The sequence below is a fragment of the Roseateles sp. genome (assembly GCF_047654785.1).
In the GTDB taxonomy this organism is placed as follows: Bacteria; Pseudomonadota; Gammaproteobacteria; order Burkholderiales; family Burkholderiaceae_C; genus Pelomonas.
This window is the reverse complement of sequence record NZ_JASGKQ010000002.1, coordinates 1-55,861: the sequence shown is the minus strand read 5'-3', so window position 1 is coordinate 55,861 and position 55,861 is coordinate 1. Positions and strand designations below refer to the sequence as shown.

The 55,861-nt window shown below is 72.7% G+C and carries 51 protein-coding genes (1 of these 51 cut by a window edge); 35 read left to right on the top strand and 16 right to left on the bottom strand.

Annotated features, from left to right (window positions below; translation table 11 throughout):
• Positions 1–794: the 3' portion of a LysR family transcriptional regulator gene (locus tag QM788_RS04960; protein WP_415660375.1), read on the top strand. It extends 124 nt beyond the left edge of the window; the window shows 794 of its 918 coding nt (coding positions 125–918); the start codon falls outside the window, past its left edge; it ends in the stop codon at positions 792–794.
• A gap of 27 nt (positions 795–821) precedes the next feature.
• Here QM788_RS04960 and QM788_RS04955 read toward each other — a convergent pair whose 3' ends face one another.
• Together QM788_RS04955 and asd are read right to left on the bottom strand one after the other, a co-directional pair.
• On the bottom strand, positions 822–2,102 hold the full coding sequence (locus QM788_RS04955; protein WP_415660374.1) for a tryptophan--tRNA ligase: 1,281 nt from the start codon (positions 2,100–2,102) through the stop codon (positions 822–824).
• 28 nt (positions 2,103–2,130) lie between these two features.
• On the bottom strand, positions 2,131–2,994 hold the full coding sequence (gene asd, locus QM788_RS04950) for an archaetidylserine decarboxylase (protein WP_415660373.1): 864 nt from the start codon (positions 2,992–2,994) through the stop codon (positions 2,131–2,133).
• Positions 2,995–3,084: 90 nt separating this feature from the next.
• Here asd and QM788_RS04945 point away from each other — a divergent pair, with 90 nt between their 5' ends.
• On the top strand, positions 3,085–3,876 hold the full coding sequence (locus QM788_RS04945; RefSeq protein WP_415660372.1) for a rhodanese-like domain-containing protein: 792 nt from the start codon (positions 3,085–3,087) through the stop codon (positions 3,874–3,876).
• 31 nt (positions 3,877–3,907) lie between these two features.
• On the opposite strand, the gene QM788_RS04940 is transcribed toward QM788_RS04945, so the two are convergent.
• The 3 genes from QM788_RS04940 to QM788_RS04930 all read right to left on the bottom strand — a co-directional run bounded on the left by QM788_RS04940 (position 3,908) and on the right by QM788_RS04930 (position 8,778).
• On the bottom strand, positions 3,908–6,040 hold the full coding sequence (locus QM788_RS04940; protein WP_415660371.1) for a peptidase domain-containing ABC transporter: 2,133 nt from the start codon (positions 6,038–6,040) through the stop codon (positions 3,908–3,910).
• A gap of 547 nt (positions 6,041–6,587) precedes the next feature.
• Positions 6,588–7,169, bottom strand: a complete 582-nt coding sequence (locus QM788_RS04935) for a metalloprotease family protein (protein WP_415660370.1) — start codon at positions 7,167–7,169, stop codon at positions 6,588–6,590.
• Between the two features lie 265 nt (positions 7,170–7,434).
• Entirely contained in the window at positions 7,435–8,778 is a 1,344-nt protein-coding gene (locus QM788_RS04930; protein ID WP_415660369.1) for an HlyD family secretion protein, read from the bottom strand.
• Positions 8,779–9,102: 324 nt separating this feature from the next.
• Between QM788_RS04930 and QM788_RS04925 the strand changes: the two genes are divergently transcribed.
• The 5 genes from QM788_RS04925 (at position 9,103) to QM788_RS04905 (ending at position 14,433) form a co-directional block, all read left to right on the top strand.
• Positions 9,103–10,404, top strand: coding sequence for a UDP-N-acetylglucosamine 1-carboxyvinyltransferase (locus QM788_RS04925; RefSeq protein ID WP_415660368.1), 1,302 nt, complete (start codon positions 9,103–9,105; stop codon positions 10,402–10,404).
• Positions 10,405–10,470: 66 nt separating this feature from the next.
• Positions 10,471–11,382 carry a hypothetical protein gene (locus QM788_RS04920; RefSeq protein WP_415660367.1) on the top strand — a complete coding sequence of 304 codons (912 nt, stop codon included), beginning with the start codon at positions 10,471–10,473 and terminating at the stop codon, positions 11,380–11,382.
• 18 nt (positions 11,383–11,400) lie between these two features.
• Positions 11,401–12,309, top strand: a complete 909-nt coding sequence (locus QM788_RS04915; protein WP_415660366.1) for a pseudouridine synthase — start codon at positions 11,401–11,403, stop codon at positions 12,307–12,309.
• On the top strand, positions 12,306–13,385 hold the full coding sequence (locus QM788_RS04910; RefSeq protein WP_415660365.1) for a DUF484 family protein: 1,080 nt from the start codon (positions 12,306–12,308) through the stop codon (positions 13,383–13,385). The genes QM788_RS04915 and QM788_RS04910 overlap by 4 nt, the downstream gene beginning before the upstream one ends.
• Positions 13,386–13,455: 70 nt before the next feature.
• Complete coding sequence (locus QM788_RS04905) at positions 13,456–14,433, top strand: GGDEF domain-containing protein (RefSeq protein ID WP_415660364.1); 978 nt, start codon at positions 13,456–13,458, stop codon at positions 14,431–14,433.
• 86 nt (positions 14,434–14,519) lie between these two features.
• On the opposite strand, the gene QM788_RS04900 is transcribed toward QM788_RS04905, so the two are convergent.
• Together QM788_RS04900 and QM788_RS04895 are read right to left on the bottom strand one after the other, a co-directional pair.
• Positions 14,520–15,338 carry an HDOD domain-containing protein gene (locus tag QM788_RS04900; protein ID WP_415660363.1) on the bottom strand — a complete coding sequence of 273 codons (819 nt, stop codon included), beginning with the start codon at positions 15,336–15,338 and terminating at the stop codon, positions 14,520–14,522.
• A gap of 39 nt (positions 15,339–15,377) precedes the next feature.
• On the bottom strand, positions 15,378–16,139 hold the full coding sequence (locus QM788_RS04895; protein WP_415660362.1) for a TSUP family transporter: 762 nt from the start codon (positions 16,137–16,139) through the stop codon (positions 15,378–15,380).
• A gap of 589 nt (positions 16,140–16,728) precedes the next feature.
• Here QM788_RS04895 and gspG point away from each other — a divergent pair.
• The 12 genes from gspG to QM788_RS04835 all read left to right on the top strand — a co-directional run bounded on the left by gspG (position 16,729) and on the right by QM788_RS04835 (position 29,941).
• Positions 16,729–17,151, top strand: a complete 423-nt coding sequence (gene gspG, locus QM788_RS04890) for a type II secretion system major pseudopilin GspG (RefSeq protein ID WP_415660361.1) — start codon at positions 16,729–16,731, stop codon at positions 17,149–17,151.
• Positions 17,148–18,353, top strand: a complete 1,206-nt coding sequence (locus tag QM788_RS04885) for a type II secretion system F family protein (protein WP_415660360.1) — start codon at positions 17,148–17,150, stop codon at positions 18,351–18,353. Before gspG ends, QM788_RS04885 begins: the two co-directional genes overlap by 4 nt.
• Positions 18,350–19,945, top strand: coding sequence for a GspE/PulE family protein (locus QM788_RS04880; RefSeq protein ID WP_415660359.1), 1,596 nt, complete (start codon positions 18,350–18,352; stop codon positions 19,943–19,945). The genes QM788_RS04885 and QM788_RS04880 overlap by 4 nt, the downstream gene beginning before the upstream one ends.
• The gene (locus QM788_RS04875; protein WP_415660358.1) at positions 19,938–21,083 is read left to right on the top strand and encodes a hypothetical protein; all 1,146 of its coding nucleotides are present in this window, start codon (positions 19,938–19,940) and stop codon (positions 21,081–21,083) included. Before QM788_RS04880 ends, QM788_RS04875 begins: the two co-directional genes overlap by 8 nt.
• The gene (locus QM788_RS04870; protein ID WP_415660357.1) at positions 21,080–21,604 is read left to right on the top strand and encodes a hypothetical protein; all 525 of its coding nucleotides are present in this window, start codon (positions 21,080–21,082) and stop codon (positions 21,602–21,604) included. The genes QM788_RS04875 and QM788_RS04870 overlap by 4 nt, the downstream gene beginning before the upstream one ends.
• Complete coding sequence (locus QM788_RS04865) at positions 21,601–22,143, top strand: hypothetical protein (protein ID WP_415660356.1); 543 nt, start codon at positions 21,601–21,603, stop codon at positions 22,141–22,143. The genes QM788_RS04870 and QM788_RS04865 overlap by 4 nt, the downstream gene beginning before the upstream one ends.
• Positions 22,140–24,338: a secretin N-terminal domain-containing protein gene (locus QM788_RS04860; RefSeq protein WP_415660355.1), complete on the top strand. Its 2,199-nt coding sequence runs from the start codon at positions 22,140–22,142 to the stop codon at positions 24,336–24,338. Before QM788_RS04865 ends, QM788_RS04860 begins: the two co-directional genes overlap by 4 nt.
• A 38-nt stretch (positions 24,339–24,376) precedes the next feature.
• Positions 24,377–24,847, top strand: a complete 471-nt coding sequence (locus QM788_RS04855) for a type II secretion system protein (protein WP_415660354.1) — start codon at positions 24,377–24,379, stop codon at positions 24,845–24,847.
• Positions 24,847–25,254: a type II secretion system protein gene (locus tag QM788_RS04850; protein ID WP_415660353.1), complete on the top strand. Its 408-nt coding sequence runs from the start codon at positions 24,847–24,849 to the stop codon at positions 25,252–25,254. Before QM788_RS04855 ends, QM788_RS04850 begins: the two co-directional genes overlap by 1 nt.
• Position 25,255: 1 nt before the next feature.
• Positions 25,256–25,780: a type II secretion system protein gene (locus QM788_RS04845; protein WP_415660352.1), complete on the top strand. Its 525-nt coding sequence runs from the start codon at positions 25,256–25,258 to the stop codon at positions 25,778–25,780.
• 227 nt (positions 25,781–26,007) lie between these two features.
• Positions 26,008–26,760: an NF038120 family PEP-CTERM protein gene (locus QM788_RS04840; RefSeq protein WP_415660351.1), complete on the top strand. Its 753-nt coding sequence runs from the start codon at positions 26,008–26,010 to the stop codon at positions 26,758–26,760.
• A 25-nt stretch (positions 26,761–26,785) separates the two neighbouring features.
• Entirely contained in the window at positions 26,786–29,941 is a 3,156-nt protein-coding gene (locus tag QM788_RS04835) for a S8 family serine peptidase (RefSeq protein ID WP_415660350.1), read from the top strand.
• A gap of 160 nt (positions 29,942–30,101) precedes the next feature.
• Here the strand turns inward: QM788_RS04835 and QM788_RS04830 are convergent, their stop codons facing one another.
• Positions 30,102–30,497: a hypothetical protein gene (locus QM788_RS04830; protein WP_415660349.1), complete on the bottom strand. Its 396-nt coding sequence runs from the start codon at positions 30,495–30,497 to the stop codon at positions 30,102–30,104.
• 56 nt (positions 30,498–30,553) lie between these two features.
• On the opposite strand from QM788_RS04830, the gene QM788_RS04825 reads away from it, so the two are divergent.
• Positions 30,554–31,042, top strand: coding sequence for a CAP domain-containing protein (locus QM788_RS04825; RefSeq protein WP_415660348.1), 489 nt, complete (start codon positions 30,554–30,556; stop codon positions 31,040–31,042).
• Here QM788_RS04825 and QM788_RS04820 read toward each other — a convergent pair.
• Both QM788_RS04820 and QM788_RS04815 read right to left on the bottom strand, forming a co-directional pair.
• Positions 31,020–31,682 carry a response regulator gene (locus QM788_RS04820; RefSeq protein WP_415660347.1) on the bottom strand — a complete coding sequence of 221 codons (663 nt, stop codon included), beginning with the start codon at positions 31,680–31,682 and terminating at the stop codon, positions 31,020–31,022. The genes QM788_RS04825 and QM788_RS04820 overlap by 23 nt on opposite strands.
• Positions 31,664–32,884 (bottom strand): sensor histidine kinase, encoded by a 1,221-nt coding sequence (locus QM788_RS04815; protein ID WP_415660346.1) that lies wholly within the window; start codon positions 32,882–32,884, stop codon positions 31,664–31,666. The genes QM788_RS04820 and QM788_RS04815 overlap by 19 nt, the downstream gene beginning before the upstream one ends.
• An 81-nt stretch (positions 32,885–32,965) precedes the next feature.
• On the opposite strand from QM788_RS04815, the gene QM788_RS04810 reads away from it, so the two are divergent.
• Together QM788_RS04810 and QM788_RS04805 are read left to right on the top strand one after the other, a co-directional pair.
• Entirely contained in the window at positions 32,966–34,495 is a 1,530-nt protein-coding gene (locus QM788_RS04810) for an alkaline phosphatase PhoX (protein ID WP_415660345.1), read from the top strand.
• A 16-nt stretch (positions 34,496–34,511) separates the two neighbouring features.
• Positions 34,512–35,090, top strand: a complete 579-nt coding sequence (locus tag QM788_RS04805) for a PEP-CTERM sorting domain-containing protein (RefSeq protein ID WP_415660344.1) — start codon at positions 34,512–34,514, stop codon at positions 35,088–35,090.
• Here QM788_RS04805 and mnmA read toward each other — a convergent pair.
• From mnmA to QM788_RS04790, 3 genes are read right to left on the bottom strand one after another with little or no spacing between them, the layout of a single operon-like run.
• Positions 35,087–36,205: a tRNA 2-thiouridine(34) synthase MnmA gene (mnmA, locus tag QM788_RS04800; protein ID WP_415660343.1), complete on the bottom strand. Its 1,119-nt coding sequence runs from the start codon at positions 36,203–36,205 to the stop codon at positions 35,087–35,089. The two genes, QM788_RS04805 and mnmA, sit on opposite strands and share 4 nt — an antisense overlap.
• Positions 36,206–36,241: 36 nt before the next feature.
• Positions 36,242–36,946 carry a 2OG-Fe(II) oxygenase gene (locus QM788_RS04795; protein WP_415660342.1) on the bottom strand — a complete coding sequence of 235 codons (705 nt, stop codon included), beginning with the start codon at positions 36,944–36,946 and terminating at the stop codon, positions 36,242–36,244.
• Complete coding sequence (locus QM788_RS04790) at positions 36,943–37,461, bottom strand: NUDIX hydrolase (RefSeq protein ID WP_415660341.1); 519 nt, start codon at positions 37,459–37,461, stop codon at positions 36,943–36,945. Before QM788_RS04790 ends, QM788_RS04795 begins: the two co-directional genes overlap by 4 nt.
• Positions 37,462–37,545: 84 nt before the next feature.
• Between QM788_RS04790 and QM788_RS04785 the strand changes: the two genes are divergently transcribed.
• Genes QM788_RS04785 through QM788_RS04775 form a run of 3 tightly spaced genes read left to right on the top strand, consistent with a single transcriptional unit; the run spans position 37,546 to position 40,402 of the window.
• The gene (locus tag QM788_RS04785) at positions 37,546–38,661 is read left to right on the top strand and encodes a Re/Si-specific NAD(P)(+) transhydrogenase subunit alpha (RefSeq protein WP_415660340.1); all 1,116 of its coding nucleotides are present in this window, start codon (positions 37,546–37,548) and stop codon (positions 38,659–38,661) included.
• 2 nt (positions 38,662–38,663) lie between these two features.
• Positions 38,664–38,984: an NAD(P) transhydrogenase subunit alpha gene (locus tag QM788_RS04780; RefSeq protein ID WP_415660339.1), complete on the top strand. Its 321-nt coding sequence runs from the start codon at positions 38,664–38,666 to the stop codon at positions 38,982–38,984.
• A complete protein-coding gene (locus tag QM788_RS04775) occupies positions 38,981–40,402 on the top strand; it encodes an NAD(P)(+) transhydrogenase (Re/Si-specific) subunit beta (RefSeq protein ID WP_415660338.1) in 1,422 nt (473 codons plus the stop codon). Before QM788_RS04780 ends, QM788_RS04775 begins: the two co-directional genes overlap by 4 nt.
• Positions 40,403–40,430: 28 nt before the next feature.
• Here the strand turns inward: QM788_RS04775 and QM788_RS04770 are convergent, their stop codons facing one another.
• Both QM788_RS04770 and QM788_RS04765 read right to left on the bottom strand, forming a co-directional pair.
• Complete coding sequence (locus QM788_RS04770) at positions 40,431–43,280, bottom strand: TonB-dependent receptor (protein WP_415660337.1); 2,850 nt, start codon at positions 43,278–43,280, stop codon at positions 40,431–40,433.
• A 50-nt stretch (positions 43,281–43,330) separates the two neighbouring features.
• Positions 43,331–44,110, bottom strand: coding sequence for a GntR family transcriptional regulator (locus QM788_RS04765; protein ID WP_415660336.1), 780 nt, complete (start codon positions 44,108–44,110; stop codon positions 43,331–43,333).
• A gap of 155 nt (positions 44,111–44,265) precedes the next feature.
• On the opposite strand from QM788_RS04765, the gene QM788_RS04760 reads away from it, so the two are divergent.
• From QM788_RS04760 to QM788_RS04745, 4 genes are all read left to right on the top strand, one after another.
• Entirely contained in the window at positions 44,266–45,939 is a 1,674-nt protein-coding gene (locus QM788_RS04760) for a long-chain-fatty-acid--CoA ligase (protein ID WP_415660335.1), read from the top strand.
• A gap of 68 nt (positions 45,940–46,007) precedes the next feature.
• A complete protein-coding gene (locus QM788_RS04755) occupies positions 46,008–46,484 on the top strand; it encodes a hypothetical protein (RefSeq protein WP_415660334.1) in 477 nt (158 codons plus the stop codon).
• A 39-nt stretch (positions 46,485–46,523) separates the two neighbouring features.
• Positions 46,524–47,258: a 16S rRNA (uracil(1498)-N(3))-methyltransferase gene (locus QM788_RS04750; RefSeq protein WP_415660333.1), complete on the top strand. Its 735-nt coding sequence runs from the start codon at positions 46,524–46,526 to the stop codon at positions 47,256–47,258.
• Positions 47,255–48,424 carry an MFS transporter gene (locus tag QM788_RS04745; RefSeq protein ID WP_415660332.1) on the top strand — a complete coding sequence of 390 codons (1,170 nt, stop codon included), beginning with the start codon at positions 47,255–47,257 and terminating at the stop codon, positions 48,422–48,424. The genes QM788_RS04750 and QM788_RS04745 overlap by 4 nt, the downstream gene beginning before the upstream one ends.
• Here QM788_RS04745 and QM788_RS04740 read toward each other — a convergent pair.
• Positions 48,400–49,716, bottom strand: coding sequence for a THUMP domain-containing class I SAM-dependent RNA methyltransferase (locus tag QM788_RS04740; RefSeq protein WP_415660331.1), 1,317 nt, complete (start codon positions 49,714–49,716; stop codon positions 48,400–48,402). The genes QM788_RS04745 and QM788_RS04740 overlap by 25 nt on opposite strands.
• A 73-nt stretch (positions 49,717–49,789) precedes the next feature.
• On the opposite strand from QM788_RS04740, the gene QM788_RS04735 reads away from it, so the two are divergent.
• The 6 genes from QM788_RS04735 to QM788_RS04710 all read left to right on the top strand — a co-directional run bounded on the left by QM788_RS04735 (position 49,790) and on the right by QM788_RS04710 (position 55,858).
• Positions 49,790–52,690, top strand: coding sequence for a monovalent cation/H+ antiporter subunit A (locus QM788_RS04735; RefSeq protein ID WP_415660330.1), 2,901 nt, complete (start codon positions 49,790–49,792; stop codon positions 52,688–52,690).
• Entirely contained in the window at positions 52,690–53,034 is a 345-nt protein-coding gene (locus tag QM788_RS04730) for a Na+/H+ antiporter subunit C (RefSeq protein WP_415660329.1), read from the top strand. Before QM788_RS04735 ends, QM788_RS04730 begins: the two co-directional genes overlap by 1 nt.
• A gap of 59 nt (positions 53,035–53,093) precedes the next feature.
• Entirely contained in the window at positions 53,094–54,665 is a 1,572-nt protein-coding gene (locus QM788_RS04725) for a monovalent cation/H+ antiporter subunit D (RefSeq protein ID WP_415661161.1), read from the top strand.
• Positions 54,662–55,150: a Na+/H+ antiporter subunit E gene (locus QM788_RS04720; protein ID WP_415660328.1), complete on the top strand. Its 489-nt coding sequence runs from the start codon at positions 54,662–54,664 to the stop codon at positions 55,148–55,150. The genes QM788_RS04725 and QM788_RS04720 overlap by 4 nt, the downstream gene beginning before the upstream one ends.
• A 73-nt stretch (positions 55,151–55,223) precedes the next feature.
• Positions 55,224–55,499: a K+/H+ antiporter subunit F gene (locus QM788_RS04715; protein ID WP_415660327.1), complete on the top strand. Its 276-nt coding sequence runs from the start codon at positions 55,224–55,226 to the stop codon at positions 55,497–55,499.
• Between the two features lie 5 nt (positions 55,500–55,504).
• Entirely contained in the window at positions 55,505–55,858 is a 354-nt protein-coding gene (locus tag QM788_RS04710) for a monovalent cation/H(+) antiporter subunit G (RefSeq protein WP_415660326.1), read from the top strand.
• The last annotated feature ends 3 nt before the right edge of the window (positions 55,859–55,861 follow it).

Below are 55,861 nucleotides of genomic sequence, written 5' to 3'. Positions count from 1 at the left end.
CGCGGCTGGGCGTGAAGCTGATGCTGCGCACCACGCGGCGGCTGACGCTGACGCCCGAGGGCCAGGCCTTCCTGGAGGACTGCCAGCGCCTGGTCGCGCAGCTGGCGGACGCGGAGGCCGCGGTGAGCGCCGGCGGGCTGAAGGCCAGCGGCCACCTGCGCGTCACGGCGCCGGCCGGCTTCGGTCGCCGCCACGTGGCGCCGCTGGTGCCGGGCTTCCTGGCCGAGCACGCGGAGCTGAGCCTGTCGCTGAACCTCAGCGACCGCGTCGTGGACATCGTCCACGAAGGCTACGACTGTGCGGTGCGCGTGGGCGATCTGCCGGACTCCAGCCTCGTCAGCACCCGGCTGGCCGACAACCGGCGGCTGTGCGTGGCCGCGCCGGCCTACCTCCGGCGCGCCGGCGTGCCCCGGCACCCGGACGACCTGGCGCGCCACGCCTGCCTGACGCTCAGCTCCGAGGCCAGCCAGGTGCGCGGCTGGGCGTTCCGCATCGACGGCAGCGTGCAGTACCTGCGGCCGGAAACCCGCATGCAGGGCCGGCTCGACTGCAGCGACGGCCAGGTGCTGCACGACTGGTGCGTCGCGGGCCTGGGCCTGGCCTGGCGCAGCACCTGGGAGGTGGAGGCCGACCTGGCGGCCGGGCGGCTGGTCAGCGTGCTGGACGACTTCGCCGCGCCGCCCAACGGCATCTACGCGGTGTTCCCGCAGTCGCGCCACCTGCCGCTGCGCACGCGGCTGTGGGTGGAGCACCTGCGCACGCACTACGGGCGCGCGGGCTACTGGTCCGGCTGAGAGCTTGAGGGCGCCGGGCCGCGCGCGTCAGGCCGCGTCGCGCAGCGCGGCCAGCGCGGCGGCGATGTCGGCGTCGGCCGCCTCGCGCCGCACCGGCGCGCCGTCCGCCAGGCCCTCGCGCTTGAGCCGGGCCACCCACTGGCCGGCGTCGCGGCCCTGCTCGAAGCCGCTGCTCTGCAGCAGCAGCGTGCCGTCGGCGGCCAGCAGCTTGAAATAGAACCGGCCGTCCGCCTCGCGGTACTGCTTGAACACCGGCAGCGCGGCCTTCTGGGCCTTGGCCGCGGCGGTGGCGGCCGTGTCGGTGTAGGGGCGCAGGCCCACGGCGGCGCGCAGCGCCTGCAGGAAGGGCGTGGCGATCGCGCGGGCGCGGCGGGCGCCGTCCTGCAGGATGGCCTCGAGCTGCTCCGGGTGGGCCATCAGCGCGTCGTAGCGCGCGCGCATCGGGCCGATCTCGCCCTCGATCAACGCCACCAGCTGCTGCTTGGCCTCGCCCCAGCCCAGGCCGCCGCGCAGCGCCGCGCGGAAGGCGGCGCGCTGCGCCGGCGTGGCGAAGGCGTCGTACAGCGTGACCAGCGTCTGGCCCTCCGGCACCTTGGGCTCGCCGGGCAGCTTGCTGTCGGTGACGATGCGCGCCACCGCGTCCTTCAGCGCCGCGGCGCCGCCCTCGAAGAGCGGGATCACGTTGTCGTAGCTCTTGCTCATCTTGCGGCCGTCCAGGCCGGGCAGCAGCTCCATCTCGGCGTCCACCTGCGCCTCCGGCAGCACGAAGAACTCCCGGCCGTACAGGTGGTTGAAGCGCTGCGCGATGTCGCGCGTCATCTCGATGTGCTGCACCTGGTCCTTGCCGACGGGCACGCGGTGGGCGTTGAACATCAGGATGTCGGCCGCCATCAGCACCGGGTAGCTGAACAGGCCCATGCTGACGTGGGCGTCCGGCTCCTCGCCGGCCGCCACCGCCGCGTCCACCGCGGCCTTGTAGGCGTGGGCGCGGTTCATCTGGCCCTTGGCGGTCACGCAGGTCAGCAGCCAGGTCAGCTCGGGGATCTCGGGGATGTCGCTCTGGCGGTACAGCGTCACGCGGGCCGGGTCCAGCCCGGCGGCCAGCCAGGTGGCGGCGATGGCGCGGCTGGAGCGCGCGAGGCGGTCCGGCTCGTCGCACTTGATCAGCGCGTGGAAGTCGGCCATGAAGTAGAAGCTCTCCACGCCGGGCGCGCGGCTGGCGGCGATGGCCGGGCGGATGGCGCCGACGTAGTTGCCGAGGTGCAGGGTGCCGGTGGTGGTGATGCCGGTCAGGACGCGGTGGGACATGGGCGGGGCAGGCAGGCTGGGCAGGAGTTCAGCGCCGGATTGTGGCCTCGGCCGGCCATCCGGCCATCGCTTCGCCCATGCGGACCGCGCCGCCGGGCCGCCAGGCCGGGTTGAACCGCAGCGCGCTGCGCTCGAACAGCATCACCACCGTGGAGCCCAGCAGGAAGCGGCCCATCTCGTCGCCCTGGGCCAGCGCGACCTGGCCGGGCGCGTAGTCCCACTCGCGCACGGGGCCCTCGCGCCGGATGCGGCCGTGCCAGACGGTGGCCATGCTGCCGACGATGGTGGCGCCCACCAGCACCAGCACCCAGCGGCCGAGGTCGTCGTCGTCGAACACGCACACCACGCGCTCGTTGCGCGCGAACAGGCCCGGCACGCCGCGCGCCGTCGTCGGGTTCACCGAGAACAGCGCGCCCGGCACGTGCACCATGCGCACCAGCCGGCCGGCGGCGGGCATGTGGATGCGGTGGTAGTCCCGCGGGCTCAGGTAGAGGTTGGCGAACAGGCCGTCCCGGAAGCGCGCGGCCAGCCGCGCGTCGCCGCCGACCAGCGCCGCCGTCGTGAAGGACTGGCCCTTGGCCTGGAAGACCTGGTCGCCCTCGATGCGGCCCACCTGGCTGATCGCGCCGTCCACCGGGCAGACCAGCGGCGCGTCCGCCAGCGGCCGCGCGCCGGCCTTGAGCGCGCGGGTGAAGAAGTCGTTGAAGGTCTTGTAGGCCGTGATGTCCGGCTCGGCCGCCTCGGCCATGTCCACGCCGTAGCGCGCGACGAAGCGGCGGATCGCCGCCGTCGTCACGCCGCCCAGCGGCCGGGACGCGATGCGCCCGGCCAGGCGCGTCATCGCCTGCTTGGGCATCAGGTACTGGGGCAGGACTTTGAGGCGGTCGGACATGGCATGGACCCCGCCGCCCGACGGCTGCGGCGCTGGACGCGTGGGGATCGGTTCGGGGGCCGGCAGTGTACGGGCCGACAATCCGCCGCCATGCTCCTGCACAGCGCCTTCTACCGCTTCACCCCGATGGCCGATCCGCCCGGCTTCGCCGCCTGGCTGCGCGGGCGCGGCGCCGCGCTGCGGCTGGGCGGCGTCGTGCTCGTGGCCGGCGAGGGCCTGAGCGCGGCCATCGCCGGCGAGGCCGGCGCGGTGCGCGCCCTCGAGGCGGAGCTGCTGCAGCAGCCCGGCATGGCCGGCCTGCGCTTCAAGCACAACGACTGCGGGCGCCGGCCGTTCAGCCGCTTCAAGGTCTCGGTCAAGCGCGAGATCGTCGCGTTCGGCGTCCCCGGCGTGCAGGGCGGCGCCACCGGCACCCACGTCAGCCCGCAGCGCTGGCGCGAGCTGCTGGCCGACCCGGACACCCTCGTGCTCGACAACCGCAACAGCTTCGAGTTCAGGCTCGGCCGCTTCCGCGGCGCCATCGACCCCGGCGTCGTGCACTTCCGCGACTTCCCGGCCTGCGTCGAGGCGAACCGCGACGCCTGGCGGGGCCGCACGGTGGCCATGTACTGCACCGGCGGCATCCGCTGCGAGAAGACGGCGGCCTGGATGCAGGCCCGGGGCCTGCGCGTCGCGCAGCTGGACGGCGGCATCCTGGGCTACTTCGAGGCCTTCCCCGGCGCCGCGGACGACTGGCAGGGCGAGTGCTACGTGTTCGACAAGCGCATCGCCATCGACGCCCGGGGCCGCGAGACCGGCACGACGGCCGAGCAGGTCTTCACCGCGCCCGAAGACGCCTGGCGGCTGGCGCGGGCCAGGCGGCTGGACCCTCAGGAGCCCTGACGCGCGCCTCTTGAGCGTCGGCAGCGCGTCGTCAGGCAGGCACGGCCTGCGCGTCGGGCGAGCCCGTCATGACCCGGGCCACCGCGACGACCTTCCCGGCCTTGATCTGCACCACGCGCTGCGCGCCGGCGATCGTCTCGGGCCGGTGGGCGATGACGAGGCGGGTGAGCCGCATGTGCGCGATGGCCGCCGTCACCGCGCGCTCGTTGCCCAGGTCCAGGTGGCTGGTCGCCTCGTCCAGCGCCAGCACGCGCGGCTGCTTGTACAGCGCGCGCGCCAGCAGCAGCCGCTGCTTCTGCCCGCCCGACAGCCCCGAGCCCAGGTCGCCCACCAGCGTCTGGTAGCCCATCGGCATGCGGGCGATGTCCTCGTGCAGCTGCGCCATGCGCGCGCAGGCCTCCACCCGCGCGGGGTCGGGCTGCACGTCGAAGAAGGCGATGTTGTCGGCCAGGCTGCCGGTCAGCAGCACGTCCTCCTGCATCACGGTGCCGATCTGGCGCCGGAAGTTGGCGATGCCCAGGTGCCGCACCGGCTGCCCGCCGTACAGCACCTCGCCCTCGGTGGGCTGCAGCAGCCCCAGCGCGATCTTCAGCAGCGTCGTCTTGCCCGCGCCCGACGCGCCGACGACCGCCACGCTCTCGCCGGCCGCGATGCTGAAGTCCGCGTCCTTCAGCACCCACGGCTCGCCCTCGCCGTAGCGGAAGCTCACGCCGCGCAGCTCGATGCCGGGCGGCAGGTGCGCGAGGTCGTTGTGCGGCAGCTCGTCCTTCTCGGGGGGTTCCAGGCAAATGTCGGCCAGCCGCTCGGCATGCAGGCCCAGCATCTTCAAATCCACCGCGTAATTGATGAGCGCCGACACGCGCCCCGAGAACTGGCCCTTGTAGGCCAGGAAGGCGAACAGCATGCCCACCGTCATGCCCGCGCCGGAACTCGCGCCGCCGCCGGCCAGGCCGCCCATGATGAGCCGCGCCCCCAGCCACAGCACCAGCAGGTTCTCCAGCCCGAAGATGAAGGTGCTGGCGGTGGAAAAGCCCATGCCCATCCGCGCCGTGCGCAGGTCGCGGTTCTGCACCTCGACGAGCAGGTTCTGCCAGCGCGCGCGGCGCTCCTGCTCGCGGCCGAAGAGCTTGAGCGGCGTCATCGCCCGCAGCGTCTCCAGGAAATGCGTGTTCTCCCGCGCCGCCACCACCAGCCGCTCGGCCGCCGCGTTGCGAAACGGCGCGTAGGACGCCCAGCGCAGCAGGCCATACAGCGCGACCGCGCCCACGGTCACGGCCGCCAGCGTCGGGGCGTAAATCAGCATCATCACCAGCGCCGCCACCGCCATCAGCCCATCCAGCACCGCTTCGATGACGGCGGTGGTCAGCGTCTTCTGGATCGCCTGCACGGCGCCGAAGCGCGAGGTGATGTCGCCCAGGTGGCGCAGCTCGAAGAAGGCGACCGGCAGCTTCACGAGATGGGCGAAGACATTGCCGGCCCACTGCAGGGCCAGCGACTGGCTCAGCACGATCACCATCCACGAGCGCGCCAGGCCGATCAGCGTCTGCACGAGCAGCAGCAGGCCGAAGCCCAGCGCCAGCACGGTCAGCAGGTCGCGGTCGCCCGAGGTCAGCACTTCGTCCACGACCATCTGCTGCAACAGCGGCGCGACGATGGCGAACAACTCCAGCACGGCCGCGACGCCGAAGATTTGCAGCAGCGAGCGCTTCAGGCCGGTGACCTTGCCGGTCAGCGCCGACAGGCTCACGCGCGGGGCGGGTGCCTGGGGCTTGAATTCGGCGCTGGGGCTCAGCTCCAGCGCGACGCCGGTGAAATGGCGTGACACCTCGGCCAGCGGCATCCGGCGCTCGCCGACGGCGGGGTCGAGCAGGGTGATGCTTCGCCGGCCAACCTGCTTCAGCACGACGAAATGGTTCATGTCCCAGTGCAGGATGCAGGGGAGCTTCAGTTGCCCCAGATGCTCCAGCGTCAGCTTCAGCGGCCGGCAGTTGAGCCCCAAGCTGCCGGCCGACTGCATGAGGCATTTCAACGTTTGTCCCTTGAGGCTGGCACCGAACTGCCTGCGCAGGTCCATCAGCTCAAGGGCTTGGCCGTGATGGCGAAGCACCATGACCAGACAGGCGAGACCGCATTCTGAGGCTTCGGTTTGAATGACAGCCTGCATTGCTTTTATTGGCGTTCGTTGAAGTTGAATGGATTTGAGGGGATATCTGAATTCGAGGGGTAGGAATTCGTGGTTATCATGCGGCGATCCGCAGGAAAGATAAAGTTCTTTCGCAGCCAAATGGAAAATCTGTGGCTCTTGTGCGAATTTGAATTGACTAGGGCGGTATGAAGCCAATGGGCTTCGATCCAAACTTCGCGGTCTATCAATCTTGTCGAATGTGGGCCGGCGAGCTGGATCAATAATTCATCCCGTGGCAGGCTGACTCCAATTTCCCTGACGCGGCGAGCTTGAATCCATCCGCTCCCGTCGGACTCGGAATTGATGATGAGCGAATTCGACCCGAACTTGTAGAGCCGCCCGGTTTCTAGTCGCCACTTTCTTATCCGAAGATGGTGGGAGACTTCTTCAATTATTCTTCTGACTGGTGCCGAGAGAATCGCTGCGCTGAGCGGGGTGGCAAGAATTATGGTGGGCACTGGGCCCGCCAAAAATAGGGTCGCTCCAATTATGAAGCAGCACAACACAATTCTGCTTATGATGGCCATCATCGAAGAACGGAGCCAGCGGGAGTTTTGAGGGCGACTAGTAGTGATTGAGCCACGTCAAAGGCTGACGCATAGATGTTGCATATTGCGATCAATCCGATGAGCAAATTTGGCTTTGTCGATGAAAATGCAGCCCATGCGAATGGTGTGACAGTTAATGCCAAAAAGGGGAATAGGCTTATCCAGATGAACTGAATCTTTGTTTTTTGTCCGCCTATTTTTGTAAAAACTGTTGAAGACCACCTTGGTTTTCTTGGCCATATCGCTAGATATGTGTCGCTTCGCAGAATTCTTGCCGGTAATGCGAGCAGGTGAAGCAGTTCATGGCCAATGGTTGTGATCGCAATGACAGTCGCCACCATTGTCAATGCAGTGATGGTGATTATGTAGGGCGGGCCGGACAGCTGAGGGAGGCCAATGTCTGGAAAAACAAGATATCCCCAAGTTGCTGTGCCGACCAGCATGCCGTAGAGGCCGATGCGGCCGCTGATATTCATCAATCGGTCGAGGGCCTCGGCGTCCCCATTGGAGATGGGGTTTTTTGCCGCAAGTGCAGTTGGGCTGGATATTTTGAATTGCATGGTTCAAGACAAAACGAGGAGGTATTTCCCTCCCCGTAATAGCTATTTAGCTATTTGCGGCGTAAGCCGCTGCAATGACGATCACGGTTGCTGCTACTGCAGCGACGGCTACGACGCCGGAAACCGGAGTCATTGCTACGGCTACAACGGCCGCAACGACGCCTCCCCCATTGACTTGGTCAACTTCTTCCAAGGTTAGCTCTTGCATGTCATTCTCCATTCTGTCGATAAAGCGGTCGACGTTTCCGCATCTGCGCAATCCAACTCATCCTCCCGGGCTGGATTTCGTCTCGTCGTTCAGATTCCTTCTGCCACCCGCCACGGCCAACGCCGGTTCGAGCAGCCATTCCCACACCTTGCGGCTGTCCTGCCGCACATCGGCATCCAGGCTCATGCCGGCCGCCAGCGGCGTGGGTTTTCCATAGGTCAGCACGGTCTGCCTGGGCAGGCCGACGGTGATGCGGTACATCGGCTCGTTGGCCTGCGCCGCCGCCAGCAGCGCCTGCGCCTGGCCCGCCGGCAGGTCGGCCGGCGCGATCGGGCTGCGGCTCACGGCGAGCACCCGCCCCTCGGCCATGCCGAACTTCTGGTACGGAAAGGCCGCATAGCGCAGCCACACGGCCTGGCCCGGCTGCACGAAGCCGGCCGTGCGGCTGGGGGCGTACAGCTCGGCCCGCAGCTCGGCCGGGTCGGCCCGGCCCGCCGCCTTCGCGGTCGGGACGAGGCTGGCCAGCGTCTGCCCGGCCTGCACGGACTGGCCCTGGCCCAGCGTCAGCGCGCTGACCCGGCCGGCCTGCGGCGCGGCCACCGTCAACCCATGGCGGCCATCGGCCTCGGTGGCCTCCTGGTCGAGCGCGGCGAGGCTGCGGTCCAGCTGGGCCAGGCCCGTCTGCGCCTGCGTGTGCAGCGTTTGGCGGTCGGCCTGCGCGGCTTGCAGGTCGCGCTGCAGCGCCTGCAGGTTGCGCTCGGCGTTGCGCTCGCGCAGCTGCAGGTCCAGCAAATCCTCCTGCTTCTGCTGCACCTGGGCGGGGGCGACGAAGCCGTCGCGGGCCAGTTGTTGCTGGCGCTCCAGCGTCTTGTGCCCGAGTTCCAGGCGCAGCCGGTGGGTGTCGAGCTCGGCCAGGGCCTGGCGCGCCTCGGCCTGCAGGCTTTGCAGGCGCTGGGCGAGCGCGTCCTGGCGCTGGCGCAGGCTCTGCTCGGTCAGGCGGCGCTCGGCCTGCAGGCTGGCGCGGCGGGCGGCCAGGGCCTGGGCGGTCAGCAGTGCTGCGTCGCCCGCCGCCGTGATGCGCTCGCTCTTCAGGCGCAGCAGCGGCTGGCCGGCGAGCACCGGGTCGCCCTCCTGCACCAGCAGCTCGGCGATGACGCCGGCCTGCGGGCTGCTGACGTGGATGAGCCCGCCGGCCGGCAGCAGCACGCCATGCACCGTGGCCTTGCGGGTGACGTCGCCCCAGCAGGCGAAGGCGACCAGCGCCGCGGCCATCGCCAGCGCGGCGCCGGTGACGAGCGTGAAGCCCAGCGGCCGGCCGATGCGGATGCCGCCCAGCCATTGCGCCTCGCGGGCCTGCAGGGCCTCGGGGCGGAACAGCGGGAGCGCGGGGGTGGCGGTCATCGGCGGGGTGGTCGGGGCGAATGCCGCCATTGTTCGGGGGGCACGGCGGGGCCGTCATCCCCGGGCAACTCCTGCCCGGCCGGGGGGCCGCCGGAGATGGGCGACGCGCGCGGGATAGCGCCGGCCGCGCGGGTTGGGTGGGTACTATTCACATCGCGGGCCGGGTGGATACCCCTGCCAGCCGGCGGCGGCCCGCCCAGGTGAGCGCCCGGTCGAGCCGCCCGGGTTGAGCCGCCCGGGTGGGGGGGCGGCGGCGCCGGGCCGCGCCCGGCGCGGGTAGTCGCAAAGCGCCGAGAATCGCGGCTTCGCCCTCCTGCACCTGCCATGTCCCATCTGATCGTCCACGGCGGCGCGCCCCTCTCGGGCCGCATCGTCCCCTCGGCCAACAAGAACGCCGTCCTTCCCATCCTGTGCGCCACGCTGCTGACCCGCCAGCCGGTGCGCCTGCGCGGCGTGCCCGAGATCACCGACGTGAAGAAGATCGTCGAGGTCTTCCGCAAGCTGGGCTCCAAGGTGGCGCTCGACTTCAGGACCGGCATCCTGGACGTGCACCACCAGGACACGAGGTTCGACCCCAACGTCGACCGGCTGCCCGAGGAGATGCGCTCTTCCATCATGCTGGTGCCCGGCCTGATGGCGCGCTTCGGCGCGGCGCGCATCGAGGACGACGTCAAGGGCTGCACGCTGGGCGCGCGCGAGATCGACCCGCACGTGGAGGTGTTCGAGCGCTTCGGCGCGCAGGTGGAGCGCCTGTCCGACGGGCTGATCCTGCGCGTGCACCGGCCGCTCGCCGCCAACGACCACTGGACGGACTACGCCTCCGTCACCACCACCGAGAACTTCGTGCTGTGCGCGGCGCTGGCCGATGGCGTCTCCACGCTGACCAACGCGGCCAGCGAGCCGCATGTGCAGGAGTTCTGCAACTTCATGTCGCTGCTGGGCGCGCGCATCGAGGGCCACGGCACGTCCAAGCTGAAGATCACCGGCGTGCAGGAGCTCGGCGGCGCCGACTACACCTTCACCGAGGACTTCCACGAGATCGTCACCTTCCTCGCGCTGGGCGCCATCACCGGCGGCCATGTGCAGGTCAAGAACGGCGCGCCGGAGATGTTCCCGCTGCTGGACCGCACCTTCGCCAAGTTCGGCGTGCAGGTCCGCCACGAGGACGGCTGGAGCAGCGTGCAGACCGCCGGCCCGCTGAAGGTGAAGGAGCCCTTCACGCGCAACATCCTGCAGAAGGTCGAGGCCGCGCCCTGGCCCTATGTGCCGGTGGACCTGCTGCCCATCTTCGTCGCGCTGGGCGTGAAGGCCGAGGGCAGCGTGATGTTCTGGAACAAGGTCTACGACGGCGCGATGGGCTGGACCAGCGAGCTCGCCAAGTTCGGCGCGCACGCCTTCCTGAGCGACCCGCACCGCATGATCACCTTCGGCGGCAAGCCGCTGTCGCCGGCCGAGGTGGAGAGCCCCTACATCATCCGCGTGGCCATCGCGCTGCTGATGGTGGCGGCCAGCATCCCGGGCCGCAGCCTGATCCGCAACGCCACGCCCATCCGCCGCGCCCACCCCAACTTCGTCGAGAACATCGGCGGGCTGGGCGCGCGCATGGAGTGGGTGGAGGGCGACTGAAGGTGGGGGCGCCCGCCCGGCCCCGCCCGCACCGCGTCCGCCGCGCCGGACGCGGGCGCGGCTGACATGCGCGCGGGACTGGTCCTGGCGGCCCTGCTGTCGGCCACGGCGGCGCCTGCCGCGCCGCCGCTGCCGGCCGGGGACGCCATCCGCTGGGTCGCGCAGAACGTGCCGCCGCACTTCGGCTTCGTCCACGGCCGCGCGCCGCGCAGCGTCGCCGAGCTGGGGCATGGCGAGGTGGACGGCTTCATGCGCGTGCTGCTGCCGCGCATCGCCGGCTACCGGCACGAGTTCGTCGAGGCCAGCACGGCCCGCTACGAGGCCGACAGCCGCGCCGGCCAGACGATGTGCTCCACGCTGCACGTGCGCACGCCCGAGCGCCTGCGCTGGGCCTATTTCTCACACCTCTATCCGCCGATGGCCTCGCGCGAGATCCACGTCATCGTCCACCGCGACCTGCTGCCGCGGCTGGCCGGGGAGCGCCCGGCGGAGGGCCGCCTCCTGCTGGCCGACCTGCTGCGGCGCCCCGAGCTGCGCCCGCTGCTGGCGCGCGACCGCGCCTACGGCGCGCAGATCGACCGGCTGCTCAGCCGCCACGCCGTGCCGCGCCTGGCCGTGGGCGCGCAGCTCAGCACCCAGCTGCTGGGCATGCTGCGCGCCGGCCGCATGGACTACACGCTGGAGTACCCGGCGGTGGTCGGCGACTACCTCGCCCGCGTCGGCGACCCCGGCGCCCTGGTCGCGCTGCCGGTGGCCGAGGGCCTGAGCACGCTGCTGGCCACCGTGTCCTGCAGCCGCACGCCCGAGGGCCGGCGGCAGATCGAGGCCATCGACGCGGCCGTGCGCGCGCTCGCCCGCGAGGGCAGCCGCGAGGCCTGGGTGCGCGAGTGGCGCGGCGAGCGCACCGACCCGCAGGACCTGAGGCGGCTGAACGCCTACATGGACGAGCGCGCCCGCGGCGGGCCGCGCATCGAGTAACGCGGACCGAGCAACGCCGTGGCCCGCCCGCCCAAACCCGCCCTGCCGCTGCGCGACGGCGTGGCCGCCAGCGCGGTGTTCTGCCCGGCCGGCCCCTGGCCCACGCTGGTGGCCTTTTTGCGCGAGCGCCTGCCGCGCGTGGACGACTGGCCCGAGCGCCTGGCCCGCGGCGACGTGGTGGGCGACGACGGCCGCCCCGTGCCCGACGCGCCCTACCGCGCCGGCCGCCGCGTCTACTACTGGCGCTGGCTGGCCGTGGAGCCCGAGCTGCCGGGCGAGGTGCGCATCGTGTTCCAGGACGAGCACCTGCTGGTGGCCGACAAGCCGCACTTCCTGCCCGTCACGCCCAGCGGCCTGTACGCGCGGCAGACGCTGATGGCCCGGCTGCGCCACGCCACCGGCCTCGCCGGCCTGATCCCCATCCACCGGCTGGACCGCGAGACGGCCGGGCTGGTCGCCTTCAGCGTGTGCCCGGCCGAGCGCGACGCCTACCACCGGCTGTTCCGCGAGCGCAGCGTCGAGAAGGTCTACGACGCCGTCGCGCCCGCGGGCGCCGGCCCCTGGCCGCGCGTCGTGCGGCACCGGCTGGCGGAGCCGGCCGGCGAGGGCTTCATGCAGATGCAGGTGGTGGCCGGCGAGCCCAACGCCGAGACCTGGATCGACCTGGCCGAGCCGCTGGCCGGCGGCCTGGCGCGCTACGAGCTGCGCCCGCGCACCGGCGCGCGCCACCAGCTGCGCGCGCAGATGAACGCGCTGGGCCTGCCCCTCGTCGGCGACCGCATCTACCCGGTGCTGCAGCCGCACGAGAACCCGCCGCGGCTGGACGCGCCGCTGCAGCTGGTCGCCCGCGAGCTCGCGTTCACGGACCCGGTGACGGGCCAGCCGCGCCGCTTCGCGCGCCCGCCCGCCACAATCGTGCCGCCATGACCGCCGCCAACCTCTCCGCCCAAGTCCAGGCGCTGCGCCGCCAGTTGCGCTCGTTGCTGGAGGCCGCGCACGACAACGAGCGCAAGCTGGACCGCTTCGACGCGCTGGAGCGCCGCCTGGTCGCCGTCGGCTCGATGGAGGAGCTGGTCACGCTGCTGCTGGTGGACTGCCGCGACGACTTCGGCCTGGACGCCGCCGAGCTGTGGCTGCTGGACCCGGAGGAGGAGCTGCGCCGCGCGCTGCCCGCGCTGCCCATGGCCCGCGCGCCGCGCCTGCTGGGCAGCCACGCGCCGCTGGTGGCGCTGTTCGGCGCGGTGCGCGCCACGCGCCTTATCGGCCCGGACGGCGGCGCGCTGCTGGCCCAGGCCTTCGAGCCCGGCACGCCGGTGCGCTCCGCCGCGCTGCTGCCGCTGATCCGCCAGGGCCTGCTCATCGGCAGCCTGCACCTGGGCGCGCGCGACCCCGAGCGCTACGACGCGCAGTCCGGCACCAAGTTCCTGGACCGCCTGGCGGCCATCGCCGCCATCGCCATCGAGAGCATGCTCAATCGCGAGCGCCTGCGTCGCGCCGGCATGACCGACGGCCTGACCGGCGTCCACAACCGCCGCTACTTCGACCACCGCAGCCTCATCGAGTTCAGCCAGGCCGTGCGCCACCGCTACCCGCTGGCCTGCCTGTTCCTGGACATCGACCACTTCAAGGCCATCAACGACGGCCACGGCCACCCGGCGGGCGACGAGGTGCTGCGCCAGGTGGGCGGCCTCATCCAGCGCTCGCTGCGCGCGGGCGACCTGGCCGCGCGCTACGGCGGCGAGGAATTCGTCGTGCTGCTGCCGCGCACCGGCGAGGCCGGCGCCCGCGAGGTGGCCGAGCGCATCCGGCTGACGGTGCAGGAGGCGCCCTTCGTCACGCCCGAGGGCGGCACCATCGGCGCCACGCTGTCCGCCGGGCTGGCCATGCTGCCGGCCAATGCGGGCAGCTTCGCCGACCTGCTGTCCGCCGCCGACCGCGCGCTCTACGAGGCCAAGCGCAGCGGGCGCAACCGCACCGTGTCGCTGGGCGACGACCCGGCCTGACCCCCGAGGTTCCCACACTGCACAGGCCCGGCCGGGCCGGGACAATCGGTGCCGCCGCCCGGCCCGCCCGATGAACACCGACTCCCTCGCCGACCCCCTGGACCGCGCCCCGCCGCCGCGCCGGCCGGGGTCGCTGCGGCTGCGGCTGGCGCTCGGGCTGCTGGCGCTGAACGCCGCCGTCGCCGCGCTGTGCGAGTGGAGCCTGGGCGGCTTCGCCGGCCCCGCCGAGGGCCTGGCGCCGCTGGCCTGGCTGGTGCTGCTGCTGACGGCAGCGCAGCTGCTGCTCGTCGAGGCCTGGCTGCTGCGCCCGCTGCGCCGGCTGGCGGCGGCGTGCGAGGCGCTCGATGCCGCCCCCGCGCCGCTGGACGACGCCGGTGCCGCCGCCCCGGCCGAGCTGGGCCGCATCGGCCATGCGCTGCGGCGCATGCGCGGCGCGCTGTGGCAGCAGGAGCAGGCGGCCCGCGGGCACCGCGACGAACTGGCCCGCCAGCGCCTGCTGCTGGAGCAGGCCCATGCCGCGCTGGCCGAGCAGCAGCGCCAGCTCGCCGGCCTGGCCCGCACCGACGCGCTGACCGGCCTCGCCAACCAGCGCGCCTTCGACGAGGCCTTGCGCCGCGAGTTCAAGCGCGCCCAGCGCCAGCGCGGCCTGCTGGCCGTGGCCGTGCTGGACCTGGACCAGTTCCGGCAGTTCAACGCCACGCACGGCGCCAGCGCGGGCGACGCGGCGCTGCAGCGCGTGGCGGCGCTGCTCCATGAACGCATCCGGCGCGACACCGACGTGGTCGCCCGCCTGGGCGGCGAGGAGTTCGTCGTGCTGCTGCCGGGCGCCGGCATGGCCGAGGCGCAAGGCCTGCTGGAGGCCCTGCGCGACGACCTGCGCGCGCTGCGCCTGCCCGACGGCGGCGGCGGCCTGACCCTGAGCGTGGGCCTGGCCGCGGCCAGCCCGGCCCACCCCTACCTGAGCGCGCAGGCGCTGCTGCAGGCGGCCGACGAGGCGCTCTACATCGCCAAGCACGCCGGCCGCGACCGCCTCAGCCTGGCAGCTTGAAAACAGGTTCTGAAGTGGGGGCCCGTCGCGCCGCAGGCCGCGACCCCTTCAGCGGCCGGCGAAGCCGGTAGGGGGTGGGCCGTCCCTCAGCGGCCGTGTTCCTGGGCGGCGGTCAGCTGCTCGCTGACCCGCCGCGCCGCGCGCAGCACCAGCGTCTCGTCCAGCTGCGCCTGCGGCGCGATCCGGCGGGCCACTTCGTCCAGCTGCTCGGGCTGGTTCAGCAGCGCCCAGGCCACCGTGGAGATCGCCGCGACGCTGGGGCGCGCCAGGTTCTCGGGCATGGTCAGCGTGGCCTGCACCTCGACGTGGTGGCGCACGCTGGCCACGGCGGCCGGCGCCAGGCCCCAGCTCTCGCACAGCGCCGCGCCCAGCGCGTCGTGGCTGACGCCGAAGGCGGTGCGCTCCAGCTCCACCAGCTCCACGTCGCGCGGCGCGGCGCGCAGCATGGCCGGGTAGTGGGCCGGCGCGTGGCGGTACAGCACCGCCTTGCCGCATTCCTCGAACAGCCCCGCCGAGTGCGCGGCCCAGGGGTCCACGCCCAGCATCTGGCCCATGCGGCCCATCAGCAGGCCGCGCTGCGACGCGCGCCGCCACACCGACTCCAGCTCCGCCGCGCCCGGGAAGGCGGCCCGCAGCCCCATCTCGAACGTGATGGCCGCCACCTCGCGCATGCCCAGGTAGGTCAGCGCCTGGTGCACCGTCTGCACCCGGCCGCGCAGGCCGTACAGCGAGGAGTTCACCGCCTTCATCACCGCGGCGGCCAGCGCCATGTCGGTCTCCACCAGCGCCGACATCGCCTGCAGGTCGATGTCCTCGGCGGCCATCAGCAGCGAGAGCTTGACCAGCACCTCGGGCTGGGTCGGGATCTCGATGTCCAGATTGCGCAGTTCAGGATCGACGGGCATGGTGTCTCGGGGCCGGTGGGGGGAGGGCCGGATCGTAGTTCAGCGCAGGAAGGCGTCCCAGGCGGTCTTCAGGATGAGCGCCCCGACGACGACGATGAACACGCAGCGCACGAAGCTGGCCCCGTGCCGCAGCGCCAGCCGCGTGCCCAGCAGGCTGCCGGCCACGTTGGTCACCGCCATCACCGCCGCGACCTGCCACCATACATGCCCCTTGCCGACGAACAGCGCGATGGCGGCCAGGTTGGTCAGCAGGTTCATCAGCTTGGCCGTGGCCGACGCGTGCAGGAAGTCGTAGCCCAGCAGCCGCACGAACAGGAACACGAAGAAGCTGCCGGTGCCCGGGCCGAAGAAGCCGTCGTAGAAGCCCACGGCCAGCGCGATGGCGCCGGCCACCAGCGCCTCGGCGCGGCCGGCGAAGCGCGGCCGGTGCTCGCGGCCGAGGTCCTTCTTCGCCAGCGTGTAGAGGAACACGGCCAGCAGCACCAGCGGCAGCGCCTTGCGCAGGCCGTCGGCGTGCATCAGCGTCAGCGCCCAGGCGCCGGTGAAGCTGCCGGCGCCGGCCAGCACCGCCGCCGGCATCAGCCGCCGCCACGGCAGGTCCACGCGCCGGACGTACTGCAGCGTGGCCCAGCCCGTGCCCCAGACCGACGCGCCCTTGTTCGTGCCCAGCAGCGTGGCCGGCGCGGCGCCGGGGAAGGTGCTGAACAGCGCCGGCACCAGCACCAGGCCGCCGCCCCCCGCCACCGCATCGATGAAACCCGCGAGCAGCGAGGCAAGGGCGACGGTAAAGAGTTCGAGCATGTCGGATGTCCATCAACGCGACGCGGCCGTCGTGCATGTCATCGGGCCGAGCGCCGGGCCGCCCCAAGCCGGCCCGTCGGGCGACGGCTGCCGGTCGAACCGGCAGATGTCGCCGTCCCCCGGGGGACCGCCCAGGCCCGCCCGCGTCCAGCGGCGCGGGCCTGGGCGAGGGGCACAAATAAAACGGCCACCAAGGGGTGCCTTGGTGGCCGGTGGGATTGTCTTCGGGGTCACGAAGCAATCAGGCTTGTCTTGTCTCCTCACAACCCGCCCGGCGACCCTGGAGCCTGGGCTCCCGGACCGCGTCGAGTGGCGTGAATGTATTGCCCCGTGCCGGTGCATGCCACTGGGGTAAGCCCGGCATTCTGAGTCGGGACAGGGCGCTGGCGCCCTGTGGTGGTGCACTTCCCCGGGGGCCGTCGGCCGGGGTGACTGTTGCGCGGAACCGACAGCCCGGGCCCGGCGCGCGGCGGGGGCGCCGGACCGGGCGGCGTCACGGCCGTCCCTGAGAATGCGGGTCGGTCAAATCCTTATTGCCGGCCCGGGGCCGGCGATGAACAGTGCGCCCTCCCGCAGTACCCGCCCGCCCATGTCCCGTTCCCCTCTCCTCCGCTCCCGCGGCTTCACCCTGCTGGAGCTGCTCGTCGTCATGGTCATCATCGGGCTGCTGGCCGGCTATGTCGGCCCGAAGTTCTTCGGCCAGATCGGCAAGAGCGAGGTGAAGGCCGCCCGGGCGCAGATCGACGCGCTGCAGAAGTCGCTGGACCAGTACCGCCTGGACGTGGGCCGCTACCCCGGCACCGAGCAGGGCCTGGCCGTGCTGGTCGCCAAGCCGGCCGACGAGCCGAAGTGGCAGGGGCCCTACCTCAGCAAGGCCGTGCCCAAGGATCCCTGGGGCAACGACTACCAGTACCGCAGCCCCGGCGAGCACGGCGAATACGACCTGCTGAGCCTGGGCAAGGACGGCCGCCCCGGCGGCGAGGGTGAGGACGCCGACCTCACCTCCTGGTGACGCTTTCCGTGCCGCAGTTCCAGACCCGCGTGCTGCGCGCCGGTGCCGTCAGCAGCGAGCGCGTGGAGGCGCCCGACCGCGCCGCCGTGGCGGCGGCGCTGGGCGTGTCGCCGCAGCATGTGCTGGAGGTCCGCGAGATCGCGCCGGCCGGGCCCGCCAGGCCCTGGCGCCGCGACGCGCGCTTCCCGCTGCAGCTGTTCAGCCAGGAGCTGGCCGTGCTGCTGGATGCCGGCATCGCGCTGCTGGAGGCGCTGCACACGCTGCGCGAGAAGGAGGGCCAGCCGGGCGTGCGCGCGGCGCTGGACGCCGTCGTCGCGCAGATCGAGCAGGGCCAGCCGCTGTCCGCCGCGCTGCGCCGGCAGCCGCAGGCCTTCGACGAGCTGATCTGCGCCATCGTCGCGGCCAACGAGAAGACCGGCCAGCTCTCCACCGCGCTGGCCCAGCATGCGCGCTACCTGGCCTGGGTGGACGCGCTGCGCTCGCGCCTGGTCGCCGCGCTGGTCTACCCGCTGATGCTGCTGGGCGTGGGCGGCGCGGTCATCCTGTTCCTGCTGCTCTACGTGCTGCCGCGCTTCGCCGGCATCCTGGAAGCGACCAGCGCCGACCTGCCCTGGGCCTCGCGGGTGCTGATCGAGTTCGGCCAGACGGCTGGCGCGCACCCGGGCTGGGTGCTTGGCGGCCTGGCGGCGCTGGGCTTCGGCGCCTATGCGCTGCTGCGCCAGCCCGCCGTGCGCCAGCGCGCGCAGGGCCTGCTGTGGACGCTGCCCGGCCTGGGCCCGCGGCTGCGCGTGCTGGCGCTGGCGCGGCTGTACCGCTCGCTGGCGATGCTGCTGGCCTCGGGCGTGCCGGCGCTGGCGGCGCTGAGGATCGTCGTGGACGTGGTGGCCGCGCCATGGCGCGCGGCGGTGCGCGCGGCGGCGGCGCAGGTCGAGCGCGGCGAGCGGCTGTCGGCGGCCTTCGACGCGCAGGACCTGGCCACGCCGGTCGCGCGCCGCATGCTGCGCGTCGGCGAGCGCAGCGGCGAGGTCGCGGCGATGCTGGAGCGCGCCGCCGCCTTCCACGACGAGGAGGCCGCGCGGCTGACCGACCTGCTGACCCGCCTCGTGAACCCGGCGCTGATGCTCGTCATGGGCGTGCTGATCGGCGGGATCATCGTGCTGATGTATTTGCCGATCTTCCAGCTGGTGGAGCAGGTGCAATGACGACGACGCTCACCGACTGGCTGCCGGCGGGGCAGGGGCCGTGGCACCTGGACTTCGAGCAATGGCCGCAGGCCCAGGCGCAGCGCTGGCGCGCGGTGCTGGCCGTCGGCGCGGACGGCCGCCGCGTGCTGCTCGCCGAGCGCGACGAGGACGCGATGCTGCTGCAGAGCGTCGAGTCGCGGCTCGACGCGCCGGTCGGCTGGCAGCGCGCGTCGGCCGAGGCGGTGACGCATTTCCTCGGCGCCGGCGAGGCGGACTTCCGCGCGCTGTCGGACGTCGAAGACGCGCTGGCGACCGTCGAGGACCCCACCGAGGAGCTGTCCGCGCTGGCGCTGAGCGAGCAGGCCAGCCCGGTCGTGCGGCTGCTGAACGCGACGATCTACGACGCGCTGCAGGACGGCGCGTCCGACATCCACATCGAATGCACCGCCCGCGGCGCGGCGATCCGCTTCCGCGTGGACGGCGTGATGGCGCTGGTGCGCCCGGTGGAGGGGCCGCAGGTCGCGGAGCAGCTGGTGTCGCGGCTCAAGGTGATGGCCGAACTCGACATCGGCGAGCGCCGGCTGCCGCAGGACGGCCGCTTCAAGCTGCGCGTGCAGGGCCGCGAGATCGACTTCCGGCTCAGCATCATGCCCAGCGTGTTCGGCGAGGACGCCGTCATCCGCATCCTGGACCGCGCGGCAATAGCCCGCGCCGGCACGCTGACGCTGGACGCCCTGGGCTTCGGCGCCGAGGAGCGTGCCGCCATCCGCCATCAGGCGCGCCAGCCGCACGGCATGCTGCTGGTCACCGGCCCGACCGGCTCCGGCAAGACGACCACGCTGTACGCGACGCTGGCCGAGATCCACACCGGCGCCGACAAGATCATCACCATCGAAGACCCGGTGGAATACCAGCTGGCCGGCGTCGTGCAGATCCCCGTCAACGAGAAGAAGGGGCTGAGCTTCTCGCGCGGCCTGCGCTCCATCCTGCGCCACGACCCCGACCGCGTGATGGTCGGCGAGATCCGCGACGCCGAGACCGCGCAGATCGCCGTGCAGGCCGCGCTGACCGGGCACCTGGTCTTCAGCACGGTGCATGCGAACAACGCCTTCGACGTGATCGGCCGCTTCATGCACATGGGGCTGGACCTCTACAACGTCGTGTCGGCGCTGAACGCGGTGCTGGCGCAGCGCCTGGTGCGGCTGACCTGCACGCACTGCGCGCAGCCGTTCGCGCCCGACGCGGCGACCCTGGCGCGCCACGGCCTGAATGTCAGCCCCCGGTCGGCGGATACGCCGACCGCCCCCCAAGGGGGCCCAGCCGCCCTTGGGAGCGGCCCGGCGGGCGGCTGGAGCAACGGCAACTTCATGAAGGGCGAGGGCTGCGGCCACTGCCGCGGCACCGGCTACAAGGGCCGGCGCGCGGTGGCGGAGCTGCTCAAGCTCGACGACGGCCTGCGCGACCTGATCGCCGCGCGGGCGCCGATGTCCGAGATCAAGGCCGCCGCGAAGGCGCGCGGCATGAAGTCGCTGCGCGAGATGGCCCTGGCCGCCGTGTGCCGCGGCGAGACCACTTTCGAGGAGCTGGAACGTGTCACCCTCGATGAGTGAGCGCCTGCGCCAGCGGCTGGCCGCGCGCGTCGCCAGGCCGCGGCGCCTGTTCTTCACGGCCGGCGGCGGCGAGTTCGAGGCCTGGTGCCGCGAGCGGCCGGGCACGGCGGTCGAGCTGCTCGTCAGCGCCCGCGCGCTGCACGAGCTGGCCGCCGAGCCGGGCCTGCCGCTGGCCGGCCTGGACGCCGTGCGGGCCTATGCGCAGCAGCAGTTCGCGCACTACTTCGGCGCCGCCGCGCAGCGCTTCGCGGTCGCGCCGTGGCAGCTGGGCGAGGCGGCCGGCGCATCGGCGCTGCACGGGCTGGACCTGGCCGCGCTGCGCAGCCAGGCCGAGGCCGCGCGCGTGCGCCTGGCCGCCGTGCGGCCGGCCTGGGCCGCGTGGCTGGCGTCGCTGCCGGCCGCGACGCGCGCCGGCTCGGGCCGCCTGGTCTGGCACGAGGGCGCCGCAGGCGACATGACGGCCGTCGTCATCCAGCTCGACCAGGGCCGCGTCACCGGCCTGCAGTCGCGCCGCGTGCAGGGCCTGGCCGATCTCGGCGCCGCGCCGCTGGCCGTCGGCGGGCCCGGCGACGACCTGGCCGCCCGGCCCGGCCCGGCGACGCCGCAGCCCGACTTCCTGCCCCGCGCCGGCCGCTCGCCGCTGGCCTGGCCGTTGGCGGCCACCGGCGCGCTGGTGCTGGCCACGGCCGCGTGGAGCGCCGCCGACAGCCACCGCGCGCTGGCCGTGGCCCAGGCCGCGCGCGATCGCGCCGCCGCGCTGCGCCCCGCCGCCGTGGCCGCCGCCGCGCCGCCGCGCCGCGCCGCCGCCGCCGCCGTACCGGCGGAGAACCGCTCGGCCCGCGAGGCCCGCGCGCTGCTGGCCATGCCGTGGGAGCCGCTGCTGGCGCGCGTGGAGACCGCGGGCGCGCAGGCCAGGACCATCGCCTGGCTGGGCCTGGACGCCAGCGCCGCGCGCGGCGAGCTGCGCCTGGAGGGCCTGACGCCCGACCGGCTGCTGGCGCTGCAGCTGGCCGAGCAGCTGGGCGGCACGCCGGGCTGGCGGCAGGTGGTGCTGTCGCGCTTCTCGGCCGCCGAGGCGGGGCTGGCGGGCCAGCGCTTCGAGATCAGCGCCCGCGTGCCGACCGGAGACGCGCCATGAACCCGCGCGCCGCGCTGAAGTGGCTGGGCGCGCCCGGCCTGGCCGGCCTGGCCGCGCTCGCGCTGGCCGCCGCGGCCGCCGTGGCGGGCCAGCGCTGGGACGCCCGGGCCGCCGCGCTGCAGGCCGAGGCCCGCGCGCTGCGCGCGCAGACGGCGCCCGGGGCTGCCGCAGCCGCCGCCATCGCGCCGGCGCCGGCCAGCCTGCAGCAGTGGCAGGCCGGCCTGCCGACGGCAGCCGACCGCCAGCAGCGCCTGGCCGACCTGCTGGAGCTGGGCATCCGGCTGGAGCTGAACGGCGCGCGGACCGAGCACCGGCTGGCCGCCGCCGAGGGCCTGGAGCGGCTGCGCGTGAGCATGCCGGTCACCGGCGGCTACGGCCAGCTGCGCCGCTTCATCGGCGCCGCGCTGGCGCACGACCCGGCGCTGAGCCTGGACGCGCTCAAGCTGCGCCGCGCCAGCCCGCTGGCGGCCGAGGTGGAGGCCGAGCTGCAATGGTCGCTGCACGGGCGGGCCGCGCCATGACGGCGACGACCGCCATGGCGCCGCGCCGGCTCGTCCTCGGCGGTGCCCTCGCGGCCACGTTGGCCGCGACCGCGTGGGTCGCGACGCGGCCCGACGACGACGGCGGAGCCGCCGCGGCCGCCGTGGTGGCGCCCGCGCGCCGCCCGGCCGCCACGGCCGTCACCGCCACCTCCGCCGCTTCCAGCCCCCCCGCCGCCGGCCGCGCGCCATGGGCGGAGGTTCCGCCTGCCCAGCTCGCCGCCTGGCAACCGCCGCCGCCTCCGCCGGCGCCACCGCCCCCGCCGCCGGCCGTGCTGGCCCCGCCGCCGCCCGTGGCGCCGCCGCTGTCCTACCAGATGATCGGCCGCCTCGTCGAAGGCGAGGGCGCCCGGGCCGTCGAGGTGGCGCTGCTGGCCGGCGCCAGCCGCACGCTGGACGTGCGGCGCGGCGACGTCATCGACGGCCAGTGGCGCGTCGAGCAGGTGTCGGCCGGCGGCGTCAGCCTGACCTGGCTGCCGGCCAGGCTCCCCCAGAACATCGTCTTCAAGGCCGTTCCATGAAGCAGATCCTCCTCCTGGTCAGCGCCCTGCTGCTGACGGCCTGCGCCAACCCGGCGCTGCGCCAGGCCGAAGACCTCGGCCGCAGCAACCAGTGGCCGGCCGCGCTGCGCGTGCTGGACGACGCCGTCGCCAAGGACCCGGCCGACCCGGCGCTGCGCGCCGCGCAGGTGCGGGCCCGCGAGCGGGCCTCGGCGCGGCTGATCCTGCAGATCGAGGCGTTGCGGGCGGCAAGCCGCTGGGACGAGGCCGCCGCGCTGCTCGGCCAACTGGCGCTGGCCGACGCCAGGCACCCGCGGCTGGCCGCGCTGGGCGTGGACATCGACCGCGGCCGCCGCCACGAGGCGCAGCTGGCCGCCGGCCGCGCGGCGCTGAAGGCGGGCCGCGTCGAGCGGGCGGAGGCCATCGCGCGCGAGATCCTGGCCGAGTCGCCCCAGCACCCCGGCGCGCGGCTGCTGGCCAGCCAGGTCGCGCAGGCGCGGCCGCTGGAGTCGGCCGTCGGCGAGCTGGGCCCGGGCTTCCAGAAGCCGGTGACGCTGGAGTTCCGCGACGCGCCGCTGCGCCAGGTCTTCGAGGCGCTGGCGCGCAGCAGCGGCGTCAACTTCGTGTTCGACAAGGACGTGCGCACCGACGCGCGCGTGACCACCTTCCTGCGCGGCGTGACGCTGGACGAGGCCATGCGCGTCATCCTCGGCACGCAGCAGCTGGACCGCAAGCTGCTCAACGAATCGTCGGTGCTGATCTTCCCGAACACGGCCGCCAAGCAGCGCGAGCACCAGGAGCTCATCACGCGCACGCTGTACCTGACCAACGCCGACGTGAAGCAGGTGCAGGCCATGGCGCGCACCATCGCCAAGGTGCGCGACATCCACATCGACGAGCGGCTGAACCTGCTGATCGTGCGCGACACGCCCGAGGTGGTGCGCCTGGTCGAGAAGCTGATCGCCTCGGTGGACCTGCCCGAGCCCGAGGTGATGCTGGAGGTGGAGGTGATGGAGCTGGCGACCGACCAGGTCGACACGCTGGGCCTGCAGTGGCCCGAGGAGGTGCAGCTGGGCATCAGCGACGCGGCCGGCAACATCCCGTCGCGCGTGTTCATCGGCGGCGGCAACCCGGTCAACTTCCGCGCCAGCATCGCCAACCCGGCCATCGTCGCCACGCTGCGCGGCACGGGCGGCAACTCCAACATCCTGGCCAACCCCAAGATCCGCGTGCGCAACCGCGACAAGGCCAAGGTCCACATCGGCCAGAAGCTGCCGGTGTTCACGACGACGACCAACTTCACCGGCTCCACGTCGGTGGCCGCGTCGGTGTCCTACCTGGACATCGGCCTGAAGCTGGACGTGGAGCCCACCATCCAGCTGGACAACGACGTGGTCATCAAGGTCGGGCTGGAGGTCAGCAACCTGATCCGCCAGGTCACCGGCCCCGGCGGCACGACGGCCTACGAGATCGGCACGCGCAACACCTCCACGACGCTGCGCCTGGCCGACGGCGAGACCCAGGTGCTGGCCGGCCTCATCAACGACGAGGACCGCAAGAGCGCCGCCGGCATCCCCGGGCTGTCGCGGCTGCCGGTGCTCGGGCGGCTGTTCGGCACGCAGACCGACACGCGCGCCAAGACCGAGGTGGTGCTGCTGATCACGCCGCGCGTCGTGCGCAACCTGGCCGTGCCGGACGCCTCGCTGACCCGCCTGGCCAGCGGCGTGGACGCCAGCCCCGGCGCCTACTCCAGCCTGCTGCGCCGCGAGGCCCGGGTCGGCGTGGCGCCGAGCAGCGCGGGCGCGCCGGTGGGCGGCGCACCCGCCGGCGTGCCGCCGGCCGCCCCGGTGTCCGACGCCCAGCCGCCCGGCGGTGAGGCGACGCTGAAACTGGACGTGACGCCGCAGATCCCGGCCGGCGGCACCGTGTCCGTCGCGCTGAAGAACGACAGCGGCCTGCAGGTCAAGGGCGAGCTGGAGTACGACGCCGGCCGGCTGACGCCGGTGCAGCCGCTGGCCAACGCCGCCGCGGGCCGCTATCCGGTGGAGCTGCCGCCGCGGGGCGAGCGCGTCGTCGTGCTGCGCGCGCTGCCGCCGGCCGCGGGCCAGGTGCTCAACATCGGCCTGGGTGGCCTGTCGGCCACCGGGCTGAACGGCGAGTCCGCGCCGGTGCGCATCGAGGGCGTGGGCCTGCTGACCGTGGACGCGGCGAAATGAGGCGCCCCGTCCAGGGCCCGCGCGCCTGAGGAGCCGGCATGCGGGCGGCGCGGGGCTTCACGCTGATCGAGATGCTGGTGGTGCTGGCCATGCTGGGCGTGCTCGCGTCCGCGGCGCGGCCGCTGCTGGAGCTGGCCGCGCAGCGCAGCCGCGAGCACGAGCTGCGCCAGGGCCTGCGCACGCTGCGCGAGGCGCTGGACGCCTACAAGCGCGGCGTCGAGGCCGGCCACATCCTGCAGGGCGCGGACGGCAGCGGCTATCCGCCCGGGCTGCAGGTGCTGGTGGACGGCGTGCCGGACGCCAAGGCCCCGGACGGCCGGCGCCTCTACCTGCTGCGCCGCCTGCCGCGCGACCCGTTCGCGCCGGCCGGGCTGCCCGCCGCCGACACCTGGGGCCTGCGCGCCTACGACAGCCCGCCCGGCGAGCCGCGCGCCGGCAAGGACGTGTTCGACGTGTTCTCCCGCTCCGAGCGCACCGCGCTGGACGGGTCGAAGCTGAAGGACTGGTGATGAGGCCCGGCCCGCCGCCCCCTCGCCGCCCGGTGCGCCGCGGCTTCACGCTGATCGAGCTCATCGTCGTCATGGCCATCGTCGCGCTGCTCGCGTCCATCGTCGCGCCGCGCTACTTCAACGCGCTGCACAAGAGCCGGGAGACGGCGCTGCTGCAGTCGCTGACGACGATGCGCGATGCCATCGACCAGTTCGCCGCCGACAAGGCGCGCTACCCCGAGTCGCTGCAGGAGCTGGCCGCCGCGCGCTACCTGCGCGACATCCCCGAGGACCCGCTCACCGGCCGCCGCGACAGCTGGGTCGAGCTGCCGCCGCCGGCCGACATGCAGGCCACCGGCGGCCTGTGGGACGTGCGCAGCGGCGCCGCCGGCCGCAGCGCCGACGGGCGGCTGTACGCGGACTGGTGACGTGATGCATCCCCGCCTGCCGCGCGAGCGCGGGTTCAGCTACCTGGCCGTGCTCTTCCTCGTGGCGCTGACGGCCGCCGGCCTCGCCGCGCTGGGCCAGGCCTGGAGCACCGCCGCGCAGCGCGAGCGCGAGCGCGAGCTGGCCTTCCGCGGCGGCGAGATCGCCCGGGCGATCTCGGCCTACCTGCGCGCCGCGCCGCCCGGGCAGCTCCCCGCGTCGCTGGACGACCTGCTGGAAGACCGCCGCGGCCCCAGCCCGCGCCACCACCTGCGCCGGCGCTACGCCGACCCCTTCACCGGCGAGCCGGACTGGGTGCTGCTGCCTGACGCGGCGCAGCCGGGCCGGTTCGGCGCCGTCCACAGCCGCTCCACGCAGCCGCTGCTGCGCGCCGCCGCGCCCGACGGCAGCCCGCTGCGCAGCGCGCAGGACTGGGTGTTCGCTGCGGCCGGCTACGACGCCGCGGCCGGCCCGGCCGGGCCGGCGTCCGGCGCCGCCTCGGCGCCTGGACTGCCCGTGTTGCCATAAGCGCTGCCATAGGCGGCCCCGGCCGATCGGCGTGCCGGCGTCAGTGCAAACCCGCCCCCCCCCCATGGTTGAAGGGTGGGCAAGTCGGGATATTCGTGAATTTTTGCCTGATCAGAATCGACCGCTCTCGGCAGCGGCCCACATGGCCCGCCGTGGGCTGCCCGTCCCGTGCCGGCACCGGCCACGCAGCGCAGCTTGTTCAACTCTCCATAAAAGGTAGTGAAATCATGAAGAAGGTTGGGTCTCGTTTGGCCATGGCGGCCGCGGCGTTGTTGATGTCGGTGGGCGTGCAGGCCGGGGTGCTGCGCACGACCATCACCTTCGATCCCGTCGACACCTCGACGCTGATCTACGGCGATTTCGGCGTCCTGGTGCACAACGACGAGTTCTACCAGCCCGGCCTGGGCGGCCGGACCATGTGGTTCGACCCGTTCTCCAACGCGGCCGGCGCGCAGACCGGCGACCTCGTCGGCGCCATCCTGAACGGCCCTTGCGCCGACCTGCTGTGTCCGGCCAACAACGACACGAACTACATCGGCATGCTCGACGACGCGGTGCTGGTGTTCGGCTCGACCGACGGCTTCCGCTTCTCCGTCAAGAGCCTGAGCGCCGCTTTCCTCGGCAGCGGCGACCCGCTGCAGTACATGCCCGGCTTCCTGCGCCTGCAGGGCGTGCGCGATGGCATGTCCACCACCGCCACGTTCGCGCTGACCGGCCTGGACGCGAACGGCCAGCTGAACTTCAACACCATCAACACCGGCAACTTCGGCAACATCGAGTTCGACTACGTCTACGCCTTCGGCCTCGCCTGCCCGGCGCCTGGCGGCGGCTCGACATGCTCGGGCTTCACGACCAACCGCGCCCAGTTCGCGCTCGACAACATCGTCATCGAGCATGTGCCCGAACCGGGCAGCCTGGCCCTGCTGGCCGTCGCCGGCCTGGCCGCCGGCCGCGTGACCCGTCGCCGCCGCGCCGCCTGACCCGCACCGCCGAAAGGAACGCCCCATGAAGATGAAACTCAAGCCCGCCGCGCTGGCGACGCTGGTCCTGTTCTCCGGCCTGGCCACCGGCGCCCTGGCGCAGGAGCGCAAGACCTACATCGTCCAGCTCAAGGACGAGCCCGCCGTGTCCTACCAGGGCACGGTCTCGGGCCTGCCGGCCACGCAGGCCGCGCCCGGCCAGACGTTCAAGTACGGCACCGCCGCCGTGCAGGCCTATGTGAACTACCTCGGCCAGCGCCAGAGCCAGGTCATCGCCGCAGTCGGCAACGCGCCCATCCTCGCCACCTACAACACCGTCTTCAACGGCTTCGCCGCGCGGCTGACGGACGCCGAGGCGCGCACGCTGGTCGCGCACTCGCAGGTCGTGGGGATCTGGGAGGACGAAGTCCGCCGGATGGACACGATCTCCACGTCCAAGTTCCTGAAGCTGAGCGAGCCGGGCGGCCTGTGGTCGCAGGCGGTCGCCGGCTCGGCCATCAAGGGCGAGAACCTGGTGATCGGCATCGTCGACGGCGGCGTGTGGCCCGAGAACCCGGCCTTCTTCGACAAGGTGGACGCCAACGGCGTGCCCACCAGCGGCGCGGGCACCCTGGCCTACGGCCCGGCGCCCGCCAGCTTCACCGGCGGCTGCGTGGCCGGCCCCGGCATCGACCCGGCCAAGCACTGCAACAACAAGCTGGTCGGCCTCAAGCACTTCAACACGGGCTTCAAGGCCAGCGGCCAGACGCTGCACTGGACCGACTTCCCGGATTCCGGCCGCGACTCGCTGTCGGGCGCCACCGGCCACGGCGGCCACGGCGACCACACGGCCTCCACGTCGGCGGGCAACGCCAACGTGCCGGTGTTCATGAACGGCCAGCAGATCGGCACGGCCTCCGGCATGGCGCCGCGCGCGCGCATCGCGTCGTACAAGGTCTGCTGGACCTATGTGAACCCCGCCGCCACCGACGGCACCGGCAGCCAGAACAGCTGCTACACCTCCGACTCCGTGGCCGCCATCGACGCCGCCGTGGCGGATGGCGTCAACGTCATCAACTACTCCATCAGCGGCTCGCAGACCTCCGTCAACGACCCGGTCGAGCAGGCGTTCTACCGCGCCGCGCTGGCGGGCGTGTTCGTCGCCGCGTCCGCCGGCAACAGCGGCCCGGGCCAGGCGGTCGCCCACATCAGCCCCTGGCTGACGACGGTTGCCGCGTCCACGCACGACCGCGCCTTCTCCGGCGGCCTGACGCTGGGCAACGGCGCCAGCTACACGGGCGGCTCGACCACGGCCACCGGCCTGGACAGCACGGCCCTCATCCTGGCCGAGAACGCCGGCCTCGCCGGCGCGGACGCCGACCTGAACCTGTGCTTCAGCAGCCCCAACCAGCTGGACCCCGCCAAGGTGGCCGGCAAGATCGTCGTTTGCACGCGCGGCAACAACGCGCGCGTCGACAAGGGCCAGGCGGTCAAGGATGCCGGCGGCGTCGGCATGATCCTGGTCAACACGACGGCCGGCCAGACCGTCGATTCGGACTTCCAGGCCGTGCCGACCGTGCAGGTCGACAACGTCGCCGGTGCCGCGATCAAGGCCTACGCCGCCAGCGGCGGCACGGCCCGCATCGACCGCGCCGTGCTCGTCAGCGCGCCCGCGCCCATCATGGCCAGCTTCTCGTCGCGCGGCCCGAACGCCGGTGACGCCAACCTGCTGAAGCCGGACCTGACGGCCCCGGGCGTGGACATCATCGCCCAGGTCACCCCGGGCATGACCGAAGCGCAGAAGGCCGAGATCATCGCCGGCACGCTGGTGCCGCCGCCGGCCTGGGACAGTTACCAGGGCACGTCCATGTCCAGCCCGCACGTGGCCGGCGTGGCGCTGCTGCTGAAGCAGGCCAACCCGAGCTGGGGCCCGGCCGCGATCAAGTCGGCGCTGATGACGAGCGCCTACTCCACGCTGAACGACGGCCTCGCCGGCGCGCAGAACGGCCTGCTGCCCTGGGCCCAGGGCGCCGGCCACATCGACCCACAGAAGGCGGCCGATCCGGGTCTGGTCTACAACGCCGGCAAGAACGACTGGGTCAAGTACCAGTGCAAGGTCAACCGCGCGGCCGTCACGCCGGCCAGCGACTGCAGCACCATCGGCACGCTGGACGAGACCTACAACCTGAACCTGCCGTCCATCACCGTCGGCATGGTGACGGGCAACGCCGTCGTCAGCCGCAGCGTGACCAACGTCGGCGCGTCGGCCGCGACCTACCAGGCCGCCGTGACGGCGCCTCCGGGCTTCACGGCCAGCGTGTCGCCGACCACGCTGACGCTGAACCCGGGCGAGACCAAGTCGTTCACGATGACCATCTCGCCCTCGGGCGCGGCGGAAGGCGTCTGGCAGTTCGGCCAGCTGGTCTGGAGCGACGGCACGCACACCGTGCGCTCGCCGATCCAGGCGCGCGCCGGCAAGGCCGTGACGGCGCCGGTCGAGTTCACCGGCGCGACCGCCAGCGGCAGCAAGCTGTTCACCGTGCGCACCGGCTTCACCGGCCGCATGGGCACGGCCAGGGGCGGCCTGAAGGACGTGACGATGGGTGCCGAGGTCTCGCTGACGCCGGCGCCCACCAGCTCGTCGACGCTGGCGACCCGCTGCCGCAGCAACGCCGGCTACGCGTCGATCGCCAAGTACAACTTCACCGTGCCGGCCGGCGCGATCGTGGCCCGCTGGGAGCTGCGCCAGGCGGACGTGGGCGATGCGGGCGACGACTTCGACATGGCGCTGATCTACCCGAACGGCACGACGGCGATGTACTCGGGCAACGAGTACTCGAACGAGGCGCTGCAGGTGGTGGCCCCGGCGGCAGGCACCTACCGTGTCTGCGTGCTGGCCTATGACGGCAAGGCGCCGATGAAGCACAAGCTGTCGAGCTGGATCGTGTCGCCGGGCGACGCGGGCGGCCTGACGGCGCTGGTGCCGACCACGGTCTACTCGGGCAGCACGGCCACCGTGGGCCTGGGCTGGACGGGCGTGGCCGCCGGCCGGCGCACCGTGGGCGGCACGCACTGGCTGGACACCGCCGGCCGGGTGCAGGCGACCACCGTGCTGCGCGTCTCGAACGACGGCAGCCTGCCGGTCATGAACGTGCCGACGCCGATGCCGGAGAAGCTGGTGGACGGCAGCCTGGCGCACTAAGCGCCGGGACGCCGCGCCGGGGCCGGGCCCTGGCGCGGTCCGCCGACCGACCGGGCCACATGCTGCGAGGCGTGTGGCTTTTTTGCGTATCCGCTCGCGGGGATCGGGTGGGGCGTCGGGATGCGGGGGTGGGCAATTGCTCCGTGTCCCGCCCCTGATTTCAGTTCCTGCCGCCCAGCGAACTGCTGAGCTGGCAGCGGCCGGCGACGCAGGCGGCGCCCGGGTCCATCACCACCGCGCAGTTCGAGCGCAGGCCGCTGGCCTCGTTCTCGCGCCGATGCGCCTCGCGCTGCCGCGCGGCCAAGGCGGCGAGGCGCTGCGCGTCCGTGCCGGCCGTGGACCAGGCCAGGTAGCCCGCCGGCCCGCCGCAGGCCTTGGCGCCGACGGGCAGGGTGCGGCATTGGGCGTCCGACGTGCAGGCGGCGTCGCCGATCAGCGCCCGCAGCTCGCGCGCGAGCCGCACGGATTCGGGCTCCGGCGGGGGCGGCGGCGTCTGCGCGCAGCTGGACAGCGCGGCCGAGGCCAGCAAGAAGGCGATGAAGCGGTAAGGTGTCATGGACCGGCATCCTGGGCCGGCGGCGCCGGCTTGGCAAGCCTCTAGCATGCCGCCCCATGCGTGTCCTGCCGTTGCTGCTGCTGGGGCTGGCGTCGGCGGCGGCGGCCGACGGGGGCGGCTGCCCGCCCGACGCCGAACGGGCGCTGCGGCTGCTGAACGCGCTGCGCGCCGAGGCCCATGCCTGCGGCGGCCGCCTGTGGCCGGCCGCACCGGCGCTGCGCCGCCAGCCGCTGCTGGAGGCGGCGGCACTGCAGCAGGCGCGGGTGCTGGCGCGGAACGACCGCATCGACCATGCCGGCCCGCCGCTGCGCACGCGGCTGCGCGAGGCGGGCTATGCGCTGCGCGTGGCCGGCGAGAACCTGGCCGGCGGCCCGGAGACGGTGGACGAGGCCTTGTCGCGCTGGCTGGCCAGCCCCGCGCATTGCGCCAACCTGATGGCGGCGGACTTCGAGGACGCCGGCCTGGCCTGCGTCAGCGGGCCGGGCGAGCTGCAGCGCTACTGGGTGCTGCAGATGGGGGCGGCTAGATCCAGCCCAGGTCGATAGCGCGCAGCACGGCCTGGGTGCGGTCGCGCACGCCCATCTTGGAGAAGATGGCCGAGCAGTGGTTCTTGATGACGCCTTCGCTGTTGCCCAGCAGCGCCGCGATCTCGGTGTTGCTGCGGCCGCTGGCCACCAGGCGCAGCACCTGCAGCTCCTTGGGCGACAGCGGGTCCGGGCGGTCGGCCGCGGTGAAGGCGCGCTCGCCGCCGCCGGCCTGCATGCGGGTGGTGAGCGACGGGCGCAGCGCGGTGCCACCACCATGCACGTCGCGCAGCGCCTGCGCCAGCGTCTCGGGGCTGATGGCCTTCAGCAGGAAGCCGCGTGCCCCGGCGCCCACGGCCTCGTCGAAGGCGGCGGTGTCGTCAAAGGTGGTCAGCAGCACGACCGGCAGGCGCAGCGCGCGCGCGGCCAGCGCGCGGATCAGGCCGATGCCGTCCAGCCGCGGCATGCGCATGTCCGACAGGATGAGGTCGGGCATGCCGTCCACCGGCGCGGCGGCCAGCCATTCCAGCGCCGCGGCGCCGTCGCTGGCCTCGCCGACGACGCGCAGCCCGTCGTGCAGCGCGAGCAGGCCCTTCAGGCCCTCGCGCACCAGTTGCTGGTCTTCCACCAGCAGGATCTTGATCACACCCATCGCGGACATCTCAGCTCGATTCGGAATCCCGGGCCCGTGCGCGCCACGCGCATCTGGCCGCCCAGCTCGGCCATGCGCTCGGCCATGCCCGAGAGCCCGTTGCCGAAGCCGGCGGTGCGGCCGGCATGCCAGTGCGGCGCGCCGCGCCCATCATCGTCGATGCTGACGGCGACCTCGTCGCCCCGGCCGTGCAGCTCCACCCGCACGCGCCGCGCGCCGGCATGGCGCACGCTGTTGGTCACGCCTTCCTGCACGCAGCGCAGCAGCGCATGCGCGGCGCGCGGGCCGAGGTCGCGCGCGGCGCCGTCGAGCTGCAGCTCGATGCGCGTGCTGGCGATGCCGTCCACCAGCGCGGCCAGCGCCGCGGACAGGTCGATGCGCTGCGAGCGGCGCTGCTGCGACACGGCCTCGCGCACGTCGGCCAGCAGCTGCGCAGCCACGCCCTCGGCGCGGCCCAGCGCCTGGCCGGCGCCGGCGGCGTCCGCGCGCGCCAGCAGCGCGCCGCCCAGCTGCAGCTGCAGGTTCAGCGCGGTCAGGTGGTGGCCCATCAGGTCGTGCAGCTCGCGGGCGATCTGCATGCGCTCGCTGTAGCGCATCTGCTCGGCCAGCAGGTGCTCGCCGGCCATCTGCTCGGCCAGCACGGCCTGCAGCCAGCGGCGCTTCTCGGCCTCGGCCGCGGCCATGCGCCCCAGGCCGAAGGCCAGGCCGTGCAGCGCCAGCATCGCGCTGAGCATGCCGAACTGGTCCAGCCAGGCGGTGGTGGAGGCGTAGACATAGATGCCGGTGTTCAGCAGCACCTGCGCGGCCGCGAAGCCCAGTGCCAGCCGCGCCGGCAGCACCACGGCGCCGAGCGCGGTGACGAGGAAGGGCAGGCCGGGCGTGACGCCGAAGGCCAGCAGGTCCACCAGCAGCAGCCAGGCCAGCCGGCGGTTCACCGGCATGGCCGTCTGCCCCTGGCGCGCGAGGCGGAAGATCAGCGCGACGAAGGCCAGCAGCAGCGCCACGCAGGCGATGACGAGGCCGCGGTCGTTGGCGCTGCCGCCGAACTGGCGCCACAGCCAGGCGACCAGGCCGTCATAGGGCTCGGTGCGCGCGCCCAGCAGCGCCGAGCCGGCGCTGACCAGCTCCATCGCGCACACCACCAGCGCCGCCAGCCGCAGCACGACGCCGGGCTCGGCGAGCCGGGCGAGCAGGCGGTCGAAGCGGTTCATGGGCGCGCATTGTCATGCGGGCTTCACGGGGCGCGGCGAGCATGCGCGGCTCAGCCAACCAAGACCTTTTGGAGTAGCCACATGGATCAAGCAGACTCGGGCCGTCGCGGCCTGCTCAAGGGCGGCGCGGCCGCCGTCGCGGCGGCGTTCGCCGGCCCCATCGGCGCGCTGGCCACGCGCGTCGCCGAGGCCGGCACGGACCACTGCATCGCGGCCGGCGCCTCGGCGTCGCTGGACAGCCCCTACGGCGCCACGTCGCCGGTCAACGACCTGACGACCGGCCTGCCGCTGATCGAGCTGCCCGCCGGCTTTTCGTACAAGAGCTACGGCTGGAAGGGCGACGTGATGGCCGACGGCCTGGTGACGCCGGGCGCGCACGACGGCATGGGCGTCGTCGTGCAGCGCCGCGTTGGCCGCAGCACCGAGATCATCCTGGTGCGCAACCACGAGCAGAGCACCAGCAGCAACGCGGCCAACATGGTCGGCGCGGGCCGCGCCAGCGTCGCCCAGTACGACACCGGCACCACCAGCGGCGCCTACCAGATCGGCGGCAACACCAACCTGGTCTGGCGCGACGGCGACTGGGTGTCCAGCTACGCCAGCTTCGGCGGCATCTACCGCCCCTGCGCCGGCGGCGCCAGCACCTGGGGCTCGTGGCTGGCCAACGAGGAGATCCGCAGCAACAGCGTGTCCAGCACCGGCAAGAAGCATGGCTATGTGTTCGAGGTGCCGGCCGACACCAGCCTGAACGCGGCCAACGTGAACCCCATCGTCGCGATGGGCCGCATGGCGCACGAGGCCAGCGCGATCGACCCGGCCACCGGCTACTGGTACCTGACCGAGGACCAGGGCAACGCGAACACGCTGTACCGCTTCCGCCCGGCCAACTGGGCCGGCGGCCTGAACAGCCTGCATGCCGGCGGCACGCTGCAGGGCCTGCGCGTGCGCGCCGTCGCCAACGCCGACCTGCGCGACCCCGCGCTGTGCCAGGAATACGTCTGCGACTGGGTGGACGTGGCCGACCCCGACCTGGACGGCGCGACGCTCGCCACCCGCAACGGCAACGTGTCGGCCAGCGGCCCCTACCGCCAGGCCTACGCGGGCGGCGCGGCCATCTTCGGCGCGACCGAGGGCTGCTGGGTGGCCGACGGCATCGTCTACTTCACCGACAAGCAGGTCACCGCCAACCCGGCGCGCGCCGGCCGCATCTGGGCGCTGCACCTGGCCAGCATGACGCTGAAGGCCATCTTCGTCAGCAACAGCCTGCAGGTCGGTAACTCGCCGGACAACCTGTGCGTGAGCCCGCGCGGCGGCGTGCTGTTCTGCGAGGACGGCGGCACCAGCGGCCCGGGCAGCGTGCCGACGCCGACCGCGCAGCACCTGAGGGCCGTCACGCCGACGGGCGGCAGCTATGTGTTCGCCCGGAACAACTACAACTTCACGCGCGCCCAGCTGGCGGCCGCGGGCAAGCCCGGCGCGCCCAGCGGCGACCAGCGCATGACCGAATGGGCCGGCTGCGTCTTCAGCCCCGACGGCCGCGTGCTGTTCGTCAACCTCTACCACGGCGTCACGCTGGCCATCACCGGCCCGTGGACCCGCGGCAGCCTCTGATCCGCAAGGAACCCCCATGAGCAAGAACACCCTGATCGCCGCCGCGCTCGCGCTGGCCGCCGCGCTGCCCGCGCAGGCGCTGACCTTCGAAGGCGCCGTCACGCAAGGCGCGACCACCGTCACCGACTACAGCGCGATCGGCCTGCTGTCCTTCGACCTGGACCTGGCCAACGGCGCCCCCGCCGAGCTGAGCTGGCGCGTCGACGACGAGGACCTGCTGGCCCCGATCGCCTTCAACGCCGTCATCCGCAACTACACGGGCGCCGGCCTGCCGGGCCTGATGCTGACGCTGGACCGCGGCGGCTTCGCCGGCGTCGGCAGCGTGACGCGCCAGTTCGGCGGCACGGCCACCGTCAGCGGCGACGGCGCCGCGCGCACGATCAGGTTCGCGCCCGAGGAGTACCTCGACATCGAGCTGGGCAATGCGCTGGGCGGCGCCGGCAAGCAGGACTGGACGCTGGGCGAGGCCGGCTTCCGCGTCGGCGACCGCTTCAGCCTGACCGTCAGCGCCGTGCCCGAGCCCGGCCAGGCGGCGCTGCTGCTGGCCGGCCTCGCGGCCGTGGGCGCCGCGGCGCGCCGCCGCCGCGCCGACTAGGCCGGCAGCGCCTGGGCGATGACGCCGCCGCCCAGGCAGACCTCGCCGTCGTACACGACGGCGCTCTGCCCGGGCGTCACGGCCCATTGCGGCTCGGCGAAGCGCAGCCGCAGGTGGCCGCTGGCGTCGAACCCGACCGAGCAGGCCGCGTCCGCCTGGCGGTAGCGCGTCTTCGCGGCGGCCTCGCCGATGGCCGGCGCGCGGCCGGCGATCCAGCTCAGGTCGTCGGCGACGAGCGCCGGGCTCAACAGCAGCGGGTGGTCGTGCCCCTGCACCGCGATCAGCGTGTTGCGCGCGATGTCCTTGGCGGCCACGAACCAGGGCGCGTGCGCGCCGCCGCCGCGCGCGGCGCCCTTGTCCTTCAGGCCGCCGATGCCCAGGCCCTGGCGCTGGCCCAGCGTGTAGAAGGACAGGCCCACGTGCTCGCCCAGCCGGCGGCCGCGCTCGTCCTCGATGGGGCCGGGCTGGTGCGACAAATACTGGTTCAGGAACTCGCGGAACGGCCGCTCGCCGATGAAGCAGATGCCGGTCGAGTCCTTCTTCTTCGCATTCGGCAGGCCGATCTCGGCCGCGATGCGGCGCACCTCGGTCTTGGGCAGGTGGCCCACCGGGAACAGCGCCCTGGCGAGCTGCGCCTGCGTGAGCCGGTGCAGGAAGTAGCTCTGGTCCTTCAGCGGGTCCAGGCCCTTGAGCAGCTGGAATCCGCCGCCGTGTTCGCGCACCCGCGCATAGTGGCCGGTGGCGATCTTCTCGGCGCCCAGCCGCATCGCGTGGTCCAGGAAGGCCTTGAACTTGATCTCGGCGTTGCACAGCACGTCGGGGTTGGGCGTGCGGCCGGCCTGGTACTCGCGCAGGAAGCTCTGGAACACGCGGTCCTTGTACTCGGCCGCGAAGTTGACGTGCTCGATCTCGATGCCCAGCACGTCGGCCACCGAGGCGGCGTCCAGGAAGTCCTGGCGCGTCGAGCAGTATTCGCCGTCGTCGTCGTCCTCCCAGTTCTTCATGAAGATGCCGATGACCTCGTGGCCCTGCGCCTTCAGCAGGTGGGCGGTCACGGCCGAGTCGACGCCGCCGGACAGGCCGACGACGACGCGGTGCTTTGCGGTGGAACTCATGGGGCCGGATTGTCCCAAAGCCCCGCCGGCGCGGCCTCAGCCGGCGCCGAACAGCTGTTCCGCGCGCTGGTAGAGCACCCAGGAGGTGGCGATGTACTTGTCGCCGCCCAGCGGCCGGTTGCCGCGGTGCGTGTGCGTGAAGCCGCCCGGCGCGATCAGCAGGCTGCCGGTGCGCGGCGCGATCCGGCGGCCCTGGTACAGGAACTCCGTCTCGCCAGCGTCGAAGTCGTCGTTCAGGTAGATCGTCCACAGCACCGCGCGGTGCAGCGCCTCGCCCTGGTCCCGCCGGGGGTACTGCTCGCAGTGCCAGTAGGGGTAGCCGCCCTGGCCGGCCAGGTAGCGCTGCAGGTTGATCGCGCCGGGGCGGAAGACCTTGGCGACCAGGCCCATCAGGTGCGCGTCGTCCAGCGCCGCGACGCCGCCGGCATCCAGCGGCGCCTGCGTGCCGTCCGGCCGGCGCACCTGCAGCTTCAGCGGCGCCAGCGCCAGGTGCGCGTAGCGGCGCAGGTAGTGCCGGAAGCCGCCGAGCACGGCGTCGTTCAGCTGCGCGCAGGCGTCGGCCCATTCGGGATGGCGGCTGATGGCGATGTCCCAGCTGTCCTTCATCGCCAGGTCCACGCCGCTGCCGGTCTCGCCGCGCTGCACATGCGGGCTGGCCTGGAAGCGCGCGATCAGCGCGCGGCAGGCCTCGGGGCTCAGCGCGCCGTCGTAGACCTCGATGAAGTCGGGAGCAGGGGTCATGGCCGCGATTCTCGGCCCTGGCCCCCGGGCGCCCGCAGCGAGGCATGGCTGAACACCGCGTCCAGCGGCAGGCGCCGCCCGGCCGCGTGGTCGTGCACGCACTGCAGCACCAGCGGGCTGCGGTGCCGCCCCGGGCAGGCGGCCAGCTCGGCCGCGCTCAGCCACAGCGTGCGGTGGATGCCGGCGTCCAGCGCCCGGCCGGCGATGGCCTCGCCCACGGTGCCGCTGAAGGCCAGCCGCACGTAGGTGACGTCCTCCGGCGCTGCCGCCGCCGGCCGCTGGAAGCGGGCGAGGTAGACGCCGAGGAAGGCCTGCGGCACGAAGTGGCGCGCGGTCTCCTCCAGCGCCTCGCGCACGACCGCCTCGACCGGGCTCTCGCCCCGCTCGACGTGGCCCGCCGGGTTGTTCAGCCGCAGGCCCTCGGGGGTTTCCTCCTCGACCAGCAGGTAGCGCCCGCCCTGCTCGATCACCGCCGCGACGGTTACGCTGGGGCGAAACCGATCCGTGTCAACCATGGGTCCTCCTCTCGCATTCCCGCACCGGAATGGCGCAGGCATTGTGTAAGCTGCTGCGCACCCCAGCCCCCGACAGGAGCTTCCATGCAGATCGGCGTCCCGCGCGAACGCGCGGCCGGAGAGACCCGCGTGGCCGTCACGCCCGAGACGGCCAAGAAGCTGAAGGCCGCCGGCCACGTGCTGCGCATCGAATCGGGTGCCGGCGTCGCGGCCAGCGCCCCCGACGCGGCCTACGAGGCGGTGGGCTGCGAGATCGTCGACCAGGCCGCCGCGCTGGCCTGCGAGCTGGTGCTGAAGGTGCGCGCGCCGCAGGCCGACGAGCTGGCGCTGATGAAGACCGGCACCGCGTTGGTCGGCATGCTCAATCCCTTCGACCGCGACGGCCTCGCCGCCCTGGCCGCGGCCGGGCTGACCGGCTTCGCGCTCGAAGCCGCGCCGCGCACGACGCGCGCGCAGAGCATGGACGTGCTGTCCAGCCAGGCCAACATCGCCGGCTACAAGGCCGTGATGATCGCGGCCGACAAATACCAGCGCTTCTTCCCGATGCTGATGACGGCGGCCGGCACGGTGAAGGCGGCGCGCGTGGTCGTGCTGGGCGTGGGCGTCGCGGGGCTGCAGGCCATCGCCACGGCGAAGCGGCTGGGTGCGGTCATCGAGGCGTCGGACGTGCGGCCCTCGGTGAAGGAGCAGGTCGAGTCGCTGGGCGCCAAGTTCATCGACGTGCTCTACGAGACGGCCGAAGAGAAGGAGGCCGCCGAGGGCGTGGGCGGCTATGCGCGGCCGATGCCGCCGAGCTGGCTGGAGCGCCAGAAGGCCGAGGTGGCCAAGCGCGTGGCCCAGGCCGACGTGGTCATCACGACGGCGCTGATCCCCGGCCGCGCCGCGCCCGTGCTGGTCACCGAGGACATGGTCAAGGCCATGAAGCCCGGCTCGGTCATCGTCGACCTCGCCGCCCCCGCGGGCGGCAACTGCCCGCTGACCGAGGCCGGCCGCACGGTCGTCAGGCACGGCGTCACGCTGGTCGGCGAGACCAACCTGCCGGCGCTGGTGGCGGCCGATGCGTCGGCGCTGTACGCGCGCAATGTGCTGGATTTCCTGAAGCTCGTCATCACCCAGGAGGGCACGTTCACCGTGCCGCTGGACGACGACATCGTCGCGGCCTGCCGCGTCACGCAAGACGGCCACGTCACGAGGGCATGACCATGGAACTGGTTGACCACACCATCATCAATCTGATCATCTTCGTGCTCGCCATCTACGTGGGCTACCACGTCGTCTGGACGGTCACGCCCGCGCTGCACACGCCGCTGATGGCGGTGACGAACGCGATCTCGGCCATCGTCATCGTCGGCGCGATGCTGGCCGCGGCGCTGACCGAGACGCCGCTGGCCAAGGGCATGGGCGTCGTCGCCGTCGCGCTGGCGGCGGTCAACATCTTCGGCGGCTTCCTGGTCACGCGGCGGATGCTGGAGATGTTCAAGAAGAAGGACCGGCCGGCCGCGAAGAAGGAGGGTGCGCGATGAGCATGAACCTGGTCACGCTGCTGTACCTGATCGCCAGCGTCTGCTTCATCCAGTCGCTGAAAGGGCTGTCGCATCCGACGACGTCCATCCGCGGCAACCTCTTCGGCATGGCCGGCATGGCCATCGCGGCGTGCACGACCGCCGCGCTCATCGCCAAGCTGGCCGGCTCCGGCGCGGGCCTGGGCTGGGTGCTGCTGGGCCTGGTGGTGGGCGGCGGCTTCGGCGCCTGGAAGGCCAGGACGGTCGAGATGACCAAGATGCCCGAGCTGGTCGCCTTCTTCCACAGCATGATCGGCCTGGCGGCCGTGGCGATCGCGGTGGCGGCGGTCTACGAGCCCTGGGCCTTCCAGATCACCGCCAAGGGCGGCGCGATCCCGGGGGGCAACCGCATCGAGCTGGCGCTGGGCGCCTTCATCGGCGCGGTGACCTTCACCGGCTCCGTGATCGCCTGGGGCAAGCTGTCGGGCAAGAGCAAGTTCCGGCTGTTCCAGGGCGCGCCGGTGCAGTTCAAGGGCCAGCATGCGCTGAACGCGGCGCTGGGCCTGGCGGCGGCGTTCTGCGTGTTCGGCTTCTGGCATGGCCAGGGCTATCTGGACTTCTGGCTGGTCGTCGCGCTCGGCTTCGTGTTGGGCGTGACGCTGATCATCCCGATCGGCGGGGCGGACATGCCGGTGGTGGTGTCCATGCTGAACAGCTACTCCGGCTGGGCCGCGGCGGGCATCGGCTTCTCGCTGAACAACAGCATGCTGATCATCGCCGGCTCGCTGGTGGGCAGCTCGGGCGCGATCCTGAGCTACATCATGTGCAAGGCGATGAACCGTTCGTTCTTCAACGTGATCCTGGGCGGCTTCGGCGGCGAGGCCGGCGGCCCGGCGGCCGGCGCGGCGCAGCAGCGCAACGTCAAGAGCGGCAGCGCCGACGACGCGGCCTTCGTGCTCGGCAACGCCGAGAGCGTGGTCATCGTGCCGGGCTATGGCCTGGCCGTCGCGCGCGCGCAGCACGCGGTCAAGGAGCTGGCCGCCAAGCTCACCGAGAAGGGCATCACCGTCAAGTACGCCATCCACCCGGTGGCCGGCCGCATGCCGGGCCACATGAACGTGCTGCTGGCCGAGGCCGAGGTGCCCTACGACCAGGTGTTCGAGATGGAGGACATCAACGGCGAGTTCGGCCAGGTGGACGTGGCCATCATCCTGGGCGCCAACGACGTCGTGAACCCGGCCGCGCACGTGAAGGGCAGCCCGATCTACGGCATGCCCATCCTGGAGGCCTACAAGGCCAAGACCATCATCGTCAACAAGCGCTCCATGGCCGCGGGCTACGCGGGCCTGGACAACGAGCTGTTCTACATGGACAAGACCATGATGGTGTTCGGCGACGCGAAGAAGGTGGTGGAGGACATGCTGAAGGCCGTGGAGTGACCACGGCCTCCGGCAGCGTCACCCGCGTTCAGAGCTTCATGCGCAGGTTCAGGTAGTACTGGCGGCCGCTGGTGTACCAGTTGGCCGGGGCGCTCTCCGTCAGCATGTAGGTGTGGCGCAGCGGGTCGTTGAGGTTGTTGCCGTCCAGCGAGACGCTCAGGTGCTCGTTGATCTTGTAGTTCAGCGACAGCGACAGCGCGCCGTAGGCGGCGTAGTAGTGCAGGCCGTTGATGAGGTAGTTGCCCTTCAGGTCCTGCTTGACCTGGCCCGAGCCGTCGCCGATGACGGTGTAGGCGTAGTCGTCGCGCCAGTTCCAGCTCAGCCGGGCGCTGAAGCGGTCGTTCTCGTAGAAGCCGATCAGGTTGTAGGTCACCTTGGAGCTGCCCAGCATGGGCTGGCCGTCGGCGTCGCGCGACTTCACGTAGGTCAGGTTGCCGCCCGCGCCGAAGCCCGCGCCCAGCGGCAGCTCGGCCGCCAGCTCGGCGCCGTGCAGCTTGGCCTTCATGCCGACGCGGGTGGTCAGCATGTACTCGCGCTGCGTGCCGGGGTTGGACGGGTCGTCCAGCATCGCGACCTGCGAGACGGGCTTCACGTAGTCATGCAGGCGCTGCGAGAACAGGCTGCCGGACACGTAGGCGCGCGGCGCGAAGTACCAGGCCAGCGACGCGTCGGCGTTGTTGGCCGTGGTCGGCTTCAGCATCGGGTTGCCGGTCGCCGCGATCAGCGTGTTGTTGTTGACGGTCAGCGCGCCGGCCAGCTCGTTGTAGTTCGGGCGGCCCAGCGAGCGGCTCAGCGAGAAGCGCGCGACGAGGCGGCTGTCGATGTCCCACTTCAGGTTGGCGCTGGGCAGCAGCGCGTTGTGCTTGGTCGAGGTGTAGGACGGCACGACGGTGCCGAAGCGCGAGCCGACGATGGCGCCCTGCGTCGGGCAGGCGGCCAGCGCCGGGCACTGCGGCACCAGCTGGTAGGAGGTGGTGTCCACCACGGTCTGCACCGCGCGCAGGCCGATGTTGCCGGAGAACTGCTCGGCGTCGAACTCGCCCATCAGGTAGGCGGCGCGGTTCTTCTCGCGCAGCGCATAGCCCGAGCCCCACTGCTTGCCGCCGGTGGCGTCGTAGTACTGGTACTGGTCGGCGAACTGCTGCAGCTGGTCGGTGCCGAAGCGGAACAGGTCGCGCGGGAAGTCGCCGTCCACGCCGCTGGCGAAGCCGCCGGGGTAGGCGGTGGCCGGGTTGGGGGTGGTGACGGGGAAGTTGATCAGCGATGCGCCGGTGATGGCGCGGAACGGCGTCGCGGTGCTGCCGTCGTCCTGCGCGTTCCAGCGGCTGCCGACCGCGTCGACGCTGCGCTTGTGCGTGGCCGTGCGCAGGCCGAACTTCAGGTTGGTGAACCAGGAGGTGGCGAGCTTCAGGTCGCCGTCGAAGTGCAGGTAGTTCTCGCGGTCCAGCGAGGTGACGGCGGGCAGCGGCAGCCCGTTCATCATCTCGTAGTTGGCGATGTTGCCGAGGTCGATGCGCTGGCCGGCGGCGTTGGTCATCACCCAGTCGGTGGCGCGGTCGCGGTGCATCTGGTAGGTGATGTCGGGGTTCACCAGCGCGAACACCAGCGCCGGCTGCGACGAGGTGTAGCCGCCGCCCTCGGTGCTGCCGGCGCGGGCGCGCAGCGAGAGCCGGTCGCTGGGCTCGAACTTGACGTCGAGGTCGTAGAAGTCTGACGTGGAGCGCGCGCCGGCGCGCATGAAGTGGTCGAACTCCATGCCCATCGCGTTGGTCGTCGAGCCCGCCGGGCGCTTCAGGCTGGCGCCGGTGATGACGTCGCCGTCGATGACCGGGTTGCTGAGCAGCCAGCCGCCCGGGACCAGGTTGCTCAGCGTGGCGAAGCCGGAGCTGTTGTAGTTGGGCGCGTCCAGCGACGACTTGAAGCCCGACAGCACGATGTCCCACTGCGCGTCGGGCCGCAGCTCCAGGCCGAGGTAGCCGCCCTTGCGCTTGCGCACGCCCTCGAACATCGCCGAATTGAACTGGTTGGGCAGCCGCTTGCCGACGAGCTGGGCGGCCAGCGCCGCGTCGCCGCCGGCCAGCGAGGTGGCCTGCGCCTGCGTCAGCGCCGTGTAGCTGAACAGCTCCTGGCCGTCGCGGCGCAGCGTGCGGTCCTCCTTGAACGCCTGCGCGACCAGGCCGATGCGGCGGTCCTGCGACACCCAGGCCATCAGGCCCGAGACCTGCGGGTCGGTCTTGCCCGGCAGGTCGGCGTAGACGGCGCCGAGGGCGGCCTCGCCGGACAGCCCGGTCTTGAAGTCCAGCGGGCGGCGCAGCAGCACGTCCACGCTGCCGGCCAGGCCGCCCTCGGTGATGTCGGCGCGCTGGGTCTTGTAGACCAGCGTCTGGCCGATCAGCTGCGAGGGCAGCAGGCCGAAGCCCACGCTGCGGCTGCTGACGGTGTTGCCGGCGGACTGGTCGCCCACGTGCCAGTCGCCCGCGGACACCGCGTGGCCGGCGATCGTGACCAGGTTCAGCCCCGGCGAGGTGCCGCGGATGGCGACGCGCTCGGCCTCGTCCATCGCGCCGGCGCCGCCGTACTGCACGTTGACGCCGGGCAGGCGCGACAGCGCGTCGGCGACGTTCTTGTCGGGCATCTTGCCCACGTCCTCGGCCGACACCACCTCGACGTTGGTGCTGGCATTGCGCTTGGTGGCGATGGACTTGGCGATCGACGCGCGGATGCCGGTGACGACGACCGCGTCCAGCTTGGTGGCGCTGGCGGCCTCGGCCGGCGCGGCGGCCTGCTGCGCGAAGGCGGCGGGGCCGGCGGCCAGCAGCGCGGCGGCGGCCAGCGCGTGCAGGCGGGTGTTCGGGCGGGGGAAGGAGCGTGGGTTCATGGTGGGGGGTCTTCTCTTGGGGGTGGGTGTCGGGGGATGGGTAGGCGCCGTCAGGCGGGCGGGCTGGCGCGCATTTCGACGACGTAGTCGTACATGTCGCCGCGGTAGGTGGAGCGCGTCCATTCCAGCGGCCGGCCGGCGGCGTCGTAGGAATGGCGTTCGATCTGCAGCACCGGCGAGCCCAGCGCGATGTCCAGCGCGCGCGCTGCGCGGTCGCCCGCGATCGCGGCGCGCACGCGCTGCACGGCGCGCACCGGCGCGCGGCCCTGGGCGCGGATGGCCTCGTACAGCGAGCTGCCGAATTCGGTCGTGCCGCCCACCAGCGCCGCGTCGACGACGGCGAACTCCAGCGCGATGGGCTCGCCGTCGGCCAGCCGCACGCGCGACAGCCGCGCCACCCGGCCGTGCAGCGGCAGGCCCAGCGCCAGCGCCTCCTGCGCGTCGGGCGGGCCGATCTCGCGGTCCAGCCACAGCGAGCCGGGCTCCAGGCCGCGGCGGCGCATGTCGTCGGAGAAGCTGGTCAGCTCGGTCAGCGACTCCACCAGCCGCGCGCTGACGAAGGTGCCCGAGCCCTGGCGCACCTTCAGCGCGCCCTCGTTCGTCAGCGCCTCGACGGCCTTGCGCACCGTCTGCCGCGAGATGCCCAGCCGCTGCGCCAGCTCGCGCTCCGGCGGCAGCGAGGCGCCGGGCCGCAGGCGGCCGTCCAGCACCGCCTGGCGCAGCTGCGAGGCCAGCCGCAGGTACAGCGGCCCGGCGGCGTCGGCCGCGCCCAGGGCGTCCTGGGCGAGCTCGTCGCGCAGCAGGCGGTACAGATCGGGGGGCGGCGTCATGGCGGGGTGGTGGTCTTTGGTTCTCGATTGGTACGGTACCAATCGCGGACCTTTGCCGCACCCGGGTTAACGCGAGGGCGCTTGGCGGCGGGGCGCCGTCAGCCATCGGTCAGAATCCGCAGCAATTTCAAGAAGGTCGAAGAGGAGACAGGGCCATGGAACCCATCTGGCTGAAGCACTACCCCGCCGCCGTGCCGCGCGACATCGACTTGTCGCTCTATCCCAGCCTGGCGGACCTGCTCGACACCTCGTTCAGCAAGAACGCCGCCAAGCCCGCCTACCTGATGATGGGCAAGAGCGTGAGCTTCGCGCAGGTGGACGAGGCCTCGCGCGCGTTCGCCGCCTACCTGCAGGGCCTGGGCCTGGAGAAGGGCGACCGCGTCGCCATCATGATGCCCAACCTGTTCCAGTACCCGGTGGCCGTGGCCGCGGTGCTGCGCGCCGGCTACGTGGTCGTCAACGTCAACCCGCTGTACACCCCGCGCGAGCTGGAGCACCAGCTGAAGGACTCCGGCGCCAAGGCCATCGTCATCATCGAGAACTTCGCCTCGGTGCTGCAGCAGGTGCTCCAGAACGTGCCGACCAAGCACGTCATCCTGGCCGCGATGGGCGACATGCTGGGCCTCGCCAAGGGCATGATCGTCAACTACGTCGTGCGCAAGGTGAAGAAGATGGTGCCGGCCTTCGAGCTGCCGGGCGCCGTCAGGTTCAACGACGCGCTCGCCAAGGGCCGCAGCCTGAAGTTCGCCAGGCCCAAGCTGGGCCCGGACGACATCGCCGTGCTGCAGTACACCGGCGGCACCACCGGCGTCAGCAAGGGCGCCGTGCTGCTGCACCGCAACCTCGTCGCCAACCTGCTGCAAAGCGAGGCCTGGTACCAGCCGGCGCTCAAGAAGGTGCCGGCCGGCGAGCAGCTCGTCACCATCTGCGCGCTGCCGCTGTACCACATCTTCGGCTTCAACGCGAACATGATGCTGTCCATGCACATGGGCGGCGCCAACGTGCTGATCCCGAACCCGCGCGACCTGCCCGCCGTGTTCAAGGAGCTGGCGCAGCACCGCTTCCACAGCTTCCCGGCCGTCAACACGCTGTTCATGGCGATGGCCAACCACCCCGACTTCGGCTCGGTGGACTGGAGCAAGCTCGTCATCGCGGTGGGCGGCGGCATGGCCGTGCAGCAGGCCACGGCCAAGCTGTGGCTGGAGAAGACCGGCTGCCCCATCGTCGAGGGCTACGGCCTGTCGGAAACCTCGCCGTCGGTCACCTGCAACCCGACCGACAGCACCGCCTACAGCGGCACCATCGGCCTGCCGATGCCGCTGACCGAGCTCAAGCTGCTGGACGACGACGGCCACGAGGTGCCGATGGGCCAGCCCGGCGAGATCGCCATCAAGGGCCCGCAGGTCATGGCCGGCTACTGGCAGCGCCCGGACGAGACGGCCAAGGTCATGACGGCCGACGGCTTCTTCCGCACCGGCGACATCGGCACCGTCGACGAGCGCGGCTATTTCAGGATCGTCGACCGCAAGAAGGACATGATCCTCGTCAGCGGCTTCAACGTGTACCCGAACGAGATCGAGGACGTGCTGACGCAGATGCCCGGCGTGCTCGAATGCGCGGCCGTGGGCGTGCCCGACGCCAAGGCCGGCGAGTCCGTGAAGGTCGTGATCGTGAAGAAAGACCCGAATGTCACGGAGGCCGACGTGCGGGCCTACTGCGAAGCCAATCTGACGGGCTACAAACGGCCCAAGATCATCGAGTTCCGCACCGACCTGCCGAAGACGCCCGTGGGCAAGGTGCTGCGCCGGGAGTTGCGGGACAAGAGCTGATCGCTCCTTTCCCGTGACCAGAGTCCCCGCTGGCGGCAAGACCGCCGGGCGGGGCGAGGGCAGAGACCGTGCTCGAACTGCTGCATGCCAAAACCGATGCGGGGCGCGCCGAGATCCGCGCGCACGCCCTGCCGCTGTCGCGCACCGCGCGCAACTTGCTGCATGTGCTGGACGCCAGCCGCCCCCCCGGCGAGTGGCTGCGCCTGGTGGCCGGCGTCACCGAGGCGGACCTGCGCACGCTGCTCCAGCACGGCCTGATCGCGCCCCATGGCGCCGCGGCCGGCGTGCCGCCGCCGCCCGTGGCCGCAGCAGCGGCAGCGCCGGCCGTGCCGGCCATGGACCGGGCCCGGCTCTACACCTACCTCAGCGGCGAGGCGACCAAGCTGCTCGGTCCGTTCAAGGGCTATGCCTTCGCGCTCAAGGTCGAGCGCTGCGACAGCCTCGCCGAGCTGCAGGCGCTGGCGCTCAAGCTGGTCGAGCAGGTGCAATCCGCCAAGGGCGAGGCCGCCGCCGCGGCCGTGCGCCAGGCCCTGGGCCTGCGCTGATCGTGGACACTGCGGGCCCCGCCCGCCCCGAGTCCCGCCTTGCCCCGCTTCTTCGTCGACCTGCCGCTCGCCGCCGCCGCTGAGATCGCGCTGCCGCCCGGCGCCGCCCGCCATGTGCAGGTGCTGCGCCTGCAGCCCGGCGACGCGCTGACGCTGTTCGACGGCAGCGGCCCCGAGTGGCGCGCCGAGGTCACGGCCATGGGCCGCAGCGAGGTGCGCGTGAGGCTGCTGCAGGCCGACCGGCCGCAGCGCGAGCTGGCCCGCGCGGTGACGCTGGCCGTCGCCATGCCGGCCAACGACCGCATGGACTTCCTCGTCGAGAAGGCCACCGAGCTGGGCGCCGCGGCGCTGCAGCCGCTGGTGGCCGAGCGCTCGGTGCTGCGCCTGGCCGGCGAGCGCGCCGACAAGAAGCGCGCGCACTGGCAGGGCGTGGCCGTCGCCGCGGCCGAGCAGAGCGGGCGCACGGTGCCGCTGCGCGTCGAGCCGGTGCGGCCGCTGGCCGCGTGGCTGGCCGCGCTGCCGGTGCCAGCCGGCGACGAATGGCGCGGCCTGCTGAGCCCGCGCGCGGCCGCGCCGCTCGCCTCTGTCGCGGCCCTCGCGCCCGCCGCGGCGGCGAGCGCGCTGTTCCTCAGCGGCCCCGAGGGCGGCCTGAGCGACGCGGAGGAGGACGCCGCCCGCGCCCACGGCTTCGCGGCCGTCAGCCTCGGCCCGCGCATCCTGCGCGCCGACACCGCGCCGCTGGCCGTCCTGTCCTGGCTGGCCCTGGGCCCATGAACCGGAAGCTCGCGCTGCTGGTGCTGGCCCAGGGCCTGTTCCTGACCAACAACATCTGCTTCATGGCGATCAACGGCCTGGTGGGCCTGGCGCTGGCGCCGCAGCCGTGGATGGCGACGCTGCCCATCTGCGCCTACGTGGCCGGCGGCGCGCTGATGGCCCGCCTGGTGGGCCGGCACCAGCTGCGCTTCGGCCGGCGGCGCGGCTTCCAGATCGGGCTGCTGGTGGGCCTGGCCAGCTGCGCGATGGCGCTGTGGAGCGTGCTGCACCAGCAGTTCTGGGGCGTCGTGCTGGCGACGCTGGTGGCCGGCTACTACAACGCCGGGGCCGCGCTGTACCGCTTCGCGGCCACCGAGCTGGTCGCGCCGGACAAGCGCGAGGCGGCCATCTCCTGGGTGCTGGGCGGCGGCTGCCTGGGCGCGTTCATCGGCCCGGCGCTGGCGCGCGAGAGCCGCGACCTGCTGGCCGCGCCGTTCGCCGGCGCCTACCTGCTGCTGATGGCCGTCGCGGTGGTGGGGCTGGCGCTGGTCTCGCTGATCGACTTCCCGCCGCTCGCGCAGCCCCGGCCGGGCGAGGGCGGGCGCAGCAGCCGCGAGCTGGCGCGCCAGCCGGTGTTCCTCGTCGCGCTGGCCGCGAGCGCGCTGGGCTACGGCGTCATGAACCTGCTGATGGCGGCCACGCCCATCGCCATGGGCCAGTGCGGCCTGCCGTTCGGCGACGCCGGCCTGGTGCTGCAGTGGCATGTGCTGGGCATGTTCGTGCCCAGCTTCTTCACCGGCCCGCTGATCCGGCGCGTGGGCGTGCTGCCGGTGATGTGGGCCGGCGTGGCGTTGAACCTGGGCTGCGTCGCGTTCGCGCTGAGCGGGCAGGACCTGCCCCACTTCCTCGGCGCGCTGCTGCTGCTGGGCGTGGGCTGGAACTTCCTCTACATCGGCGGCACGACGCTGTTCACCCAGGCCTACCGCCCCGAGGAGAAGACGCGCGCCCAGGGGCTGATGGACACGGGCGTCTACGCGGTGATGACGCTGACCTCGTTCTCCTCCGGCGCGCTGGTCACCAGCGGCGGCTGGCAGTGGATGAACTGGGCCAGCCTCGTGCCCATCGGCCTGTGCGCGGCGGCGCTGGCCGGCCTGGCCTGGCGTCAGCGGGCCTCGGCGGCCGGCTGACGCGCCGAGCCCTTCACCAGGTCGAAGCGGAACAGCCGGCACTCGATCGGCCCGTTCCACATCGGCACGCGGCGCGATTCCTTCAGCCGCATCCTGCTTGGCAGCTTCATGTCGGGGCTGAGCATCCAGGCCGTCCAGCCCGCGGCGTGTTCGGTGTACTGGCGCTTCCAGTGCGCGGCCAGGCGCGGGAAGAAATCGTCGCCCGCGTCGCGCTCCTCGTTGCGGCCGGTGTCGCGTGCAGGCCGCCCCCCGTCGCCGTACCCGGCGGCGGGGGGCTGCGTTGCTGCCGCCTTGCCGCGCACCTCGATGCGCTCGCCATAGGGCGGGTTCATGACGATGCTGCCCGGCATGCCCTCGGGCAGCTGCGGCGCGGGGCGCTCCAGCGCGTCGCCGCCGTTGAACTGGATGTACTGCGCCACGCCCGCGCGCTCGGCGTTGCGGCGCGCGAAATCGACCATGCGGAAGGCCACGTCGCTCGCGTAGAGGGGCACGGCGGGCGGGTGGATGCGGGCGCGCGCGGCCTGCGCCATCTCGCCCCAGGCGGCCTTCATCGCCGGCGTCGCGAACGGCAGCTGGCGCTCGAACGCGAAGCGGCGCTGCAGCCCCGGCGCGGCGTCGCAGGCGATCAGCGCGGCCTCGATCGGGATGGTGCCGGAGCCGCAGCAGGGGTCGTGCAGCGCCCCCCCTTGTTCGACCGTGCCGCGCCAGCCCGCGGCGGCCAGCATCGCGGCGGCCAGCGTCTCCTTCAGCGGCGCGTCGCCCTTGTCGATGCGCCAGCCGCGCTTGAACAGCGGCTCGCCCGAGGTGTCCACGTAGATCGCCGCGCGCTCGGGGCCGACGTGCAGCACCACCGGCAGGTCGGGCCGCTGCGTGTCCACGCTGGGGCGCTCGCCGCTGTGCTCGCGCAGCTGGTCGCAGATCGCGTCCTTGATGCGCAGCGCGGCGAAGTTCAGGCTCTTCAGCGGCGAGCGCTGCGCGGTGGTGTCGATGCGCAGCGTGTGCCTCGGCGTCAGCCAGTCGCGCCAGTCGACGCGGCGGGCCAGCGCGTAGAGGTCGTCCTCGTGCCGGTAGGGGCCCTCGATCAGCTCGACCAGCACGCGCTGCGCGAGCCGGCTCTCCAGGTTGATGCGCATCGCGTCCTCGGCCGTGCCGGACACGGCGCAGCCGCCGCGCAGCGCCTGCACCCGGCTGCGCACGCCGGGCGGCAGGAAGCGCTTCAGCTCCTCTTCGAGCAGGGGTTCGACGCCACCGGCGCAGGAGACGAATAGGGGGAGCTTGTTGGGCAGGGTCACGGGCCTGATTGTCGTCGCCCCCGCCCGCCGGCCCCCGGTGCGCGGCGAGCGAGAAAGTAGACTGCCCGCCGCGATGTCCCTGCTGCTGCTTCTCCTCCTGCCCTTCCTGGGCAGCGCCGTCGCCGCGCTGCTGCCCACCAACGCCCGCAACGTCGAGTCGCTGTGGGCGGCGCTGATCGCGCTGGCGCTGGTGGTGCCGCTGGCGCTGCTGTACCCGGCGGTGACCGGGGGCGAGGTGGTGGCCGAGCGCCTGGCCTGGCTGCCGTCGCTGGGCGTGGACATCGTCGTGCGGCTGGACGGCTTCGCGTGGATGTTCGCGATGCTGGTCACCGGCATGGGGCTGCTGGTCATCGTCTACGCGCGCTACTACCTGTCGCCGGAGGACCCGGCCGCGCGCTTCTACTCGCTGCTGCTGGGCTTCATGGGCGCGATGCTGGGCGTCGTGGTGTCGGGCAACCTGGTGCAGCTGGTGGTGTTCTGGGAGCTGACCAGCGTGTTCTCCTTCCTGCTGATCGGCTACTGGACGCACCGCAAGGACGCCCGCCGCGGCGCCCGCATGGCCTTCACGGTCACCGCCACCGGCGGCCTGGCGCTGCTGGCCGGCGTGCTGGTGCTGGGCCACATCGTCGGCAGCTTCGAGCTGGACGCGGTGCTGGCCGCCGGCGACCTCGTGCGCGCCCACCGGCTGTACCCGCTGGCGCTGGGCCTGCTGCTGCTGGGCGCGCTGACCAAGAGCGCGCAGTTCCCCTTCCACTTCTGGCTGCCGCACGCGATGGCGGCGCCCACGCCGGTGTCGGCCTACCTGCACTCGGCGACGATGGTGAAGGCCGGCGTGTTCCTGCTGGCGCGGCTGTGGCCGGTGCTGTCGGGCACCGAGCTGTGGTTCTGGGTGGTCGGCGGCGCCGGCCTGGCGACGCTGCTGCTGGGCAGCTACGTGGCCATGTTCCAGAACGACCTGAAGGGGCTGCTGGCCTACTCCACCATCAGCCACCTCGGCCTGATCACGCTGCTGCTGGGCCTGAACAGCCCGGTCGCGGCGGTCGCGGCGGTCTTCCACATGATGAACCACGCGACCTTCAAGGCCTCGCTGTTCATGTCGGTGGGCATCATCGACCACGAGACCGGCACGCGCGACATGCGCCGGCTGGACGGCCTGTTCCGCTTCATGCCCATCACCGGCACGCTGGCCATCGTCGCCTGCGCGGCCATGGCTGGCGTGCCGCTGCTGAACGGCTTTTTGTCCAAGGAGATGTTCTTCGCCGAGACCGTGTTCGTCAGCGCGCAGCCGGCCGTCGAGTACGGCCTGCCCGCGGCGGCCACGCTGGCCGGCATCTTCGCGGTCGTCTACTCGCTGCGCTTCGGGCACGACGTGTTCTTCGGCAACCCGCCGGTGAACTGCCCGCGCCAGCCGCACGAGCCCACGCACTGGATGCGCGTGCCGGTGGAGCTGCTGGTGCTGGCCTGCCTGGTCGTCGGCACGGCGCCGGGCTGGTCGATCGGGCCGCTGCTGGCCACCGCCGCGCGGCCCGTGGCGGGCGGCACGCTGCCCGACTACAGCCTCGCCATCTGGCACGGCTTCAACACGCCGCTGCTGATGAGCGGGGTGGCGATGGCCGGCGGGCTGCTCGTCTACCTGCGCTACGCGGCCCGCTTCAAGCGCATGCGCGGCGTGCCGCTGCTGCGCGGGCTGGACGGCAAGCGCCTGTTCGAGCGCGCGATGGCGCTGGCCTCCCACGGCGCGCGCCGCCTGGTGCTGCGCCTGAGCACGCGGCGGCTGCAGCCGCAGCTGTTCACGATGCTGCTGATCGCCACGCTGGCCGGCGTCGCCTCGTCGCTGATCGTGCCGCTGAGCTGGGGCGACCGCACCCGCGTGCCGGCCACGCCGGAGTTCGTGCTGCTGTGGGCCGTGGCCGGCGCCTGCGCGCTGGGCGCGGCCTACCAGGCCAAGTTCCACCGGCTGGCCGCGCTGACGATGCTGGGCGTCGTCGGCCTGGCGCTGTGCATCACCTTCGCGTGGTTCTCCGCCCCCGACCTGGCGCTGACGCAGCTGTCGGTGGAGGTGGTGACCATGGTGCTGTTCCTGCTCGGGCTGCGCTGGCTGCCGCAGCGCCGCGAGCAGGACGACGAGCGCGCGCTGCTGCGCCACCGCTGGCGCCGCCGCCGCGACCTGCTGCTGGCCGTGGGCATCGGCGCCGGCCTGGCGGCGCTGTCGTTCGCGCTGCTGACGCGCTATGCGCCGCTGTCCATCTCGCCCTTCTTCATCGACCGCGCGCTGCCCGAGGGCGGCGGCAGCAACGTCGTCAACGTCATGCTGGTGGACTTCCGCGCCTTCGACACGCTGGGCGAGATCACCGTGCTGAGCATCGTCGGCCTGACCGTGTACGCGCTGCTGCGGCGCTTCCGGCCGGCGCAGGAGACGGTGGAGCCCACGGCGCAGCAGCAGACCGCCGCCGGCGCCGACCTGGCCGACCCCGACGCCGACGGCGACCGCTTCCTGCCGCCCTACCTGGAGGTGCCCGCCGTGCTGGTGCGGCTGCTGCTGCCGGTGGCGGGGCTGTTCGCCTTCCACCTCTTCATGCGCGGCCACAACGAGCCGGGCGGCGGCTTCGTCGCCGGGCTGGTGCTGGCCATCGCCCTCATCGCCCAGTACATGGTCAGCGGCACGCGCTGGGTGGAGGCGCGCATGGAGCTGATGCCCACGCGCTGGATCGCGTTCGGCCTGCTGGTGGCGCTGGCCACCGGCGCCGGGGCGCTGGCGCTCGGCTACCCCTTCCTGACCACGCACACCGCGCACGTCCACTGGCCGCTGGTCGGCGAGGTCCACCTGCCGACGGCGGCGCTGTTCGACCTCGGCGTGTTCGCCGTCGTGGTGGGCTCCACGCTGCTGCTGCTGACCGCCATCGCCCACCAGTCGCTGCGCGCCCGGCGCCGCCAGCAGCCGGCACCCATCCCTGAAGACGCGGGAGCGCACTGATGGAACTCGTCGTCTCCCTCGTCATCGGCGTGCTCGCGGGCGCGGGCGTGTGGCTGGTGCTGCGGCCGCGCACCTTCCAGGTGCTGATCGGCCTGTCGCTGCTGTCCTATGCGATCAACTTCTTCATCTTCAGCGTGGGCAGCCTGGCCATCGGCCGCGAGCCCATCGTGCGCCCGGGCCAGGCCGCCGACCTGGCCAGCTACAGCGACCCGCTGCCGCAGTCGCTGGTGCTGACCGCCATCGTCATCGGCTTCGCGACGACGGCGCTGTTCCTCGTCGTGCTGCTGGCGCTGCGCGGCCTGTCCGGCGGCGACCACGTGGACGGCCAGGAGGAGGCGCCGTGATCGCGCTGGAACACCTGCTGGTGCTGCCGGTGCTGCTGCCGCTGGGCACGGCCGCGCTGATGCTGCTGGGCGACCGCTACCGCGGCTTCAAGGCCGGCGCCAACGTGCTGTCCGCCGCGCTCGGGCTGGCCATCGCGGTGGCGCTGCTGCAGGGCGTCCACGCGCGCGGGCCGGCCGCGTTCGGCGTCTACCTGCCGGGCAACTGGCCGGTGCCCTTCGGCATCGTGCTGGTGGCCGACCGGCTGTCCGCGCTGATGGCGGTGCTGACCGGCGCCGTCGGCCTGGCCGCGGCGCTGTACGCGCTGGCGCGCTGGCAGCAGGCCGGCGTGTACTTCCACGTGCTGTTCCAGCTGCAGCTGATGGGCCTGTACGGCGCCTTCCTGACGGCCGACCTGTTCAACCTGTTCGTCTTCTTCGAGGTGCTGCTGGCCGCCAGCTACGGCCTGCTGCTGCACGGCGGCGGCGCGCCGCGGGTGCGTGCCGGGCTGCACTACATCGCCATCAACCTGGTCGCCTCGCTGCTGTTCCTGGTCGGCGTGGCGGTGCTGTACGGCGTCACCGGCACGTTGAACATGGCCGACATCGCGCTGAAGCTGCCGCTCGTGCCCGTGAGCGACCGCGGCCTGCTGCACGCCGGCGCGGCCATCCTGGCCATCGCCTTCCTGGCCAAGGCGGCGCTGTGGCCGCTGAACTCCTGGCTGCCGCCGGCCTACGCGGCCGCCAGCGCGCCGTCGGCGGCGGTGTTCGCCATCCTCACCAAGGTCGGCGTGTACGCGGTGCTGCGGCTGTGGACGCTGTGCTTCCCGGCCGATGCCGGGGCGTCGGCCGGCTTCGGCAGCGGCGTGCTGATCTGGGGCGGCATCGCCACGCTGGGCTTCGGCGCGGTCGGCATGCTGGCCTCGCAGCAGCTGGCGCGGCTGGCGGCGTTCAGCGTCATCGCGTCGTCCGGCACGCTGGTGGCCACCATCGGCTTCGACGCGCCGGCCCTCAGCAGCGGCGCGCTGTTCTACCTCGGCAGCTCCACGCTGGCCGGCTGCGCGCTGTTCCTGCTGGTGGAGCTGCTGGAGCGCGCGCGGCAGGTGGAGGTCGGGCCGGCCGAGATCGACGACGGCAACGGCGCGCTGCCCAGCTTCCTGGACGCCGACATCCCGGCCGGCGTCAACCTCGACGACGACGAGGAGGTGCTGGCCGGCCGCGCCATCCCCGCGGCGCTGGCCTTCCTGGGCGTCACCTTCACCGTCTGCACGCTGGTGACGGCGGGGCTGCCGCCGCTGTCGGGCTTCGTCGCCAAGCTCGCCATGCTGACCGCGCTGCTGGACCTGCGCACCACGGCGGCCTGGGTGCTGTTCGCGCTGCTGATCGTCTCGGGCCTGTGCGCGGCGGTGTCGCTGATGCGCGTGGGCATGCGCCACTTCTGGGCCGCGGACCGCCCGTCGCCGCGGCTGCGCGTCATCGAGACGCTGCCCATCGCCGGCCTGCTGGCCGGCGCCGTGGCCATGGTGCTGCACGCCGGCACCGTGCTGGACTACACGCGCGCCTGCGCCGAGGCGCTGCACGACCCCGGGCTGTACATCGACGCCGTGATGAGCGCGCGGCCGCTGCCCGGCGGGCACGGGGAGGCGCGGCCATGAGGCGGCTGCTGCCCGCGCCGTGGTTGTCGCTGGCGCTGTTCGCCGGCTGGATGCTGCTGACGCGCAGCTTCAGCCCCGGCCAGGCGCTGCTGGGCGCGGCGGCGGCCGTCGCCATCCCGGCGCTGCTGGCGTCGCTGCGGCCCCGGCCGGCGCCGCTGAAGCGCCCGGGCGTGCTGCTGCGGCTGGTGCTGCGCGTCGGGCGGGACGTGGTGCGCTCCGGCCTGCGCGTCGCGCTGGGCGTGCTGCGCGCGCGCCACCAGCCGCCGCGCGGCGCCTTCGTCACCGTGCCGCTGGACCTGCGCGACGAACATGCGCTGGCCGCGCTGGCGATGATCACCTCCGTCATCCCCGGCAGCATCTGGAGCGAGCTGGCGGCCGACCGCAGCCGGCTGCTCATCCACGTCTTCGACCTGGACGACGAGGCCGCCTTCATCGCCCACTACAAGGCCGACTACGAACAACCGCTGAAGGAGATCTTCGAATGAGCGCAGCGCCGGGCCACCCCAAGCCAGTTCGCTCCCGCCCGGCGGCACCGGCCGCGGGCCGCGGGAGGCGGCGATGAGCGCCGTGCTGTCCGTGGCGATCAGCGTCACGCTGGGCCTGTACGCGCTGGCGATGATCCTGGGCGCGCTGCGCGTCTTCCGCGGCCCGACCGCGCAGGACCGCGTGCTGGCGCTGGACTTCATCTACGCGGTCGGCATGCTGGTCATGCTGGTGCTGGCCGTGCGCTACGACAGCGAGATGTACTTCGAGGGCGCGCTGCTGATGGCGCTGTTCGGCTTCGTCGGCACGGTCGCGCTGGCCAAGTTCCTGCTGCGCGGGGAGGTGGTGTGAGCGCCATGAACATCGCCATGCCCCCGGTCAGCGAACTGATCGTCGCCGCGCTGCTGCTGCTCAGCGGCGTGGTGGTGCTGGCGGCGGCCGTGGGGCTGCTGCGGCTGCGCGACTTCTTCCTGCGCATGCATGCCTCGGCGCTGGTGGCCACGCTGGCCGCGTGGATCGTCACGCTGGCGTCCATCGTCCACTTCAGCGTGCGCAGCGGCGGGCTGGCGCTGCATGTGTGGCTGATCACCGTCGTGCTGGCCATCGCCACGCCGGTGACCACCCTCGTGCTCGCCCGCACCGCGCTGTTCCGCCGCCGCCAGGCGGGCGACGCGCTACCGCCGCCGCTGTCGGGGCGAACGGGTTCCTGACTC

Coding starts and splice junctions, on each gene's coding strand:
- QM788_RS04955 (WP_415660374.1), bottom strand. CDS start 2,102: ATGTCCCACCGCGTCCTGACCGGCATCACCACCACCGGCACCCTGCAC.
- asd (WP_415660373.1), bottom strand. CDS start 2,994: ATGTCCGACCGCCTCAAAGTCCTGCCCCAGTACCTGATGCCCAAGCAG.
- QM788_RS04945 (WP_415660372.1), top strand. CDS start 3,085: ATGCTCCTGCACAGCGCCTTCTACCGCTTCACCCCGATGGCCGATCCG.
- QM788_RS04940 (WP_415660371.1), bottom strand. CDS start 6,040: ATGCAGGCTGTCATTCAAACCGAAGCCTCAGAATGCGGTCTCGCCTGT.
- QM788_RS04935 (WP_415660370.1), bottom strand. CDS start 7,169: ATGCAATTCAAAATATCCAGCCCAACTGCACTTGCGGCAAAAAACCCC.
- QM788_RS04930 (WP_415660369.1), bottom strand. CDS start 8,778: ATGACCGCCACCCCCGCGCTCCCGCTGTTCCGCCCCGAGGCCCTGCAG.
- QM788_RS04925 (WP_415660368.1), top strand. CDS start 9,103: ATGTCCCATCTGATCGTCCACGGCGGCGCGCCCCTCTCGGGCCGCATC.
- QM788_RS04920 (WP_415660367.1), top strand. CDS start 10,471: ATGCGCGCGGGACTGGTCCTGGCGGCCCTGCTGTCGGCCACGGCGGCG.
- QM788_RS04910 (WP_415660365.1), top strand. CDS start 12,306: ATGACCGCCGCCAACCTCTCCGCCCAAGTCCAGGCGCTGCGCCGCCAG.
- QM788_RS04905 (WP_415660364.1), top strand. CDS start 13,456: ATGAACACCGACTCCCTCGCCGACCCCCTGGACCGCGCCCCGCCGCCG.
- QM788_RS04900 (WP_415660363.1), bottom strand. CDS start 15,338: ATGCCCGTCGATCCTGAACTGCGCAATCTGGACATCGAGATCCCGACC.
- QM788_RS04895 (WP_415660362.1), bottom strand. CDS start 16,139: ATGCTCGAACTCTTTACCGTCGCCCTTGCCTCGCTGCTCGCGGGTTTC.
- gspG (WP_415660361.1), top strand. CDS start 16,729: ATGTCCCGTTCCCCTCTCCTCCGCTCCCGCGGCTTCACCCTGCTGGAG.
- QM788_RS04880 (WP_415660359.1), top strand. CDS start 18,350: ATGACGACGACGCTCACCGACTGGCTGCCGGCGGGGCAGGGGCCGTGG.
- QM788_RS04875 (WP_415660358.1), top strand. CDS start 19,938: ATGAGTGAGCGCCTGCGCCAGCGGCTGGCCGCGCGCGTCGCCAGGCCG.
- QM788_RS04870 (WP_415660357.1), top strand. CDS start 21,080: ATGAACCCGCGCGCCGCGCTGAAGTGGCTGGGCGCGCCCGGCCTGGCC.
- QM788_RS04865 (WP_415660356.1), top strand. CDS start 21,601: ATGACGGCGACGACCGCCATGGCGCCGCGCCGGCTCGTCCTCGGCGGT.
- QM788_RS04860 (WP_415660355.1), top strand. CDS start 22,140: ATGAAGCAGATCCTCCTCCTGGTCAGCGCCCTGCTGCTGACGGCCTGC.
- QM788_RS04855 (WP_415660354.1), top strand. CDS start 24,377: ATGCGGGCGGCGCGGGGCTTCACGCTGATCGAGATGCTGGTGGTGCTG.
- QM788_RS04850 (WP_415660353.1), top strand. CDS start 24,847: ATGAGGCCCGGCCCGCCGCCCCCTCGCCGCCCGGTGCGCCGCGGCTTC.
- QM788_RS04840 (WP_415660351.1), top strand. CDS start 26,008: ATGAAGAAGGTTGGGTCTCGTTTGGCCATGGCGGCCGCGGCGTTGTTG.
- QM788_RS04835 (WP_415660350.1), top strand. CDS start 26,786: ATGAAGATGAAACTCAAGCCCGCCGCGCTGGCGACGCTGGTCCTGTTC.
- QM788_RS04830 (WP_415660349.1), bottom strand. CDS start 30,497: ATGACACCTTACCGCTTCATCGCCTTCTTGCTGGCCTCGGCCGCGCTG.
- QM788_RS04825 (WP_415660348.1), top strand. CDS start 30,554: ATGCGTGTCCTGCCGTTGCTGCTGCTGGGGCTGGCGTCGGCGGCGGCG.
- QM788_RS04820 (WP_415660347.1), bottom strand. CDS start 31,682: ATGTCCGCGATGGGTGTGATCAAGATCCTGCTGGTGGAAGACCAGCAA.
- QM788_RS04815 (WP_415660346.1), bottom strand. CDS start 32,884: ATGAACCGCTTCGACCGCCTGCTCGCCCGGCTCGCCGAGCCCGGCGTC.
- QM788_RS04810 (WP_415660345.1), top strand. CDS start 32,966: ATGGATCAAGCAGACTCGGGCCGTCGCGGCCTGCTCAAGGGCGGCGCG.
- QM788_RS04805 (WP_415660344.1), top strand. CDS start 34,512: ATGAGCAAGAACACCCTGATCGCCGCCGCGCTCGCGCTGGCCGCCGCG.
- mnmA (WP_415660343.1), bottom strand. CDS start 36,205: ATGAGTTCCACCGCAAAGCACCGCGTCGTCGTCGGCCTGTCCGGCGGC.
- QM788_RS04795 (WP_415660342.1), bottom strand. CDS start 36,946: ATGACCCCTGCTCCCGACTTCATCGAGGTCTACGACGGCGCGCTGAGC.
- QM788_RS04790 (WP_415660341.1), bottom strand. CDS start 37,461: ATGGTTGACACGGATCGGTTTCGCCCCAGCGTAACCGTCGCGGCGGTG.
- QM788_RS04785 (WP_415660340.1), top strand. CDS start 37,546: ATGCAGATCGGCGTCCCGCGCGAACGCGCGGCCGGAGAGACCCGCGTG.
- QM788_RS04780 (WP_415660339.1), top strand. CDS start 38,664: ATGGAACTGGTTGACCACACCATCATCAATCTGATCATCTTCGTGCTC.
- QM788_RS04775 (WP_415660338.1), top strand. CDS start 38,981: ATGAGCATGAACCTGGTCACGCTGCTGTACCTGATCGCCAGCGTCTGC.
- QM788_RS04770 (WP_415660337.1), bottom strand. CDS start 43,280: ATGAACCCACGCTCCTTCCCCCGCCCGAACACCCGCCTGCACGCGCTG.
- QM788_RS04765 (WP_415660336.1), bottom strand. CDS start 44,110: ATGACGCCGCCCCCCGATCTGTACCGCCTGCTGCGCGACGAGCTCGCC.
- QM788_RS04760 (WP_415660335.1), top strand. CDS start 44,266: ATGGAACCCATCTGGCTGAAGCACTACCCCGCCGCCGTGCCGCGCGAC.
- QM788_RS04745 (WP_415660332.1), top strand. CDS start 47,255: ATGAACCGGAAGCTCGCGCTGCTGGTGCTGGCCCAGGGCCTGTTCCTG.
- QM788_RS04735 (WP_415660330.1), top strand. CDS start 49,790: ATGTCCCTGCTGCTGCTTCTCCTCCTGCCCTTCCTGGGCAGCGCCGTC.
- QM788_RS04730 (WP_415660329.1), top strand. CDS start 52,690: ATGGAACTCGTCGTCTCCCTCGTCATCGGCGTGCTCGCGGGCGCGGGC.
- QM788_RS04725 (WP_415661161.1), top strand. CDS start 53,094: ATGCTGCTGGGCGACCGCTACCGCGGCTTCAAGGCCGGCGCCAACGTG.
- QM788_RS04720 (WP_415660328.1), top strand. CDS start 54,662: ATGAGGCGGCTGCTGCCCGCGCCGTGGTTGTCGCTGGCGCTGTTCGCC.
- QM788_RS04715 (WP_415660327.1), top strand. CDS start 55,224: ATGAGCGCCGTGCTGTCCGTGGCGATCAGCGTCACGCTGGGCCTGTAC.
- QM788_RS04710 (WP_415660326.1), top strand. CDS start 55,505: ATGAACATCGCCATGCCCCCGGTCAGCGAACTGATCGTCGCCGCGCTG.